A 49,129-nucleotide genomic window follows, 5' to 3' on the forward strand; every position below is an offset into this window, starting at 1 on the left:
CGACCACCCGGATCCCGACCCCTCCCCCGGCACCGCCCGCGGGCGACAGCGAGGCGCCGACCACCCGCTTCAGCTCGGCCAAGAACGCCGTCCGCAACGCGGTGAGCGGTGCCACCAACACCGGCAACCGCCCGCCCAAGCCCCCTCAGGGCACCGGCGAACGGGAAATCGAGTCGTGGCTCGGTGAACTGCGCGGCAAACCGGGGGCCACCGGTACCCAACCGCCGGTGCAACCGCCCTCGGCCGAACCCACCCGCGGCATGGGCCCGGGGTCGAGTGGGGACAGCTCTGCCACCACCGCCATTCCGGCCCCGGCCGAAGAGGCTGACGAGAGCGCCACCCGCGCGATCCCGATCGCCAAGCCACAAGGCAACGACACCGACACGGCCACCGAGAAGCTCAATGCGCGCGGTGACGCGGACGACAAGTCACGTCAACGACGCAGCGGTGGGGTCAGCGCACAGGACCTGCTGCGACGGGAAGGCCGCCGGCCTTAGAGCCGACGGCGGCCCCGCCCCGGGTCAGCCCGTCTTGTCCGGCACTTCGTCGGGTATGGCGTCCACCACCGGTCCGTCCTCGGCTTCCTGCCTGGCTTCCTCGGCGGCGGGATCCTTGGCCACCAGCACCCGGATCGCACTGTTGAGGAAAGCGATCGCCGGAACCGCCAGCAGCGCCCCGACGATGCCGGCAAGCACGGCCCCGCCGGCGATGCCCAGCACCACGCCCAGCGGGTGAATGGACACCGCCCGGCCCATCACCAGTGGCTGCAGCACATGGGCTTCCAGCTGCTGAACGGCGATGATCAACCCCAACGTGATCAGGGCGTACACAAAACCTTTTGCCAGCAGCGCCACCACCACCGCCAGGAAGCCGGTGATCACGGCGCCGACCAGCGGGATGAAGGCACCCAGGAACACCAGCGAGGCCAGCGGCAACGCCAACGGAATTCCCATGATCGCCAGACCGGTACCGATACCGACGGCATCCACCAGCGCCACCAGGAAAGTGGCCCGGATGTAGCCGATCAACGAGTGGAAGCCGGCCCGGCCGGCATCAGCGACCCGACCGCGAACCGAGGTCGGGAACACCTTGGTGACAAACGCCCAGATGTTGCGGCCGCCGTGCAGCAGGAAGATCAATGTGAAGAAGACCAGCAACGCCCCGGTCACGATCTCGGTGGCGGTGGCCGCCGTCGACAACGCTCCGCTGGTCAACCGCTCCTGATTGTTGCGCAGCGCTTCGATCGCCGAGTTCCCGAAGTTGTCGATCTGCTCGCGGCTCAGGTGCGCCGGCCCTTCGACCAGCCAGGTGCGGGCGCTGTCGATGCTGCGGGTCACTTCGTTGACCAATTGCGGCAGACCCGAAACGAACTGGCTGACCACAAAGGTCAGCAGGCCGCCGAGAATCGCAAAGCTGCCCAGCAACACCAGCGCCACCGCACCGCCGCGCGGTGCGCCTCGGCGATCCAGCCAGTCGACGAGCGGCAACAGCAGCGCAGACAGCATCGTGGCGAGGGCGACGGGCACCACCAGCACCAGGAATTTCTGCGCCACCCAGAGCAGCACCAGCACGGCAGCAAACACCACGAGCAAGCGCCACGCCCAGGCGGCGGACTTGCGGACCAGCGGGCTGACCGATGCGTCCTCGGACACAGGCGTCGACATTGAGCAACTGTAGCCCCGAGGGGGCGCGCCGCAGCTCGACGTCTGAAAACGGCGGCCTCACCCCGCTACGCTGATCGGGTGTCCTCCGACGCACAGGCCGGCCCGGCCGCCGCACAACGGGAGGCCCGCGGCAAATACTGGTGGGTCCGCTGGGCGGTGTTGGCCGTCGCGGTGATCGTCCTGGCCGTCGAAGCCACCCTCGTGTGGGATCAGCTGGCCAAGGCCTGGCGCAGCATGCTCGACGCCAATTGGTGGTGGGTACTGGCCGCTGCAGCCGCGGCCATGCTCTCGATACACAGCTTTGCTCAGATCCAGCGCACCCTGCTGAAATCGGCCGGGGTACCGGTCCGGCAGTGGCGTTCGGAGGCGGCGTTCTACGCCGGTAACTCGTTGTCGACGACGCTGCCCGGCGGCCCGGTCCTGTCGGCGACGTTCATCTACCGACAGCAACGCATCTGGGGAGCCTCGCCGGTGGTGGCCTCCTGGCAGCTGGTGATGTCCGGGGTGCTGCAGATCGTCGGGTTGGCACTGTTGGGGCTCGGTGGCGCATTCCTGCTCGGCGCCAAGAACAATCCGTTCTCGCTGCTGTTCACTCTCGGTGGCTTTGTCCTGCTGCTGTTGCTAGCCCAGGCGGTGATCTCCCGACCCGAGTTGCTCGACGGCATCGTTGTGCGGGTACTGTCCTGGTTCAACCAGTTGCGCAACAAGCCGGTCGATTCCGGGGTGACGAAGTGGCGGGAGATCCTGCACCAGCTGGAATCGGTGAGCATGAGCCGGCGCACGCTGGGCACGGCGTTCAGCTGGTCGCTGTTCAACTGGGTCACCGATGTCGCCTGCCTGGCGTTTGCCGCCTATGCCGCGGGTGGTCATCCGTCGCTTGCTGGACTGACCGTCGCCTACGCGGCGGCCCGCGCCGTCGGGTCGATCCCCCTGATGCCGGGTGGGCTGCTGGTGGTGGAGGCCGTCCTGGTGCCCGGCCTGGTGTCGAGCGGTATGACCTTGCCCGCCGCCATCTCGGCGATGCTGATCTACCGGCTGGTGAGTTGGATCTTCATCTCCGCGATCGGTTGGGTGATGTTCTTCTTCATGTTCCGCACCGAAAGCCAGATCGACCCCGACCAGACGGGGCCGAAAGCCGAACCGGAAATCCGGCCGGAATCCGACTCTCGCTGAAGGGTGCATCCAGGCGGTTTACCTCCTCGCCATAAAGTGGACGCGACCGAGTCGCAAAATACACCTGGAGTGAGATGCCTGATCTGCACGTGCACGTGGACGGAATCTACGCAGATGTGGCCCGTCGCAACCCGGGCGAGACCGAATTCCACCAAGCCGTGTACGAGGTCCTTCTCAGCCTGGGGCCGGTGGTGGCCAAGCACCCGGAGTACACGGACTCCGCGGTGATCCACCGGTTGTGCGAACCGGAACGGCAGATCATTTTCCGGGTCCCCTGGGTGGCGGACAACGGAACCGTGGAGATCAACCGAGGGTTCCGGGTCGAGTTCAACTCGGCTCTCGGTCCGTTCAAGGGCGGTTTACGCTTCCATCCCTCGGTCTACCTGGGCATCGTCAAGTTCCTGGGCTTCGAGCAGATCTTCAAGAACTCGTTGACCGGGATGCCGATCGGCGGCGGCAAGGGTGGCGCCGATTTCGACCCGAAGGGTCGCTCCGACGGCGAGATCATGCGTTTCTGTCAGTCGTTCATGACCGAGTTGTACCGGCATATCGGCGAGTACGTCGATGTGCCGGCGGGGGATATCGGTGTCGGCACCCGGGAGATCGGCTATCTGTTCGGCCAGTACAAGCGCATCACGAACCGTTACGAGTCCGGCGTGCTCACCGGCAAGGGGCTGACCTGGGGCGGGTCTCGGGTACGCACCGAGGCCACCGGGTACGGGACGGTCTTCTTCGCCAACGAGATCCTCAAGTCCAAGGGCCAATCCTTCGACGGCAAACAGGTGGTGCTGTCTGGTTCGGGAAATGTGGCGATCTACGCGATCGAGAAGGTGCACCAGCTGGGCGGGACCGTCGTCGCATGTTCCGATTCCGGGGGGTACGTGGTCGACCGGTCCGGTATCGACGTCGAGTTGCTCCGGGAGATCAAAGAGACACGGCGCGGCCGGATTTCGGAGTACGCCGACCTGCGCGGCGACGCGGTGCGCTACGTCACCGACAGCCGGGTCTGGGAAGTGCCCTGTGATGTCGCGATTCCGTGTGCGACGCAGAACGAACTCGACGGTGACGACGCAAGACGGCTGGCGGCCGCGGGGTGCCAGATCGTCGCCGAAGGCGCCAACATGCCGTGTACGCCCAAGGCGGTCAAGGTCTTCGAAGAGTCCGGCGTGGTCTTTGCCCCGGGCAAGGCCGCCAATGCGGGCGGCGTGGCAACCAGCGCCCTGGAGATGCAGCAGAACGCCTCGCGCGACTCCTGGACGTTCGAAGAGACCGAGGCCAGGCTGGCCGAGATCATGAGCCGGATCCACGAGCGCTGCCTGGAAACCGCCGACGAATACGGCCAGCCCGGCGACTACGTCGCCGGAGCCAACATCGCCGGCTTCATCCGGGTGGCCGACGCGATGCTGGCCCAGGGCGTGATCTAGTGTTCAAGCGGACGGCGAAGTCCGTGAATTCCCCTGCAGCACAAGGAGTTCAATCCGTGACTTCCTCCACCGGCTCGCGCCCGTTGCTCGCGGTGGGCGCCGATGTACTTGCTGTGGTGGCGTTCTGCGCCATCGGTCGCCGCAGCCATGCCGAAGGTGTCACCATCACCGGTGTCGCCGAGACCGCCTGGCCGTTCCTCACCGGAACGGCATTCGGTTGGCTGGCCAGCCGAGGGTGGCGCCGCCCGACCGCCGTAGCACCGACCGGGCTGATCATCTGGGTGTCGACGATCGTGGTCGGGATGTTGCTGCGCAAGCTCACTCAAGCCAGTGTGGCCCCGAGTTTCATCGTGGTGGCCTCGTCGGTGACGGCAATTCTGCTGCTGGGCTGGCGGGCCCTACTCGGGCGGCGGGGGCACCACAGCCACCGTCAGGGTCGCGCGTAGCCCACCGAGCGGGCCATCGGACAGCTCGATCGAACCGCCATGCAGAACGGCCTGCTGTTCGACCAGCGCCAGCCCCAGACCGGAGCCGGTCATCGCGGCGGTGCTGCCGCGCGAGAACCGCTCCAACACCGCCGTGTGTTCCTCTGCGGGCAGTCCGCGACCGTTGTCGTCGACCACGATGACCATCTGATCGCCGTGGCGCTGCGCCGACAAGACGATCCGGCCGGCGTGACCGTGCGTGATCGCGTTGCGGACCAGGTTGTCCACCGCCAGCCGCAGTCCCGTCGGCCAGCCCAGGATCGTGCCGCTGCCGTCACACTCGACGTCGATCTCCGTGGTCACCGCGGCACGGCTGTTCTCCCGCGCCACCCGGTACAGCAATTCGGCGACGTCGATGATCTCGCGGTCCTCTTCCTGCGCCAGCTGGCCGGACGCCAGCTGGCCCAGTGCGGTGATGGTGGCCTCGATCCGGCGCTGGGCCCGCGACAGGTCGGCCACCACCTCGTCGCGCTCCTCGGCCGGCAGATTGTGGATTCGCAAGGTATCCAGGTCAGCGCGCATCGCGGTCAGCGGTGTCCGCAGCTCATGGGCGGCGTTGGCCGCAAAATCCTGGGCGGACTGCAGTGACTTCGTGGTGACCAGCTGGGCTGCGGCCAGCCGTTTGAGCATCCCGACCATCGCCTCGGAGAGATCCTCGGCTTCCTTGACACCGTGGACCGGGGTGATCTGGGGCTCCCCGCCCTCGCCGAGGCTGCGGGTCTGTTCGGTGAGTTTGCGCAGTGGCCGGGTTGCGGCGCCGGCCAGAAGCCAGCCCAGCAGCCCGGCGAACAGCACCGCGGCCGAACCGACAAAGAGATAGATCGGTATTCGCTGACTCGAGAGCAGAATGCTGTCGGCCCGGATGCCGATCGACATGAAAACATCCACCCCCTGCTGCTTGAGCAGTACGGTGCGCACCCGGTAGTCGACTCCGTTGACCGCCACGGTCACGGTGCCTTCGGGCAGTTCGGGTAGCTGGAATCCCCGCTGGAACACCACATTTCCACCGGCCCTGGCCCGGCCGGTGGTCAGCACCCCGCGGCGCGGGTCCTGCAGCTGTTCGGGGTACATGCTGGCATCGACGATCGAGTCGAGTCGCCGGTCCAGCTGCGCCTCGTCGTTGTTGGCCAGCACCACCGAGGTCAGCGCAGCGAGTGTGGCGACCACGGCCGCCGAGGCGATCCCGGCGGCGAGGGCAACGCGGGTGCGCAGCGATACCCGGTTGGTGAAGCGCCGCCACAGCGACAGCGCAGCCGGCTGGGCTTCCGGCTCAGGCCCCACGGTCACGCGGCTGCCTCGAGGGCATGTCTACTCAAGATTCGTCTCGCAGGACGTACCCGATCCCCCGCACCGTGTGGATCACCCGCGGCACGCCGTCGCGTTCCAGCTTGCGCCGCAGGTAGCTGATGAACACATCGGCGACATTGGTGTCGACGTCGAAGTCATAACCCCACACCAGCTCCAGCAGGCGCTGACGGGACAGCACCACCCCGGAATTCTCGGCCAGCACGGCCAGCAGGTCGAACTCTCGTTTGGTCAGATCGACCCGCTCCCCCGACACGAACACCAGTCGGCGGGCGGTGTCGATGGTGAGCGAACCGACGGTCATGGCGTCCGACCGTTCGTCGGAGTGCGCCCGGCGGCGCAACAACGCGTGCAGGCGGGCGACCAACTCACCCAGATCAAATGGCTTGGTCAGGTAATCGTCGGCCCCGGCCTCCAGACCGGCGATACGGTCGTTGACCGTATCCCGGGCCGAAAGCACGCAGATCGGGATGTCGTTACCGAGCGCACGCAGGGCGGTGACCACCGCGACGCCATCCAGCTCGGGCATCTGCACATCGATCACCAGGGCGTCGTGAGATTCGGTGGACAGCAGTCGAAGCGCTTCCTTACCGTTGGCGGCCACCCTGACGTCGAACCCGGAATGGCGCAGTCCTCGGGCCACCGAGGTGCGCACATCCGGGTCATCGTCGACCATCAGCACTGTGTGGCCCGCGGACCCCATGGCGGGCGAGTCGGTTCCCGGCGGCACTACAGGATGTCGACCTGGCCATCCCCGTTCGTATCACCGCAACGGATCCGGATGTCCTGAAGGGGCTTGCGGATCCCTTTGAGCTCGTCGGCGATCTGCGGGTTCTCCCCGAAGTACTCGTCGACCAGCGGGCGGATCTCCTCGTGCGGCAGACCATGCAGGCTGGTGAAGAAGTCATTGACCGGCGGGTGCGTGAACAGGTAGGCCGACGTGGCTGCCGACACTCCGGAGGCGACGCCGGCCAGATCGGCGGCGGTGCAGTTGGGCGGCGGTTCGGCGCTGGCCATGGGCGCAGCGGTGAACAGCATCGCTCCGGTGACCGCTCCGGCTCCTACAACTCCGGCAACAGCGCGACGGGCTGTGAGCAACATTGATCGGCTCCTTCGAGGGCTCGAGGTGAGTAGTCGATACAAGACGTGAGATAGCTGCCAGTGGGTCCCGACAACTGATCCTGACCACCAAAGCTAATCAGATTCCTGCGGCAGTTTCTTCACTTGGTCCCGACTTCACCGGGCCTGTTCGAGAAAAACACAGGTAGACGGCTCACGGGAGCCCAGCGAGGGTCCCGGTGGCGACACCCACCGGCAACGCCGGTTTGGCGGGCGACGCGCCGAGGGCCGACTCCGCGCCGGCGATCGCGGTGGCCGCGTCCGGTAATCCGGCGGGCGACCCGCCCTGTTGTGCGGCCTGCATCAGGCCGAGTACCTGCGGCAGTGAGATCGGCAGTTTGCACTTGGCGGTCAGTGATGTCAACGGCTGCTGGATGGCCTGCAGGTCCTTGGCCGCCTGCGGGTCCCGCTCGAAGTACAGCTTCAACGCCGCGACGGACTGCGGCCCGGCCGGCTGTGCGGCGAGCGTGGTGAGCACGTCGTTGGTCTCCGGGTTGGCTTCCAGGTAGATGCCGGTGTTGGTGCCGACGGAGCCCACCGTCTTGGCGATCGTGCTCGCCGCGCAGGGGGCCGGTGCGGCATGCGCGACCGGCGCTCCGGTGCCGAGAACCAAGGCTGCTGCCGCCATGGGGGTGACGGCCAGGGAGGTGAACTGAAAAGCCATGGGGACGGCTCCTAACTGCGTAACAACGCGCACACGCGCAACCGGCGTGGTCTGGTTCCCCAACCCGAATGGATCCGGCCGGTGACGGCCGGCCACTGACATAGTGCCATCGCCCCGTATCCCGGGCGAATCCACTGACCTGTTTTCACACCAGGTATCCCAGGGCGCTGCGGTACGCTCACACCCACGCAATCCGGGGAGAATGCGGGGAGATCACCATCCAGCAGTTCATGACCCAGTTGAGTAGCCTGCTGCGCAGGTTCCGCTGGCTGGTCTTCGCGGCGTGGTTGCTGGCGCTGGTCCCGGCGGTCTGGCTGATCCTGACGCAATCAAGCAATCTCACCGGCGGCGGCTTCGAGGTCAAAGGATCTCAGTCGTTGCATGTGCAGTACCAGATCGAAGACCACTTCCCGGACGAGGGCGCCTCGCCGCTGGCGCTGGTGGCGGCACCGCGACCCGATGCCAGCTACGCGGACATGAACGCCGCCGTCGCCGAGTTGGAGCGGCTGGCCGCCGAAGTGCCCAGCGTGTCCATCGTGCCGAATCCGGCGCAGCCGCCGCCGCAACCCGACCGTCCCTATGTGGTGTCGCTGCAGCTGGGGTTCGACAACACCGGTGCCGTCGACACCGCAAAACAGCTGCGCAACAAGGTGGGGATCGCCAACGAGCAGCCCGGTGAAACCGCCGACGGCAAGGTCCGCCTGTATGTCATCGGCCAGGGCGCGCTGGGTGCGGCCGCCTCCGAGGCCACCAAGCACGACATCGCCGAAGCCGAGAAGTGGAATCTGCCGATCGTCCTGATCGTGCTGCTGGCGGTCTTCGGATCGTTTGCCGCGGCGGCGATCCCACTGCTGATCGGTGTGTGCACGGTGGTGGTGACCATGGGTGTGGTCTTCCTGCTGTCGATGTTCACCACGATGTCGGTATTTGTCACCTCGACGGTCTCGATGCTCGGCATCGCTTTGGCCATCGACTATTCGCTCTTCATCTTGATGCGGTTCCGGGAGGAGCTGCGGTCCGGGCGGGACGTCAGTCAGGCGACCGACGCGGCGATGGCCACCTCGGGTCTGGCGGTGGTGCTCTCCGGTATGACGGTGATCGCCTCTGTCACCGGTATCTACCTGATCAACACCCCGGTCCTGACGTCGATGGCCACCGGCGCCATCCTCGCGGTCGCGGTGGCGGTCATGACGTCGACGACACTGATTCCCGCGGTGTTGTCGACCTTCGGCCGGGCCGCCGCCAAACGGTCCCGACTGCTGCACTGGGGACGCCGGGCCGAGACCACCCAGTCGCGGTTCTGGACCCGCTGGGTCACCGGGGTGATGCGACGTCCGTGGCTGTCGGCGCTGGGCGCGACGGCGTTCCTGCTCGCCCTGGCCGCGCCGGTGCTGTCGATGAGTCTCGGCAACAGCATGTTGCGCCAATTCGAGTCCAGTCACGAGATCCGCGGCGGGGTGGCCGCGGCCGCCGAGGCACTCGGCCCAGGTGCCCTCGGCCCGGTGCGGGTGCTGGTCACCTTCCCCGATGGGGATGCGACAGCGCCGCAGAACGCCGCCGTCGTCGACTCCATCTCCGCGGAGATGGACCGGACAGTCAACATCGCCTCCGTCGCACCGCCGGTGTTCTCCGACGACAATCGCAGCGCTCTGGTCAGCGCGGTGCTGGCCGTGGACCCCGAGGACGACGCCGCCCGCAGCACCGTCGATTTCCTGCGTCAGACGCTGCCGCAGCTCCCCGGCGCCGACGCGGTATCCGTCGATGTGGGTGGTCCGACCGCGCTGATCAAGGACTTCGACGACCGGGTCGCCCACACCGAGCCGTGGGTCTTCGTCTTTGTTGCGCTGATCGCGTTTGTGATGCTGCTGGCCGCGATCCGTTCGGTGTTACTCGCGCTCAAGGGCGTGGTGATGACCGTGCTGTCGGTGGCCGCCGCGTACGGCAGTCTGGTGATGATCTTCCAATGGGGCTGGTTGCAGGATCTCGGTTTCGAACCTCTGGGCTCCATCGACAGCACCATTCCGCCGCTGGTGCTGGCGCTGACCTTCGGTCTGTCGATGGACTACGAGATCTTCCTGTTGACCCGCGTCCGCGAACGCTTCCTGCAGTCCGGTGACACCCGAGACGCGGTGGCCTACGGCGTGTCCACCAGCGCCCGCACCATCACCAGCGCGGCGCTGATCATGATCGCGGTGTTCATCGGGTTTGCGTTCGCCGGTATGCCGCTGGTCGCTCAGCTCGGGGTGGCCTGTGCGGTGGCGATCGCCGTCGATGCGACCGTGGTGCGGCTGGTGCTGGTACCGGCGTTGATGGCGATGTTCGACCAGTGGAACTGGTGGCTGCCCAAGTGGCTCGGCCGGGTGCTGCCGTCGGTCGATTTCGAGAAGCCGTTACCGAAGGTCGATCTCGGGGATCTGGTGGTCATCCCCGATGACATCTCGGCACTGGTCGCGCCCAGCGCCGATATGCGGATGGTGGTCAAGTCCGCCGCCAAGCTGAAGAGCTTGGCACCGGATGCGATCACGGTGGCCGACCCGCTGGCGTTCAGCGGATGCACCGGACTGAGCGCGCTCACCGACGCGTTCAAGAGCAAGCTCAAAGGCAGCGAGGAAGCCCGCGCGGTCAGTGCGCGTCAGGCCCGACTCGGTTTGCCGCTGCGCCGGGTTCGCCGCGGGCGCGACGGCGACGCAGGTGGAAGCGGAGACGGAAACGGAAGCGCCCAGGGTCAGGTGACGGTCCGGGTGCAACGCCCGGTCCATCCGATCACCATGTGGCGCGGCCGGCTGGCGGTCGCGCTGGATGCCCTGGGGGTGCAACAGGAGACGACCGAGGAGTCCGGTACGGCCCTGCAACGACGCAGCCCGATGGAGACCACCCACGTTGCGCTGCCCACCGGCGACCGGCTGCGCATCCCCACCGGGGCGGAGACGCTGCGACTCAAGAGCTACTTGATCATGTCCCGCAACAGCCGTCGCGACTTCCGCGAGTTCGCCGATCTGGTCGATGTCATGGAGCCACAGACCGCGGCAGTGGTGCTCTCGAGCATGGACAGGTACTACGCTGGGCACCCATCGGAGAGGCAGTGGGTGGCGACACAGTTGGTCCGCCGGCTCGCCGATCCGACACCCGATGATCGCAGTGATGAAAACGACGAGGGCGTCGACCCCGACACCCTGGCAGCCTGGGAGAGAGTCCGGCAGCGGTGTCTTTCCGTCGCTGTGGCAATGCTGGAGGAGGCGAGGTGACGTTGGCCGCTGATGCTCGCCGACCCGGTCACCAGCCCGGCCAGCAGAACGGCGCAAACACTCGGCACCCGGCTGACGACCGGTTCCCCGCCGATCGGCCCGTGGAGTTCTGGTCGACGGCCGCCATCCGCTCGGCGCTCGAGATCGGTGACATCACCGTGTGGCAGCGCATCGTGGTGGCGATCAAGCGGGACCCGTTCGGCCGGACCGCCCGCCAGGTCGAGGAAGTGCTGGAAAACGCCGAACCACACGGCATCTCCAAGGCGTTGTCGGAGGTGCTGGTGCGTAGCCGTCAACACCTGGAAGCCAACGAACGGGCCGAGGCGGCACGCCATGTCCGGCTGCTGTTGACCCGGTCCGGGCTCTCCGAGCAGGAGTTCGCCTCCCGGATCGGTGTCCCGGCCGCCGACCTGGTGATCTACCTCGACGGCGAGGTGAGCCCGCCGGCGTCGCTGATGATCCGGATGCGCAGGCTCTCCGACCGGTTCGCCAAGATGCGTACGCACCGGACCGACACCCGGTGAGCACCTCGGCCGACCTGGAAAAGCTTCTCCGCAACACCCGCACGGTTGCGGTGGTGGGCGTGTCCGCCGATCCGGCACGACCCAGTCACGGGGTGTACTCCTACCTGCGGTCGCACAGTCACTACGAGGTGTATCCGGTCAACCCGACCGTCACCGAGATCGACGGCGAGAAGGTCTATCCCAGCTTGGCGGAGCTGCCGGTGGTTCCCGATCTGGTGGATGTGTTTCGTCGTCACGACCTGCTGCCGTCGGTTCTGGAGGAGGTGCTTGCTCTTCCCACGCTGCCGACGACACTGTGGCTGCAGCAGGGCCTGTTCCACGAGCAGGTCGCCCGCGACGCCCGGGCCGCCGGCCTGCAGGTTGTCATGGACCGGTGTCTCAAGGTCGACTACCAGCTGCTGGTCACCTGACGCGGGCGATGACCTCGAGCTCGACCCCCCGCGCGCTCGCCAGATGCACCGGATGACGAGCCGAACCGCTGCGTAGGTCCACCGGACCGTGGGGCGAATCCCACCCCCAGTGGTGAAAGGCCCGGCGCGCATCCTCGACCGTCGGCACCGACGATGCCGCGATGCCGGCGAGCAGGTGAACCCCCGAGTACGTGGTTTCTGCCATGGTGCCCGGTGGCGGCGCCACCGATTCCCCGATGGGGCCGGTGCCGTTCACCAGATCGAAGGCGCGGGCGAAGCCTGCGGTGAACTCTGCCGCCGACGAGGAGCCCAGGCCCGCGAACCACCCGGCGGAGACGAACAGGTCGGCAGTGGCGTCGGCACCGCTGGCCAGGATGACGGTCTCGTCGGTGAACGGGCTGAACCGCACCAGACCGGCGTCCAGACCTTTGGCCGCAAAAGCCCGATTGAACCGGACCGCGTCCGAGCCGACCAGCAACGTGATCACGCCGTCGGCACCGCTGTGGACGATCTGGTTGAGCACCCGCTCCCAGACATCGGGCTCGTCGGTGCCCAGCGGCAGGAAGCAGGCTCCCAGGATCGTGATGTCGGTGCCGTGCACGCCGCGCCTGGTGGCAGCTGCGGTTCCGCGGGGCCACACGTAGTCGTTTCCCACGATGAACCAGCGGCGCAGCTTCATCTCGGTGCGCAGCCAGTGCAGCGACGCGATGATCTGATCGCCGGGCACTTCACCGCTGCACAGCACGCCGTCACTGCGCTCCCCGCCCTCGTAGGCGGCCGCGTACACATACGGAATCCGGCCCCGCACGACGGTGGCGATCGCCTGCCGCGCGTTGGAGAGGTGCCAGCCGGTGACGGCATCGATGGCGCCGGCGTCCAGCAGAGCCTTGATCTCGGCGGCGACGGTCGCGGGTGCGCCGCCGGCATCGACGTGGACGAAATGCAGGCTTCGCCCGGAAGCACCTCCGGCCTCGTCTATCTCGGCGGCCGCCAGTTCTGCCGCGGCTCGGCATTCGAGGCCGAATATGCCGGCGGGTCCTTGTCTGGGAAGTGCGAGCGCAACCCGGAAATCTGTCTCGCGGCGCCGCTTTGGTTCGAACCCGGCGTTGCTATCTGGCATGCTGGGGCTGCCCTGGTCGCGTGATCAGGACGTTCCGAGGATTCCCAGCAGCATCAGAGGTCAGGCCATGGACGCTGTCGCAGACACGCTCGCCTTGCTCCGGCAGGCGTCGGTGGTCGCTGCGAACATCGAGGCGGCCTTGGCTGGAACTGCTCTGACCGTGGATCGCTGGCGCGCGCTGGTCTTCATCGCCACCGAACCCGGTTGTTCGATGTCTGACCTGGTGGAGGCGCTGATGGTGCCGTCGACCTCTGTCACCCGGATCGTGGATTCCCTCGTGGAGATCGGCGCCGTCTTCCGGACGGTGTCGCCGAACGATCGTCGTCGGACAACCTTGCGGTTGTCTTCGCATGGTCAAGCACTCCTTCGTGATGTCGAACCGGCGATCGTGGCCATCAACGCGACACACCTCTGACCGACTTCTACCGTAGGTACCGACAACCATCCTGCGTCAGCTATCTGACAACAACGATCGGTAGCTGTTGCTGTCATGTAACACAGTTCCCTTCGCGGCGGGGCACTATTGCCGATTTGTAAACAAATTATGCCGTGCTCCGATTCGGGGCCCGGCATCTCTTGACGTCAGGCACCGAACGAGTAGGTTCGAGGAAGATTATTCCCAATTGGGAGCATTCCTCTCCACCGACCGGAAGGCGCCATGGCTGGATATCGATATCGTTGCCCAACAGACGGATACGTCGATATTCGAGCACCGATCGGTACCGCACCGGCCACCGTGGACTGCCCCACCTGCCAAACACCCGCACAACGGGTCTTCTCGGCACCGAGGCTGGCGACCCGTAGCGCAGGCTCCAAAGCCCTTGAAATACATGAGAGATCGCAGTCCCAACCTGGGGTGATCACCCGCTCCGGCAACGAAACATCATCACCTTCACGGCAATTCGCCGATCCACGACACAGCCTACTCCCCCGCCCCTGAACAGCACACCCGGCGGCGGGCGCGGTTGGCCCGATACCGAGTACCCGAACCAGGAGATCAGATGCCCGACGTCATCTTTCCCGTCGACCAGAGTAAGCCGTTCCGCGAACAGGAACTGGTGGGACACAACCGTTGGCATCCGGACATCCCGGCCGTTGCCACCGTCAAATCCGGAGACACCTTCCGCGTCGAGTCCAAGGAGTGGTTCGACGGCACCATCGTCAATTCCGACGACGCCAACGACATCCGGGACTGCGACCTGTCCATGGTCCATCAACTCTCCGGACCGTTTGCGGTCGAGGGCGCCCAACCGGGTGACCTGCTGGTTGTCGATATCCTCGACGTCGGTCCGGTACCTCAGGAAACCGGCCCGGTCGCCGGGCAGGGTTGGGGATACACCGGACTGTTCGCCAAGGAGAACGGCGGCGGATTCCTCACCGACTGGTTCCCCGCTGCGTACAAAGCGATCTGGGATTTCACCGGCCAGAAGGCGACCAGCCGGCACATCCCCGGGGTCGAGTTCACCGGCCTCATCCACCCCGGTCTGATGGGCACCGCCCCCAGCGCGGAGCTGCTGGCCAGCTGGAACAAGCGCGAGGGCGCGCTCATCGCCACCGACCCCGACCGCGTCCCGCCGCTGGCATTGCCTCCGTTGCCGTCCAACGCGGTGCTGGGCAGTCTCACCGGCGCCGCCTACGAACGTGCTGCCGCCGAGGCCGCCCGGACCGCACCGCCCCGCGAGAACGGCGGCAACCAGGACATCAAGAACCTGTCCAAGGGCAGCCGGATCTTCTACCCGGTGTTCGTCGACGGAGCCAATCTGTCACTGGGCGACCTGCATTTCTCGCAGGGCGACGGAGAGATCACCTTCTGCGGCGCCATCGAGATGGGCGGCTACATCGACCTTCGGGTCGAGGTGATCAAGGGCGGCATGGCCACCTACGGCGTCACCACCAACCCCATCTTCATGCCGGGCAATGTCGATCCCCAGTACTCGGAATTCCTGACCTTTGTCGGCTTTTCGGTCGACCAGTCCGGAACGCAGCATTACCTGGACAGCACGCTGGCCTACCAGAATGCCTGCCTGAACGCCATCGAGTACTTCTCGAAATTCGGCTGGACCCGCGAACAGGTGTATCTCATGCTCGGTGCAGCACCGGTCGAGGGCCGGCTCTCCGGCGTTGTCGACGTGCCGAATTCCTGTGCCACCCTTTACGTTCCGACAGCAATGTTCGACATCGACGTCCGCCCGTCGGCCCGCGGCCCGCAGCGTGTCGACCGGGGGCAGTGCGCCGTCAGCACGTAGACCCCTGTTCCTGTCACCCGAGGCTTCACCTACGCTCCGGCATTCCTACAAACAACGAGGACCCCATGCCTGCCCCCACCGATGCCGAGTACTTCGAACTCGGCGATTTCACGCTGCAAAACGGCTTCACCCTGCGTGATGCCACGTTGGCCTACAAGACCTACGGCACCCTCAACGCCGACAAATCCAACGTCATCGTCTATCCCACCTGGTATTCCGGATGGCACACCAACAATGAGTGGTTGATCGGCACCGACAAAGCCCTCAACCCCGACAAGTGGTTCATCATCGTGCCGAACATGCTCGGCAACGGCCTGTCCACGTCGCCATCCAACGCGGCCTCCCCGTACGACAGGGCGCGGTTCCCCCTCGTCACGTTCCACGACCAGGTACAGGCACAGCATGCGCTGGTCACCCAGAAGTTCGGGATATCGACGATCGCCCTGGTCACCGGCTGGTCGATGGGCGCCGGACAGACCTACCAATGGGCGGTGAGCCATCCCGACATGGTGCAACGTGCCGCACCGTTCTGCGGTTCCAGTATCACCGCACCACACAACAAGGTGTTCCTCGAATCCCTGATCGCGGCGCTCACCGCCGACGCCGCCTGGGCCGACGGTGACTACTCTCCGGAAGCACTGCCCATCAAAGGGTTACGCGCCTTTGCTCGGGTGTACTCCGGCTGGGGCTACTCCCAGGCCTTCTATTGGGAAGAGGCTTGGCGCGAGCTCGGATTCACCTCGTTCGACGACTTCCTCTACGGCTTCTGGGAGCAGTTCTTCCGCGACGGCCGCGATCCCAACAACCTGATCACCATGCTGCGCACCTGGCACAGCGGAAATGTCGGTGAGACACCAGGTTTCGGAGGCGACACCCAGAAGGCACTCGAATCCATCCGGTGCCCGTTGCTGTCGATGCCGGCCGAGAAAGACCTCTACTTCCCACCGGAGGACGAACAGTGGGCGTCGGCGTTCATCGCCACCGGTGAGGTCCGGGTGATACCGGGTATCTGGGGGCACTTCGCCGGCGGCGGTGTGAATCCCGTCGACACGGCGTTCATCGACAACGGCATCCGGGAGCTGCTGGACCGACCCGGCTACACGCCACCGTCCTGAGTTCCGCCGGGGGTCTGTACGAGGGTGTCAGGCCCCTACCGGGGCGACGTCGATCACCAGCCACTTGTTGTCCTGCTTGGTGAATGCCACCCGCAGCGAGAGCACGGCGCGGCTGGGCTGTGCGCCGGGGACATTCTGGGTGCCGCGCATCACCACCAGCACGCTGGCGGCATCGGGGCCGATCGCCTCCACCCCGGCCGAGATGGTCTGGGCCTGTGCCGAGATGTTTCGGCGGGCCAGGTCTTCGGTGGAGGCGCCGAAGTTCGATCTGAACGCTTCGGCCTGCTCAGGTGCCATCAACGCCGCAGCGCGGTCGATCGAGGCGGTCGGATCCTGCGGTGAGAACGTCGCCGTCGCCTCCGACACCGCCGTCGCCAGCCGGACCACCTCGCTGGTGTCACTCAGGAGCGCACGGTCCGGGGCGGTCCAGTGCGTGTAGCCGACCACCGTCGCCGCGGCCAGCAGTGTGGTGGTCACGCCGACCACCAGCAACCGCACCGCGGGGCCGTCGTCGTCGGTGCCGACCGTGACCCGATCTCGCCGCATCAGGTAGCCGTTCACCACCATCGCCTCGACCACCAGCAGGCACAGCATCGCGCAGGCCGCCACCCACCACAGCGGCCAGCCGAGGAAGACGCCGATCAGCACCAGCGCCGCAATCGCCGCCAGCGGCGCGAGCACATCGAACGCCACAACCCGCCACATGTTTCTCATCGCATCGACTCCAGACGTGAGATGAGCAGCCGACCGTCGACCTCGGTCACATCCAGGCGCATGTTCCACCGCACCGTCTGGGGCTCGCCGCCGACGTTCTCGCTGACCGAGGTTGCGACCACCAGGACCGTGTCGGTGCGCGACGACATTCCCGGCGCCAATGCGGGTGGCTGTGGTGGTGGGGCGGTTCCGGGTTCACGATCCAGGTCGGTATGGGTGGTCTCGACGGCGACGGCCTGGATGGAGCCGGTGGTGCTGGACTGCAGTGTCTGAACCACCTCCCGATATGGGGCGACGGCGGCGTCGAAATCGGCGTTGAGCTGGCCGACGGTGCCCTCGTGCAGGGTCTGCAGGCTGGGCTCGACATTGCCGGCGTTCATGTTGATCAGGACGCTGGTCCAGTCCGCCGCGGCTCGCATCGCCTCAGCGCGGTGGCTCAGCTCCGCGGAGTCGCCGCGATGGCCCGTCCAGATCAGGACCAGCAACACCGCGGCACCGACGCACAGCGCACCCAGGACCGCCGAGCCGATGCCGTAGCCCGTGATGGGCCGATCGTCGTGAGCTGTGTCGTCGCCGGCTGGGTGGTGGGTTGCAGGGTCGCCGGGAACTGTATTGCTGTCAGCCTCGGGCATGGCGGTGAGGCTACCTGTTCGCTTTCAGGAAACTGAGCACCCGCACGGTGTCTGGAAGACTGGCCAGATGACGGTAAACATTCGTGGCGGCGCGCCGGAGGCAGCGACAATCCGATCCGGCATCGACCTGAGTCATGTTGATTCCTCGGCCCGGCCTCAAGACGATCTGTTCGGGCACGTCAACGGCAGCTGGCTCACCGATTACGAGATTCCCGCCGACCGCGCCACCGACGGCGCCTTCCGCTCGTTGTTCGACCGCGCCGAGGAGCAGGTCCGCGACCTGATCACCGAGGCCGCCGCGTCAGCCGCCGCAGGGGCGGCCCAGGGCACCGATGAGCAGCGCATCGGCGATCTGTACGCCAGCTTCCTCGACGAGGATGCAGTGGAACGGCGCGGCGTGCAGCCGCTGCTGGAGGAGCTCGCTTTCATCGACGCCGCCGACAGCGCCGACTCGTTGGCCGCGGTGCTGGGCGGGTTGCAGCGCACCGGTGTCGGTGGGGGTACCGGCCTCTACGTCGACACCGATTCCAAGGACTCGACCCGCTATCTGGTGCATCTGTCCCAGTCCGGTCTTGGCCTTCCCGATGAGTCCTACTACCGCGACGAGCAGCACGCACAGATCCTCGCCGCCTATCCCGAGCACATCGCCGCGATGTTCGGCCTGGTCTACGGCGCCCCCGCGGTGGACTACACCGCCACCGCAGCCAAGATTGTTGCGCTGGAAACCTCTCTGGCAGCGGCACATTGGGATGTGGTGAAGCGCCGCGACGCCGACCTGACCTACAACTTGCGCCGACTGTCCGAGCTGGCGCAGGAAGCACCCGGCTTCGACTGGTCGGGCTGGATCACCGCGGTGGGCAGTACCCCCGAGCGGGCCGCGGAGCTCGTGGTGCGCCAACCCGATTATCTGACCGCGTTCGCGGCGCTGTGGGCTTCGGCGCCGTTGGAGGACTGGAAGCTGTGGGCGCGGTGGCGGCTGATCCATGCCCGCGCGGCGATGCTGACCGATGCGCTGGTGGCCGAGGATTTCGAGTTCTACGGGCGCACCCTGTCGGGCACCGAGGCCATCAGGGAGCGGTGGAAGCGCGGCGTCTCGCTGGTGGAGAACCTTCTGGGTGATGTCGTCGGAAAGCTCTACGTGGAAAAGCATTTCCCGCCCGAATCCAAGGTGCGGATGGATGTCCTGGTGGACAACCTGCGGGAGGCCTACCGGGTCAGCATCAACCAGCTGGAATGGATGACTCCGGAGACCCGGCAGCGGGCGTTGGCCAAGCTGGACAAGTTCACCCCGAAGATCGGCTACCCGAAAACGTGGCGTGACTACTCGGCGCTGGTGATCGTGCGCGACGATCTGTACGGCAACTACCGGCGCGGTTACGTGGTGGGTTACGACCGCGAACTCGCCAAGCTCGGCGGGCCCGTCGATCGTGACGAGTGGTTCATGACACCGCAGACCGTCAACGCCTACTACAACCCCGGGATGAACGAGATCGTGTTCCCCGCAGGGATTTTGCAACCCCCGTTCTTCGACGCCGACGCCGATGACGCCGCGAACTACGGTGGCATCGGTGCGGTGATCGGTCATGAGATCGGGCACGGTTTCGACGACCAGGGCGCCAAGTACGACGGCGACGGCAACCTCGTCGACTGGTGGACCGACGCCGACCGTACCGAGTTCGGAGCCCGGACCGCGGCGCTGATCGAGCAGTACGAGCAGTTCACGCCTCGCGGGCTGGACAACGGCCATCATGTGAACGGCGCGTTCACCGTCGGTGAGAACATCGGCGATCTCGGCGGGCTGTCGATCGCCCTGCTGGCCTACCAGCTCTCGCTCGACGGCGCCGAGGCGCCGGTGATCGACGGCCTCACCGGTGTGCAGCGGGTCTTCTTCGGCTGGGCCCAGGTGTGGCGCACCAAATCCCGTGATGCCGAAGCGATCCGGCGCCTGGCTGTCGATCCGCACTCGCCGCCGGAGTTCCGCTGCAACGGCGTGATTCGAAACATGGACGCCTTCTATGAGGCATTCGACGTCACGGAGAGCGACGAGCTCTTCCTGGAGCCGGACCACCGCGTCCGCATCTGGAACTAACCCGCCCACCTCTTCTACGCCCAAACTCACAAACGGGCGCGAAATCGGTTAGATTTCGCGCCCGTTTGTGAGTTTCGGCGTTAGAACAACAGCGTTAGAACAACTGCCAGTCTTGCGCGCCGTCGTTCTGGTCGTAGAGGCCGGTCGAGTTCTTCACCACCACCGGGTCGCCGCTGCCGAAGTTGTCGTAGAACCACTCGGCATCTTTGGCGCTGAGGTTGATGCAGCCGTGGCTGACGTTGCGAACACCTTGATCGGCGACCGACCAGGGGGCGCCGTGCACGAAGATGCCGCTGTTGTCGATGCGGACGGCATCCTTGACGTCGAGCTTGTAGCCCTGAGCAGAGGTGACCGGCACGCCGTAGGTCGACGAGTCCATCACGATGTCCTTGAACTTCTCCAGCACGTAGTAAGTGCCGTTCTTGGTCTCGTAGCCGGTCTTGCCCAGCGACACCGGGAAGGTCTTGACCAACTCACCGTTGATCATGACTTCCATCTGCTTGGTGTCGTTGTCGACGGTGGCGACCTGAGACTCCCCCACCCGGAAGCTGGACTTGGTGCCGGCGGCATCGATGTTGACGACGGTGCCCTTGGGCCAGAAGTCTTGGGGCCGCCAGCGCACCTGGGAATCGCTCAACCAGTAGAACCGGCCGGGTACGGGCGGGTTCGACGAGATGTGGATGGCGTCCTCTGCCATCTGGCGGTTGGCGATCGGCACCGCAAAGTTGATGATGATCGGCTTGGCGACGCCCACCAGTGCGCCATTGACCGGGTTGAACGTCGGCGGCCGGAACGGCGGTTCCCCGGTGAACGGCAGCGGGTTCTGTCCGGCCGCGGTGCCCGTTGTTGTGGTCGGTCCGGGTACGGCCAGCGGATCGGCCACCGGAGCCGGGACCGTCAGGTTCGGCGGGGGCGGCGGGAAGCCGAACGGATTGGCCGGCGGCGCGGGTACCGGCGGCGGTGGCACCGGGGCGGGTTCTGCGCCTGCCGGTGCCGCTGCCAGTACCAGTGACGCAACCACCCCGGCCGTACCGATCAGTGCCATCAATCTGCGACGCATACCTCAGTTCCCTCCCACTCTCAACGACCAGTGTGGCACAGCGTGTGGGCCAGCTACCGACCTGAAAATTCCCGTGAAGCCGTCCCGTTTCGGCGGTGACATCGCGGTGAACTGTGAAGATGATCGGCACCGGCGCCGGATTTGTTACCTGGATAAACCCGATCAGGGCTGGACAGCAACATCGGGACCCCCCGTCAAGCCTGGTGAGCAGCAAATCGACGGGTGCCTGCAACCCCGGCTGCCGCGGCCCGGGTATGCCAGGCTGGTCAGGTGATCGTTGCCTTCAGCATCAGCCCCACCACCGGAGACGAGACGGGCAGCGTCGGCGCGGCTGTCGCCGAGGCGGTCCGCATCGTCCGCGCTTCCGGCCTGCCCCACGAGACCAACGCGATGTTCACCAACATCGAGGGCGAATGGGATGAGGTGATGGCCGTCGTCAAGCAGGCTGTCGATGCGGTGGCCGCCGTCGCCCCGCGGGTGGGACTGGTCCTCAAGGCCGATATCCGGCCCGGCCACACCGGTCAGCTCACCGCGAAGATGGAACGCCTGGAGCGTCATCTCGACAGTCACCACGACTGACCGGCGCAGCGAGCTAGGAGCGCACCAGCCGGGCGATGGCCGCCGACGCTTCGGCGAGCTTCTTGTCGGCCTCCTCGCCGCCTTCGGCGACGGCATGCGATACGCAGTGCCCGAGGTGCTCGTCGAGCAGGCCCAGCGCCACCGATTGCAGGGCGCTGTTCACCGCGCTGATCTGGGTCAGCACATCGATGCAGTACTTGTCCTCGTCGATCATCTTCGCGATACCGCGTACCTGGCCTTCGATGCGGCGCAGCCGTTTGGCGTAGTTGTCCTTCTTCGCCGAGTAGCCGTGCGCGCCGGCTTCAGCCGCGGCGACCTCATTCGTCACTGACCACCTCCGAGCATTGCTTTCATCTGGTCGATTTCGGCCTGCTGGCCGTCGACGATGTGGTGTGCCAACTGCTTGGCGTCGACGTTGGCCCCGTTGGCCAGCTCCGCCTCGGCCATCACGATCGCGCCCTCGTGATGCGCAATCATCGATTCCAGCCACAGTTTGTCGAATTCGGGACCCTGCAGGGACTCGAGCTTGGTCATGGTGGCGGCGTCGACCATGCCTTGCATCGAGGACATGTCGTGGCCGCCGTGCCCGGCCGCGGGGTCGGAGTTCTCGTTCCACTGCACCAGGAATGCCTTCATGGTGGCGATCTCGGGTTCCTGGGCGGCTTCGATGGTCTGGGCCAGCTGGATCAGTTCGGGGTTGGTCGAACGGTCCGGGACCAGCGCCGACAACTCCAGAGCCTGTTCGTGGTGCGGCACCATCATGCTGGCGAAGTTGACGTCTTCGCTGTTGAAGGCCGCGGGCTCACCGCTGATGACGGGCGCCTGCGAGTCCTCGGCGTGACTGTGGTCGGTGTGTCCGTCGGAGGCCGGCTGCGGGCTGTTGCAGGCGGACAGGACAACGGCGGTCCCCAGGGCTGCGAGAGCCGCCAGGACACGGGTGGAGTTCCGGGTGGTCATGAGACCACCGTACCTGGTACCCCCGAGGGGTATCGAAAACGGTTCTGGTGGTAGCTCTGTCGAGGGCATACTGGCCTCATGCCCTCAGATTCCGGTCCCGATATCAAGCCCCGTAGCCGCGACGTCACCGACGGCCTCGAACGGACCGCCGCCCGCGGGATGCTGCGAGCGGTCGGGATGGGCGACGACGACTGGGCCAAGCCGCAGATCGGCGTCGGCTCGTCGTGGAACGAGATCACCCCCTGCAACATGTCGCTGCAGCGACTGGCCCAGGCCGTCAAGGCCGGCGTGCACGCCAATGGCGGCTATCCGCTGGAGTTCGGCACCATCTCGGTGTCCGACGGTATCTCGATGGGCCACGAGGGCATGCATTTCTCCCTGGTGTCACGCGAGGTGATCGCCGACAGCGTCGAGACGGTGGTGCAGGCCGAGCGCCTCGACGGCACCGTGCTGCTGGCCGGCTGCGACAAGTCGATTCCCGGCATGCTGATGGCCGCCGCCCGGCTCGACCTGGCTTCGGTGTTCCTCTACAACGGCTCGATCATGCCCGGCGTGGCCAGGATGACCGACGGGTCCGAGAGGGAAGTCACCATCATCGACGCCTTCGAGGCGGTAGGAGCCTGCTCGCGCGGGCTGATGTCGCGTGCGGACGTGGACATCATCGAGCGTGCCATCTGTCCGGGTGAGGGTGCCTGCGGCGGGATGTACACCGCCAACACCATGGCCTCAGCCGCTGAGGCGCTGGGGATGTCGTTGCCCGGCAGCGCATCTCCGGTCGCGATCGACAAGCGGCGCGACGAGTTCGCCCGCCGCTCCGGCGAGACGGTGGTCGAGATGCTGCGCCGCGGCATCACCGCCCGCGACATCCTCACCAAGGAGGCGTTCGAGAACGCGATCGCCGTGGTGATGGCGTTCGGCGGGTCCACCAACGCCGTGCTGCACCTGCTGGCGATCGCCTGGGAGGCGGGAGTCGAGCTATCGCTGGCGGACTTCACCCGCGTCGGGCAGAAGGTGCCGCACCTGGCCGACGTGAAACCCTTTGGCGCGTATGTGATGAAGCATGTCGATGAGATCGGCGGCGTACCCGTGGTGATGAAGGCGCTGCTGGATGCCGGTCTGCTGCACGGGGATTGCCTGACGGTGACGGGTGAGACGATGGCCGAGAACCTGGCCCACATCGAACCGCCGGACCCGGACGGCAAGGTGCTGCGGGCGATGAACAATCCGATCCACCCGACTGGCGGCATCACCATCTTGCACGGGTCGCTGGCTCCCGAGGGCGCGGTAGTCAAGTCGGCCGGTTTCGATTCCGACGTGTTCGAGGGCACGGCAAGGGTTTTCGAGCGGGAACGCGCCGCCCTGGATGCTCTGGAGGACGGCACGATCACCCACGGCGACGTGGTGGTCATCCGGTACGAAGGCCCCAAGGGCGGCCCCGGGATGCGCGAGATGCTGGCCATCACCGGCGCGATCAAGGGTGCCGGGCTGGGTAAGGACGTGCTGTTGATGACCGACGGCCGGTTCTCCGGTGGCACCACGGGGTTGTGTGTGGGCCACATTGCGCCCGAGGCGGTCGACGGCGGCCCGATCGCGTTTGTCAGGGATGGCGACAAGATCCGCCTCGATGTCGGCAACGGCACCCTCGACCTGCTCATCGACGCCGACGAACTCGAGTCCCGCAAGGCCGGTTTCGAGCCGCTGCCTCCGGTGTACACCACAGGCGTGCTGGCCAAGTACACCAAGCTGGTGGGGTCGGCCGCGACCGGCGCCGTCTGCAGCTGACCCCCAGCGCGCCCGCGCGCGAGGGGGCGTGTCTGTACACAACACGCCGAGGGTTTCCGCACCAATGCGTGCGCTCGCCACCACAGTTCTGAATTCATTTCTTGTGAAAGGAATTTCACGGAATTCGGGCAAAATTGCTGTCGCGAAAATGTATGCATGCCACCCTGAACTGTCGACCCAGTGCAGATGAAAGGGCAGCAACATGCGTACGCCCACGATGTCACACCGCCTCGCAGCAGAATTCATCGGAACGTTCTGGTTGGTGCTCGGCGGATGCGGCAGCGCCGTATTCGCGGCCAAATTCACCTCCGCCGACGGGGTGCACCTCGGTATCGGATTCCTCGGTGTGGCATTGGCGTTCGGCCTGACGGTGCTCACCGGCGTCTACGCGTTCGGAACCATCTCCGGAGGACATTTCAACCCCGCCGTCACCCTCGGCGCCGCACTGTCCCGGCGGGTGGAATGGTCGGCATTACCCGCCTACTGGATCAGCCAGGTGATCGGCGGGCTCGTGGCCGGGCTCGTCATCTATCTGATCGCCATGGGCCAGGAGGACTGGACGCCCACCGGAAACATGGCTGCCAACGGTTACGGCGCTCACTCGCCGGGCGGTTTCTCGCTGGCCGCGGTATTGATCGCCGAAGTCGTGCTGACGTTCATCTTCCTGCTCGTCATCCTCGGCTCGACCGATGACCGCGCGCCCAAAGGCTTTGCCGGATTGTCAATCGGTCTCACCCTGACCTTGATCCACCTGATCTCGATCCCGATCTCGAACACCTCGGTCAACCCGGCCCGCTCCACGGCGGTCGCGTTCTTCAACGGTGACGGCGCACCGATGCAACTGTGGGCGTTCTGGCTGGCACCGTTGGTGGGTGCGGCACTCGCCGGCGTCGCCTATCCCCTACTGTTCGGCACCGCCGAGGAATTGGCCGACCGCCCGGTGCGCGACGACGCACTGCCGGGTGGCACCGCCGAGGAACTCACCGGCCGGCACGGGCGTGACGACTCACTGCCGGACAGCGGCGCAAATCCCTGACCTGCAGCTAGCTCACCAGCGCCAGCGCAAATCCATCCCAGCCTTTGAGGCCGACCGTCTGAATGGCGGCGGTGTCCAGCTTGGGGTGGGCACCCATCATCGCGAGCATGTCGCGCACCGCGATCGCCTGCAGGTCATCGGCGGCGGGGTCCAGGACGCGCCCATTGCGAATGATGTTGTCCACCACGATGACTGTTCCGGGATGCCCCAGGTCGACGGCCCACTGCACATAGGCGGAGTTGTTCTCTTTGTCGGCATCGATGAACACAAGATCGAACTCCCCGCTCAGGGTGGGCAGCGAGTCCAAGGCAGCGCCGACGACGATCTGCACCCGGTCGTCAACGCCGGCCCGGGCAATGTTGGCCGCAGCGATCTCGGCATGGCGAGGCTCGTACTCCAGGGTGACGACGTGGCCTTCCGGGCCTACGGCGCGCGCCAGGCAAATGGTGCTGTAGCCGCCCAACGTGCCGATCTCGAGTACCCGCCGCGCCCCGGACATCCGGACCAGCAGACCCAGCAGCTGCGCGCTCTGCGGTGACACCTCGATGGCCGGCAGACCGGCCGCAGCACTGTCGGCCAGGGCGGCGGCGAGCACCGGATCCTCGGCCAGGACAACCCGGTTCAGCATGTCGTCGACCATGTTTGCGGTGGGCTCGCTCATGGCTTCACCGTATCCGCACACCGTACTTCGCGTACAGCACCCGCAGGACGTGGCCTACCTCCGGGCCCATCACCATCTCGGCCAGGTCGCTGAAGGTGCCGGCGAACTCCGGGCCGTGCGGCGGTGGCGTCGGTGAAAGGTGGTGAGCCATCTCGTGCAAGACGACAAGTTCACGCAGCGCCCACCGGGTGGTCTGCTCCGGGACTGCGATCACCGCGGTTGCGTCACGGATCTCGTAATGCGCTGCGCCGGCACCCCGTCGGGCCCGCACCGTCAATCCGTCCGACCCGGGCCACCGGGCCGTCACAGCAGGCAACGTCAACACCTCGTCGACATATCTCTGCACGGCCTCAACGGAACCGAAGCGCGCCTCCGGTGGCAACGTCAGCGCCGCCCCGAAGAAGTCGACGGTGCCGGAGCCGTGTTCGGCGGCCCGGTCGAACAGTGTCCGGGCAAACTCCTCGGCGCCGTAGACCTTGGAGCGCTGGCTGTCGCGCCCGGTCACCGGTCCAGCGGGGTACGCGCGCCGGGAAGCTCGGGACTGTTTCCCAGCCGGGCTCGCTTGCCGGCGCGGTCACCTGCCCGGCGAGCCGACGACGAGTACCCTGCCGAGGCGCGAGCCGCACGCCAGGTACCCCGTGCCTGCGACACGCTGCGATAGTGGTCCTGCAGTTCTATTTCCTTGTTCCGCAACACTATTTCAGTCCCGGCCGACCGCTGCTGGTCCTTGATGATCTCACGCTGCGCCTCCTCCCGGGCCTGGGTGAGGCGCTGGCCGACCCGAGCCCCGAACGCCAGCTGGAAGTTCAGCCGGGCGGTGATCGTGGCGGTGGGCCGATGGTCTCCCGTTGCGATGTAGGCATCGGAGGCCCGCACCATCTGCACCACCAGGCTGGCGTACAACGCGTGCGTGGCGTCGATGTCCTCGGCGAATCCGTAAGCGTAGACAAACGCCGAGTTGGAGGCCACATCGCAGCGGACGTCGTTGGCCGCCCCGATCACCGCGAACAGCTGCACGTAGGTGCGCAGCCCCTTGGTGCCGGGTTCGCCGATGGTGATGGTGCGCTGCGTCGGTGCCTGCGCCGCTTCCCGTTTGGCGGTGTGCGACCGTGCGACGGCCAGATCGATCGACGTCGCGGTGGCCAGCCGCTGGGCGGCGGCCATGAAGGCCTCCGCTTCATGGGTGTTGTCGGTGCCCTCGGCCTGACGCAGCAATGCCGCGATCCGGGCCAGCATCTTGTCGTCAGTCATGTGCGCACTCCGCGCCGGATAGTCATGTGCGCCAATCTAAGGAACCAGTACGACTTTTCCGTGCGCGTGCCCGGACCGCAGATAACGATGCGCCTCGGCCGCCTGCTCCAGCGGGAACACGGAGTCGACGGAGACCGTCAGCTGCCCGGCGGCGGCCAGCCTGATCAGTTCCGGACGCGCCGCATCGCGAACAGCCCGCCCGCCGTCGGCCGCGGTGAGTGCCGCGACACCCAGTTCGGCGGCTCTGCCGAATCCGGCAATGGTGGCGATTCGGGACCGGTCGGCCACCAATTCCGTTGAGACATCAAGCGCTTCGTCGGTGCCTACCAGATCCAGGGCCGCGGTGACGGTGCCGATCTGCCGCACCCGGTCGGCCAGGCCGGCACCGTAGGTGACGGGATGGGCGCCGAGGTGGCGCAGCTCATCGTGGCGTGCCGCGCTGGCGGTGCCGATGACGGTGGCGCCGCGGGCGAGCGCCAACTGGATGGCTGCCTGCCCCACTCCGCCCCCGGCGCCGTGAATCAGCACGGTGTCCTCGCTGCACACACCGGTGTTTGCCAACAGGTGCCAGGCGGTGGTTCCGGCGAGCAAAAGCCCGGCGGCTTCCTCGAACGACAACGTCGCCGGTTTGTGCCCGACATCGGCCACGTTGGCCAGGACCTGGTCGGCGTAGCCCCCACGGACACCCGTCGCGATCACTGCGTCACCGACCTGCAGCGGCCCGGTGTATCCGACAGCGGGACCACAGACCTGGGCAACGACGCCGGCGATCTCCGAACCCAATGGCATCGGCAGTGCGGCCGGGTCGTCGCCCATCTGCCCGCTGTACTGCTTGCAGTCGAAAGGGTTGGTGCCGGCGGCGCGCACCTCGATCAGTACCTGCCCGGCACCGGGCGGTGGCAGCTCGACCGGTTGCAGGGCAAGCACTTCCGGTCCGCCGTAGGCCGTTGCGAACACCCCGCGGGTCATTACGCCGATTCCCTGACAAATTTGTCGAGTGCGTCGGTCAGTTGGGGCGACAGTGGATCTTGGCTCGCATAGTTGGCGACGTTGTCGGTGGGGTCGTCACGCAGTACGTGGTTGACACCCTCGAGCTCCACCAGGGTCAGTTTGGTGTGCTCGAGCGCGGCGGCCAGCGGCTTGATATCGGCGCAGCTGGCCTGACCGTCGGAGTCCGAGCAGGTCAGCAGCACCGGGGTGCCGCCGGGGACGCTCGCTGCCAGGGCGAGCGGGTCGATGGCGTCTTGTTCGGCGACCGCTTTGACGTTGCCCGGGTTGAGGATGGCGCTCAGGCCGTCGGGCAGTTGTCCCGCGGGCAGGGTGCCGTCGTTGCGCACCTGCGCAACCGCGGCCAGCCAGGCGTTGAGCACCCCCTCGGCTTGTTCCGGTGTCTTGCTGCCCGCCTCGAGCTGGGCGGCGTTGTCCGCGCGAACCCTGCTGGTGATCAGATCCAGGTACCGCCCGGTCAACGGTTGCAGCAGCGCCAACGAGTGCACCAGCGGCGCACCTGGGTCGGTGCTGGTGGCCAGCGCCATCGCGTGGGTGGTGCCTTCGCCGAGCGCGTAGACCGAGACCCGCTCCTTGTCGGTGCCCGGTTCTCCGGCGAGGAAGCGGATGGCGGCTCCGGCGCCGGAGGTGTACACCGCACTACCCACGTCCTGCGGCCGCTCGGCATACGGTCCCAGCCCGGTGACGCCGGTGCCGATCTTGTCGTAGCGCAGGCTGGCGACGTCGTGGTCGGACAGGAAGGTGGCGAGCTGGCGCATGTTGCCGACGGGCCCGGCGACGGCGTTGTCGCCGTTGCGGTCGGTCTGTCCGCTCTCGGAGATCAACAGCGCGGCAGGTCCCGGCTGGTCCTGCGGCCGATGCCGGTAGGTGCCGTGGATGGTGAGGCCGTCGGCATCGAAGGTCACGTTGTCCTCGACCCAGCCGCCGTCACTGGCCGGCGCGCCGGCATCTGCCGGGGTCGAGCTGTCGGACGAGCACCCCACGGTGGCCACCATGAGCGCTGAAATCAGGGCTGCAGCAATTCTTTTCACAGTCGCACCTCGATCCACGACACCACGTCGTCGAGCACTTTGTCATGTTCGGGTTCGTTGAACACTTCGTGATAGAGCCCGGGATAGATCTTGAGGTGCACGTCCTCAGACGCTACGCACTCGACCAGCCGCTCGCTGCCCGAAGCCAGGACCAGCCGATCCTGCTCGCCGTGGACCGCGAGCAGTGGCTTGGTGAACGCGTTGGCCCGCGCCGGCATGGTGTCGCTCACCAGCAGCAGCGCCCGCGCCACCCCTGCGGGCACCTTTCCCTGGTGCACCAGGGGGTCGGCCCGGTAGGCGGCGACCACCTGCGGGTCACGTGAGATCCCGGTGGCATCGAGTTCCTGGACGGGGACGCCCGGCAGCACCGCGCCGACAAGTTTGCCGACGGTCGCCAGCAGTGGCGACACTGCCGCCGCCGCGGCGATCGCCGGGCCGGACAGCACCATCAGGTCGTAGTCCCCCTGGTTTTCGGCACCGTAGGTGAAGACGATCGCGCCACCCATGCTGTGCCCGAGCACGATCACCGGCAGGTCCGGATGCTCGCCGCGGGCGATCCCGACGAGTGTGCCGAAGTCGGCGGTGTACTCGGCCATGTTCTTCAGGAAGACACGTTTACCTGCGGAGCGTCCGTGGCCGCGGTGGTCCAGGGCGTAGGTGATCAACCCGGCGTCGCCGAACCGCTGGGTCACGTGGTCGTAGCGGCGGGCATGCTCACCGAAACCGTGGGCCAGCACCACCACCGCCCGAGCGGCTCCGTCCGGGGTCCAGGTGTCGTACACGATGTTCACGGCGTCGACGCCGCTGAAGCTGCGCTCCGTCCGGGTAGTGGCCATCTGGGCAGCGTAGCGGCGCGACCCCTCCTGGATTTTCAGGGCCGGTGAGATTCTCAGGGCAGCTGGAATTGTCAGAGCAGGTGAGTAAGGTCGTCTCCGTGAGCGTGCCGGCGCAGCCTTTGGGCGACAGCAGCACGGCCGGGCGGGATGCCTTCCTGGCCGACGCGCAGCGCTACCGCCGCGAACTGTTGGCGCATTGCTACCGGATGACGGGGTCTCTGCACGATGCCGAGGACCTGGTGCAGGAGACCTATCTTCGAGCTTGGAAGGCTTTCGACCGGTTCGAAGGCAAATCCTCGATCCGGACTTGGCTGCATCGCATCGCCACCAATACCTGTTTGACGGCATTGGAAGGCAAGCAGCGGCGGCCGCTGCCCTCCGGGCTCGGTGGACCCGCTTCCGACCCCGCCGATGAGCTCAACTCCCGCGCCGAGGTGCCCTGGCTGGAACCCCTGCCCGACTCCCCGTCCGACGACCGCGCCGACCCGTCGGTGATAGTCGATTCGCGCGAATCAGTACGGTTGGCATTCATCGCGGCCCTGCAGCATCTGTCGCCGCGGCAACGGGCGGTACTGGTGTTGCGCGATGTGCTGCAGTGGAAGGCCGCCGAGGTTGCCGCCGCGCTGGAGACCAGTACCGCCGCCGTCAACAGCCTGTTGCAGCGGGCACGGGTGCAGCTCGACCAGGTCGGCCCCAGCCAGGACGACAGGATCGAGATTCCGGAGTCGCCGGCGGCCCGGGATCTACTGGACCGCTACATCGACGCGTTCCAGTCCTACGACATGGACAAGTTGGTGCAGCTGTTCACGGTGGACGCCGTGTGGGAGATGCCACCGTTCGACAGCTGGTACGTCGGGCCCGAGGCCATAGTGGCGCTGTCGCGGGACAAGTGCCCGGCCGAGAAACCCGGCGATATGGTTTTGGTCCGCACCACCGCAAACGGGCAGCCCGCCGCGGCGATGTACATGCGCTCACCCGGGCCGGACGGCGACCGGCACCTTCCGTTCCAGCTACATGTCCTCGACGTCAAGCCCGACGGTATCTCCCGCGTCGTCGCGTTCCTGGATACCTCGGTGTTCCCGAAGTTCGGACTCCCCGAGCACCTCTGAGTTCGGTGGGGTCACCGCTGACCCGGCGGTATTCCCCGGTCGCTCCATGCGCCCCTGAGACAACAGCAACAAGAGGCTCTGAAGCCAGAAATCTGCATGTCACGTTGTCTTTCGCCATTCCAATTGAAACGTGTTCCAGAACGTGACTATGATCACCCGCATGAAGACCAAGGGCGCACTGCTGTGGGAGCTGAACACTCCCTTCCGCATCGACGAGATCGATCTCGGCGACCCCGTGGACGACGAAGTGCAGATCCAGATGCATGCCGCGGGCATGTGCCACTCCGATTACCACCTGACCACCGGCGCGACGCCGATCGCGCTGCCCGCACTGGGCGGGCACGAGGGTGCCGGCGTCATCACCAAGGTCGGCAAGAACGTCACCGGCTTGCAGGAGGGCGACCATGTCATCCTGGCGTTCATCCCCGCCTGCGGCGAATGTCCGCCCTGCTTGAGGGGCCACCGGTCGCTGTGTGACCGTGGCGCGTTGCTGCTCGGAGGTAAGGCGATCGCCGACGGCACGAACCGTATCTACGCCGGTTCGCGCGAGGTGTCGCCGATGAATCTGCTCGGGACGTTTGCGCCGTACATGACGGTGCACAAGGATTCCGTCGTCAAGATCGACAACGACATCCCGTTCGAGACGGCGGCCATCATGGGCTGCGCGCTGCCCACCGGTTTCGGCTCGGCCACCAATGTCGCCGAGGTCCAACCCGGCGAGACGGTGATCATCGTCGGGGTCGGAGGCATCGGGATGAGCGCGCTGCAGGGCGCGGTGATCTCGGGCGCCAAGAATGTGATCGCCATCGACCCGGTGGAGTTCAAGCGCGACCAGGCCATCAAGTTCGGCGCCACCCACGTCTATCCGAGCATGGCCGAGGCCATCGCGCCGATCATGGAGCTCACCTACGGGATCATGGCGCAGAAGACCATCATCGCGGTCGGTGAGATGCGTGGCGAGATGGTCGAGGAGGCCATGACGCTGACGGCCAAGACCGGGACCTGTGTGGTGACCGGCATGGGTTCGATTTACGACGTCGACGTCAAGCTCAATCTGTTCCTGTTCACGATGCTGCAGAAGACGTTGAAGGGCAACATCTTCGGTGGAGGCAACAGTCATGTCGAGACCCCGAGGCTGACGGGCCTGTACAAGGCCGGGCTGCTGCAGGTCGACGAGATGGTGACCGCCACCTACCGGCTGGAGGACATCAACCAGGGCTACCAGGACATGTTGGACGGCAAGAACATCCGTGGCGTCGTCACGTTCGACGAATCAGACTGGTAGCTCAGGACAGTCGCCCCAGGACGGTGCTCGTCCACCGGTCGAGCACCTGCAGGTCCGGAGCATCCACCCCGTCGAACACCACCGAGCGGACCAGTTCGGCGTGCCCGGGGGCGGCCTTGCGTAGCGCGGCCCGGCCGGCCGGGCTCAGCGACATGGTGGCCCCGCGGCGGTCGTCGTCGCTGCCGACGCGCTCGATCAATCCCCGATCGCGCATCCGGCGCAGCTGGTGGCTCAGGCGGCTCTGCTCCCACTCCAGCTTCTCGCTCAGCTCGAACACCCGCAGCGGCCCACGTTCGGCGAGCGCCACCAGGATGTCGTAGTCGCCGAGCGAGATGCCGCAGTCAGCGTGCAGCTGCCGGTTCATCGCCCGTTGCAGGCCGCTCACCATGGCCAAGTAGGTCCGCCACACCTGTTGCTGGTCGTCGGTCAACCACATGTCGGCAGCCTACCGGAATACATGACACGTCATCCATGTTGTGGGCATCAGCGCCACCACCTAGGCTGGCGATCACGCCACGAGGAGTGCTGATGACCACTGCAACCGCCGTAGATATCCGGCGTGCCGAGGACCGCGCGAAGACCAAGATCGCCTGGCTGGATTCGAAGCACTCCTTCTCCTTCGGCCACCACTACGATCCGGGCAACACCCATCACGGCCTGCTGCTGGTGAACAACGACGATATCGTCAAGCCGGGCAGCGGTTTTGACACGCACCCGCATCGGGACATGGAGATCGTGACCTGGGTGATGCACGGCTCACTGGTGCATCAAGACTCCACCGGACACTCCGGCGTCATCTACCCCGGTCTGGCACAACGGATGTCGGCGGGCAAGGGCATCATGCACTCCGAGAAGAACGATTCGTGGCGCCTCACCGGCGGTGAGAGTCACAGTGAACCAGTCCATTTCGTTCAGATGTGGGTAGTGCCCGACGAGTCGGGTATCACGCCCGGATACCAGCAGCTCGAGATCGACGACGAACTGCTGCGCGGCAAGCTGGTGACCATCGCCTCCGGCATGCCCGAGCATCGGGGTGAGACCGCCATCAGCATCGCCAACAAGTACGCGGCGCTGCACGGCGCCCGGCTGCAGGCCGGCGAGTCCGTACAACTGCCCGAGGCGCCCTACCTGCACCTGTTCGTCCCACGCGGCGAGGTCACCCTGGAAGGGGCGGGCCCACTGAGCGAAGGTGACGCCGTGCGGTTCACCGCCACCGGTGGCCAACGGGTCACCGCCACCGAGGCCGCCGAGATCCTCGTATGGGAGATGCATGCCGGACTGGCCGGTTAAGACAGCGAGCATGGCCGCGATCCTGATGGTCGCGGCCTGCTCGAGTCCTGCCCCCGCGCCCACCGACACCGCTACCGCCACCAGCGAGGCGCCGCCGCCGACAACGGCAGCACCGCTTGCCGAGCTGTCCGAAGTCACCGTCGAGGTACCCGATGGACTCGACGGCGCCCCCTTCGACACCGCACGTCAGGCGCTGGTGCCGCCGGGCTGGTCGATGTCGGTGTGGGCCAGGGTGCCCAAGGCCCGGCTGGCCCAGTGGATGCCCGACAACACCCTGCTGATCTCGGTACCGGCTGCGGGCGAGGTCGTCAGACTCACCCCGGATGGGGACACCGCCGAGTCCAGTGTGCTGCTCGACGGCCTGGAGCAGCCGCACGGGCTGGCGTTCTGGCAGGACACGCTCTACATCGCCGAAAGCGACCAGGTCAACGCCTACAGCTACCGCAACGGCCAGGTCGGTGAACCTCGTGTTGTCGCACCCGACCTACCGGATGCCAAGAGCCCGGAGCTGCGCGGCGCCTACTCGCACGCACTCAAGAGCGTCGCGGTCGGGCCCGACGGATCGGTGTATTTCTCGATCGGTTCCACGGGAAACATCTCGGCCGAGGATCGCGACGCCACTCCCCCGCGCGCGACGGTGATGAGGGTCGCCCCCGGCGGCGGGCCCGCCGAACCGTACGCCACCGGAGTGCGTAACGGCACCGGGCTGGCGATCGCCCCCGACGGTTCGCTGTGGACCGCCAACAACGGCCGCGACAACATCGCCCGGCCCAGCGATGGCCGAGTGGTGCAGGAGTTTGTCAACGACAACCCGCCGGAGCAGTTCGCGAAGCTGACCGAGGGTCGCGAATTGGGCTGGCCCTACTGCAATCCCGAGGGCGGACCGGCAAATCTACCGATGGTCGCCGATGTGCAGACCAACCCCGACGGAACCGCCATGGATTGTGCGGCCCTGCCCCCGATCGAGCAGAGCTTCGGCGCACACTCCGCGCCGCTGGGGCTGTCCTTCACCGACGGCGCACTCCCGGCCCCCTACCGCAGCGGCGCGCTGGTGGGCGTCCACGGCTCCTGGAACAGGACCCCGCCGCGGGCTCCCGAGGTGTCGTTCTTTCCCTGGCAGGGTGACACTTTGGGTGATCAGCAGACGTTGATCGGCGGATTCCAGGCCGAGGACGGATCACGCTGGGGCCGCCCGGTCGCCGCGGTGAGCGGTCCCGATGGTGCGGTGTACGTCACCGACGATGACGCGGGTGCGGTGTACCGGCTGGCACCACCGGCCTGATTCGGCAAAGCCCAACCGGGCGAACGTGATTGCGGCGGCGTCAAACCGTCATCCCATTGTTACCAAAGTTGACAGTGTTTCAGATGTGGTTATCGTGTTGCTTGACGTATGCATCGTGCGCGCCGAAAGGTCAACCGTGAGAACCGCTATCGCTGTGGCCCGGCGCACCACTGCTGCTGTCGTGGCCGTGCTGCTGTGCTCGGCCCTGGCGGCCACCTCGGGCCAGCCCGTCGCCCGGGCCAGCGGCAAAGAGGCCCTGGCAAACGCCATCGCGAACACTCAGGGCTCATATCTGGTCTACAGCTTCGGAGGCGGACACCCGGCTCCGATGCTCAATGCGGCCGGCCATTGGTACGAAATGGACAATGGCGGGCTCCTGATGATCATCAAGTCCGCCGCGCAACGCCTGGCACCACGATTGCTGGTCGATACCCACACCGGATACCAGGCCCGATGCGAGCGCACGCCGGGCGCACGCACCTCCGAGGGGCTGTGGCAGGCCTCAGAGATCTACACCCCGGTCGCGGCCTGGCAGGCGCTCGGCCAGCCCACCATTGCCGTGAATGCCAACTTCTTCGACATCCGGGGACAGACCGGTGGTTCGTGGAAGAACACCGGTTGCAGCTCGCCGCTGGGCGCCTATGTCGACAACACCCGCGGGCAAGGCAAGACCAACATGGCCGTCACGGGCACCATCCCCTACGCCGGCAAGCAGGGCCTGTCCGGCGGTGACGAGAAGTGGACGGCGTTGTCCACCATGATCCTTCCGGCCGGTGGGGCGCCCTATGTGATCTCCCCGAAGTCGACCGACGACTACAACGCCGCCGGGCCCGCGATCGAGCGCATGGTCAACGAGGGTGCGCGATTTGTCGCCGTCGCCGGGCTCGGCCTCTTGGCTCCGGGTGACACCGGTCAGCTCAACGACCCGGGGCCGTCGGCAGCCCGCACCGCGATCGCCTACTCGAACACCAAAGACGAGATGTACGTGTTCCAAGGCGGCACCTACACCCCCGATCAGATCCAGGATCTGTTCCGCGCCTTGGGAAGCGACCACGCAGTACTGCTCGACGGAGGCGGCTCGTCGGCCATCGTGTTGCGCCGTGACACCGGTGGCATGTGGGCCGGTGCAGGTGTACCCCGCGGGTCGTGTGACACCTATCAGGTGCTCTGCGACTCACGCGAACGCGCACTACCTAGCTGGTTGGCTTTCAACTGATCTCACGGGCCAGGCCGGCCCCGCCGCCGTCAGTCCGACGACGCTGCCCGCGTGGCGCGGGCGCTGTCCGTCCCGGAGCCCGAGGCGTCCTTCTCCGCGCGCTTCGAGTTGGCCTTGCTGGCACGCGGGGCCTGGTCGGCACCGGACTGACCTGTTCCCGCCTCGTCTGAACCGGCCGAGCCCTTGCCGCCCTGACCACCCTTACCATCGGTAGCTGGGCGGTCGGCCTTCCCGGAATCTGCCACCGCGGAGTTCTTCAGGGCCATCCGGTCCTGTGCCCGTGCATATTTGGTGGCGGATGTGCTGTCATCGACCTCGGTCGACGTTGCGTCGGTTGCCGAGTCCGGCGTGTCACCGCCGGTCTTGTCCGACACCACATCGGCGGCCACCGGCGACGGCTTCACCGTCTTGGCATCCTGGGCCGGCCCGGCGATCGGGTCCGCCAGGCTCCGCACCGGGTTGTCGACCGGCGTCCTGCTCACCGGGCCGTCCTTGAGGGCCTGTTTGATCCCGCCGACCAGCGCGTGGAACACATCCCCGGGCACCCGCGACCAGTTGACACCGGAGGGCAGGGTGCCGAATGGCGTGAGCACGGCGGCTTGGTCCAACGTGCGGACGTAGCCATTGGCCTGGTCGACGTCGGTGTAGCCGAGATTGGTGAGAATTCGCAGTGCCGGCTCCAGCGCGGTGGCGAGCGGATTGTTGAAGTTGATCCCCGTCACGTGGTTGAGGAGATCGATCGGCAGTCGGATCGGTTCCAGCAACGGCAGCGCGTTGGCCGCCAGGGTGAGGTAGACGTTCTTCGCCGGCGAATCGGTGGCGCCCTCGGCATGGGGATCACCGAGCTGTTCGGTCGCCCGTTCTTCCAGCTCGGCGAGCGCCGTCAGCCGCTCGTCTCCACGCAGCATGTACGTCGGAAACAGCAGCGCGGCACCGGAGTTGAGCAACGACACCGGGTTGAACCAGGACGGGAAATCCGACAGCAGGTCGTACTCGGCAGTGGCATCGAACTTCACCGGCAACAGGTTTGCGCCACCGTTGTTGAGCCCCGGACTCAGCTTGGGGCCGTCGGTCCCGTCCTCGGGGGCAATGCTGCTGACGGTTTCGGTGTCCGGTGTCACCGTGTTGAGACCCAGCAGTGCCGCCAGCGGGTAGAAACGGGCGAACAGCCCGCCGTTGGCCCGGCCCGGGTTTCGCACCAGGAACATCGGCATCACGGTGTAGCTGCCCTGCGATGGGCCGGCCCCTTCGGCGCTGGCGCCGCCGGGCTGCTGAGGCAACTTCTCGAGAACCTGCAGATAGCTCATGCCGGCGGCAAATGCGCCGAGTCCGAATCCGGCCACCAGGGGAAACCGCACGTCGACGTCGGCGTCCTCCCCTGACTGCTCGAGGCCGAGGATGATGCCGCTGAGGGTGGCGATCAGGCCGATGTTGGTCAGCGAGTTGGGCTTGATCCGGCTCCGGAGGGTGATCAGCGTCTCGATGCCGTCCACCCTCAGGTAGGGCGTGTTGTTCACCTGCTCGCCCACGGCGCCGGCGGAGCCGGGTGTCCACCCGAGGTCGATGCCCAGGAAGCGCAGCAGGCTGAACGGCGGGCCGGCGGTGATGATGTTGAGGCCGGGCGCGGGCACTCCCGCAAGGTTGAGGGGATCGGCGAGATTCAGGCCGATCAGCTCGGTCAGTGCCAATACGTTCGTGACGTTGCCGGCCTTGAAGAACGGCGCCAGGACCGGGCCGACGTTCGGCACCGACGAGATGTCGAACGGGATTCCTGCCAGCGCCTGCGTCAGGGCGTCACCGAGCGCGGTGTTGATCGCGGCTTCGGGGTCATATCCCAAGAGTTGCCACAGCCAGGACAGGTTGACGGTGTCCAGGACGGCCCGGTCCACGGCAGCGCCGACCGCTTGCAGGCCACTGGACACAGCGCTGCCGACACCGAAGGTCAGGTCGGGAATCTTGGCGGGATCGGGCGCCCCGGGGGCCAGCGCCATCGGCAGCAGGCCTGGCGAGCCCGGGGTGGACGTCGCGGCGGTGGGGACAGCGCCGGCGTAGCCGACCAGCGCGGATGCGTATCCGCCGCCCAGGGCCGAGGTCGGTCCGGCGACCGTGGCGCTCGGGTACTCCCGGCTGGTGTCGGCGTGTGCCGTGGGCGAGATCGCAGTCGCCGTCAGGGTCGCCGACGCAATGGCGACGGCCATGGTCCTCTGTGCTGCCCGGAGGTGCTGACGCTGCGGCGAAGCCATCTCTTGACCAGTCCTTTCGTCCCCGACTCTCAGGAACTTCTCAGACGGTAACACCACTAGCGCAGACGTCAATTCATGACGATCAGAATCGCCACGCCCACCTGTCACTGGTCAGATGACGGAGCACCCTTACTTCTGGAGGTCGACTTGCTGGTGGAGGTCGACTTGCTGGTGGAGGTCGACTTGTCGCCACGACCGTCTGAGTCCGACGATCCCTGGGCGGCTTCACGCTGCTGCTGCTTCCCGCCGGCGACGACGTTGTCGATCTCCTTCTGACCCCGGTCGGCGATGTCGTCGATCGCCTTGCGGGCATTCTTGAACGCGGATGCGGTGTGGGCACGTGCGCTCTTGGCCAGCGATTCCACGCTGTCGGACCCGACTTCATTCTTGTCGGAATCGTCGAATTCGGTCTCTTGCGAGGCATTTTTGTCGAGGCCGGCGTTGGGGGCACCGGTTTCAGTGCCGGATTCGATATCGGAATCGATGCCGGCTTCGATATCGGAATCGATGCCGGCCTTGATATCGGAATCGATGCCGGCTTCGGCGCCGTCGAGCATCTCCGCGGGCTCCCCGGCACCGGTACGTGCCTTGGTCGACCGTACCGGCGCGATATCCGGCTCGCCCGTGACAGCTTCCCCGGCCGGCACCCCGGCCACCTTCGCCTGTAGAGCGCTCGGCGCTGTCGCAGCCGGAAGGATGCCGCCGCCGAGACTGCCACCGTCGATCAGCTCCCTGATGATGTTCACCAGGGTGCGCAACGGGTTCGGCACCGGAGTCGGGCTCACGATGCCCTCTGCGATGGCCTGCTGGATGCCGGTCACCAGCGCCCGGAACAGATCGCCGGGAACCCTGGCCCAGTCGATGTTGGCGGGCAGGGTGCCGAACGGGGTGATGACATCGGCTTGGTCCAGCGTGCGTTCGTAGCCGTTGTTCTGGTCGACGTCGGTGAAGCCGAGGTTGGTGAGGATCTTCAGCATCGGCTCCAACGCGGTGGCGAGGGGGTTGTTGAAGTTCATCCCGGTGACCAGGTTCAGGAAGTCCACCGGCAGTCGGATCGGCTCGAGCAGCGGCAGGCTGGCGGTGGGTAGCGTCAGGTAGAGATTCAGCGCCAGCGGCTCGCCTGCGGCAGCAGCCGCCAACGCCTCGCCCAATTGTGGCAGCGCCTGAGCGGACAGCGTATCGATGATCCCGTTCAGGGTGAGCCCCCGCAGGATGTAGGTCGGGAAGAGCAGTGCCGCACCGGCATTGACCAAGGACACCGGATTGAACCAAGAGGGGAAGTCCGACATCGGGTCGTATTGGACGCCCGCGTCGATCTTGATCGGGATGAGGTTGGCGCCGCCGAGCGTGATCCCGGTTCCCAGCACCGGAATGTTGAGTGTGCTGTTCGGGTTGGTGCTGCTGGACGCGGCGGTGTCGGGGGTGACGGTGTTGATACCGGCCAGACCTGCCACCGGATAGAAGCGGGCCAACAGACCACCGTTGGCGCGACCGGGGTTGCGCAACAACACCATTGGCAAGATGGTGAGGCTACCCAGTAGCGGATTGCTCGCACCTTCGTACAGTGCGCCACCGGGTTGATAGGGCAGTTGCTCCACAACCTGCGGATACGCCATTCCGGCGGCGAAGGCACCAAACCCGAAACCGGCGACCACCGGAATCCGGAGGTCGACGATGTCGACGTCACCACCCGGCAGACTGGAGACGATCCCGGTCAGCAGCGCAAGTGCGGTGGCAACCGGGATATTACTCAAGGGCGGGACCGGGAACTGCTGGGTCAACGGGTTGAGGATGCCGAGAGCGCTGACGTCGAGGTATTCGGTGCCGTTGATCTCGTCGGCAACCGAGTTCGGGTAGCCCGGTACCCACCCCAGGTCAACGCCCAGGAACTTCAGCAGACTCAACGGTGTTCCGGCAGTGATGATGCTGAAGCCGGGGGCCGCCACACCGGCGAGGTTGAGTGGGTCGTCGAGATTCAGACCGATCAACTGCGTCAACGCCAGCACGTTGTCGATTCCGGCGGCATCGAGGATCGTGACCAACGCATTGGTGATGGCCGGTGGCAGGCCGAGACCACCCAGGATGCCACTGAGGTCCAGCGGAATGCCTGCCAGCAGCCCGGTCAATGCCGAGCCGAGCGCGTTGTTGACCACCTCTTCGGGGTCATAACCCAGCGCATTCAGCAGTCCGGAGAGGTTGACGTTGTCCAGGAGGAAGCGTTCGAAGGCGGCCCCGACTTCCTGGAACCCGTTGTATGCCGCCGTTCCCAAGCCAAACGTCAGATCGGGAATGACATTCGGCGGGATCGCACCGGGGGCGATCTCCATCGGCGGGAGCCCGGGCGATCCCGGTGTGGCCGCGAACGCCACGGGCACCGACCCGTGCACGTCCCCAGCCACTGCGGTGGCGAAGGCGCCCACCACCGCTGGTCCCGCATTGCCGCGTCGCACCGCACTCGGTTCACTGTCGGCGTTTGCCAGAAATGGCGGCGACAAACTCATCGTCATGGCGGTCACCGTTGCGGAGACCACACTCACCGTGGCGATTCTTCGGGCAGTACGCGTGGATCGACGACGGCTAGAGGCCATGTGACCAGTCCCTTCGAGAGATTCTCAGGCTGATCTCAGCGACGGTAACAATGCCCGAAGGTGGCCGTATCGCAATTGCCAGAATCTATTCGAAACAAGTTCTGGGCGAAAATTTAGCGCCCTCGTCAGTTAGCTATGAATTCATCCCGGTCACCGATCGACCAACAGAAACCCGACGACCGTCACGACCTGGCCCGCCGGTCCGATCGGGAAACCGTCGGGCGTAATTCCGAAGTCCCGGTGTTTCAGATACGGCACGCGAACCCATGCCGCTGGGGCCGCCGGAGTGTCCGCATGGGCGACACCGCACTCAGAGCTCTCGCCTATATCGCCTGCGGCACAGAAGGATTCGCCCACCTGAAGGCCGCGATTTCGCAGCAGGCTCCGGTGGCGAGAAAACGCGGATCAGCCGGACACCGGGGAGGCGACGGCGATGCATCACCTCGCCCCGGTGTCCGCCCCCGACGCATGGCGGGAGTCGAAGCTCCCAAGTCGCGCAACCTGTGACAGGCGAGGTAATGGCGCCCCGACGCGTCACACTCCGCCCAGTCACAGCTTGCGGTAGAAAATGTACACGACCGTGTCCAGATTTATTGACGTTGTCAGAATTTAATGGTGCGCCAGGCTCAGATCTGTGGGCTGAGATCCAAGGACGTGAGCGTGTTCATACTGGTGACCAGCCATCTCGAGTCATCGCGGTGCAGCGTCAGTCGGTAGGAGAGGTACCGCAGCGACGGGATGCCCTTCGACAATGGGCTCGTCGCAGTGGAGTTGGTGTACACGATGGCGGTCGCATCGGGACCGTTGATCGATTCGACCGCCGCACCTACCACCTGGGTGCTGTTGGTGACCTGCGCCTGCTTGTTTGTCGGAGCGATCGCGTCGACATATTTGCGGTACTGCACCGAGAAGTCACCCCCGAGGAACCGGGCCGACCTGTCCGCCAGAGACTCCATGTCCTCCGGCGTGTAGGTCCACAACGTGGCGATCGCCTCGGCGGCAGTGCGTGCGATGTCCAGTTTGGTGTTCACCAGCGCCCGCTCCGCCAGGTAGGGCGCCGCGACGGCACCTGTGAATGCACCGGCGCCGACAAACAATGCTGCCGCCACCCCCACCGCCGCAGCCCCCCACCGAGGGGCCGCGCGGCGCTGCCGAGACGCGGCAACGGCGGGTTCCCCGACAATTTCGGGTTGTTCGACATCCGCGCCGGAATCGGCCGAATCGACTGTGGCACTGTCGTTTTCCTCAGCCACCGGTCCGATTATGCGGCCACGCGCGGCTTTGCCGACAGGCATGCGATGACGCTGCCGAGACCTCTCCGGAGCGTCATCGCCGGTCAAATCACCTGCAGCAGACTGCTGATCTTCCACTGGTCTCCTTCCTGGATCGCTGTCGCCACCCACCGGGAGCCGTCCTCATAGGTCGTCCCGTCCGGGAATGTCGTCACCGTCTTTGTCGCGACCACGACATCGGCACTGCCGTCGTCGTTCCAGCGTTCCACCCCGGCATCCAGGACTGTTCCGATGGTGGGTTCGGCTTGCGCCACCTGCACGACGATCTCGTTGATGCGTTCCCGGTAGGCCTGGGCCAGCCCGCCGGTGGCCTGCGCGAGCACCTGATCGGCATAGTCGTTGGCGTGCATCGGATCCGGTGAGGTGTATTGCGTCATGAACGCACGTACGTAACCGATCACCTCGACATCGGTGACCGCGGTGCGCCGGTGTTCCTCGTGGGTGATCAACAGCAGGGTGCTCAGTGTCAGCGCGGCGATGACCACCGCCGCGGCCGACGTCACCAGCACCGCCAATCCGATCCGGGGTGGCCGCTGCGGCGACCGGTCACCGAATGCCTGCGCGGCCTCCGGCCCGACCTTGCATCGTGGACTCACTGGGCCGGCCCCTCGTTTCGAGGGCCGGCCAGAACCGTCAACCCGCCCACCCGCCACTGGTCGCCGGACTTCTCGAAGTCGACGCGCACCGTGGCGGTGATGAACCGCTGGTCCGGCACTGTACCCCGCTGACCCTGCAATGCCAGCAGCATGCTGCCACGATCCGCGGTGGCGGCGAGTACGGCGCTGTTGGCCACCCAATATTCATTGGGGACCGCACCGGCATCGGCAATGGCATCCTGCTGCGCCACCAACTGCTCGCGGTAACCGTCGGTGACCAGGCCGCGGGCCCGGTCGAAGTCGGCCTGCAGCGTCGGGACGTCGTAGCTGAGCACGCCCTCCACGATCTGCGGTCCCGCTACCGCCAGCTGCTCGCGCGCCTGGGCGATCCGTAGATCTTGCTGGTACACAACGGTATAACTCAGGGCAGTCGCCGTGACCGCGGTCGCAGCGGCAGCGATCATCGTGACGGCGGCCCACCGGGTCGCGTGCTGCGGCGGCGCCGGCATCCGGTGCACCTCGGTACCGGCCAGCAGATCGGCGAAGGTTCGTTTCCGGGAATCCCACAATGGCCAGAGCCAACCCGCACAAGCCGCCGCCGTGTCGAGCAGATGCGCCACATCACGTGCCAGCAGCCGCCACGGCCCCACCGCAGTACCGTCGGGCCGCACCACCCGGAGACCGAACACCGCACGTCCCAGAGTCCATCCGGTCAGTGCCGGTAACAGCAAGCGGTTCACCACGATTGCCAGCAGCACCACCCCGGCGGCGAGCACACACCCCCACCACAGCGGGCTGCGCTGCGCCGTCGACCAGGCAACGAGCACCAGAGTCGCCAAGGTCAACGTCCCGATGACAACATCGATGACCAGGGCGCCGGCCCGCGGCAGCCAGCCCGCCGGTCTGCCGGTCCCGCCGGGGACACCGAGGAGGGGATCAGCGGTGTCCGTCTGCGCAGGTTCGGCGACCACACTCACGTTGTCACCTGGTCCAGCCGGGCGATCTTGTACGCGCCCTCGTCCAGGGACATCTGGACCCGCAACCGGTATCCGATTTCTTGTTCCTGCACTTGGGTATTCGACATCTTCACCCGCAGTGCCACCAGAACGTCCACCGATCCGTCGATGTTGTGACGCTCCACTGCCGCCCGAATATCAGTCACCTCGACCTGGGCGTTGGCGGCCTGGTATGCATCGACGAGCACGCCGCTGTACAACCTCGCCTGCGCGGCGTAGTCGCCGGTGGCGCAGTCGAGGATCTTCTGCTGGCTCTCCGCCATCGCCGCCGTGTTCGGGGCCTGAGTGGCGGCCACACAGTCCTTCGCGGCCTGCGTGGCCGATGCTTCGGTCTGTGCCAGTGCCGCGGCTTCCTGATTCGAACGCAACACCAGGTAGCCACCGGATGCCACCACCGCGGCCAGTACCAGCAAGGTGGCACACACTCCCACCAGCCAACCGCGGCTGGACAGCCGGGAGACACCCTGCGGTCCGTCGTCACCGGGACGCGTCTCGGCCACTGCGTTGCGGGCGGCCGGTTCGCTCTCGGCAGGAACCGAGTCGTCGGGATTCAGCCGGCCGGTGCCAGCATCTCCTTCCATCCCTCTTCTCCTGTGTTGGTCGAATTTCTGACGGAGTACTTGACCCCATCGGGTCCCACTACTTCGCCTGCCTGGGGGTTGTAGATCGCGGCGTCCGGTGCCGGGGTGTAGATGCACGGATTGGGTTGTTGACCGCTGCACTGAACCGTACCGCTGCTGGGCCGGCTCAACGGATCGCTGACGATCGGCGCCGGCGGCGGCAGCATGTTGGCCGGCAACGGGTTCGTTCCGTTGTTGACGGTCGGCGCCGGGATCACCTGACCCGGATTCACCGGCTGGTCACAGCGGGCACCCGGTGCCGGGCAGTTCAGCACCTGATTGGGATCGCCGTACCAGGGGTTGGTTCCCATCGGCACATACGGTTCCTCACTGCGGCACTCGCGCGGTGTCGCGGCCCGCTTCCCCGGGACATCCGCGCAGGGATAGTTCCTGGCGCCGCGGACCACATTGGCCGGGGTGTCCTGCGGGATCTTGCAGTAGTTGCCGGTGGGCAGCGGCGCCGTGGTGGTGTCCGCGGGCGAACGCCATTCGCTGGCCGGCAGGAAACCGGTCAGACACGGTGGCGGTTGATTGATCGTCAGGCTGAAGTTCAGGGCTGCGGCGTTCTCGAACGGTGCGGCCACCGCCTGAGCCACCGCGGCACCCTGGGGCAGGATCACCAACGTCTGCTCCAAGCCTTTGTTGTAGCGCTTGAGCATGTCCAACACGACCGACAGATTGGCCAGGGTCTGCGGGAGTGCTTCCTGCACATCACTGAACACCGCGGTGACCTGATCCGCGGTGGGCGCCGCCTTGGACAATCCGCTTCGTAGTGCCTGATCCTGTTGCGCGGTCTGCGCGGTGATGCTGTTCAGGTTCGCCGCCCACTGCTTGATCGAGTCGCCGGAGTCGACCTGACTGTCGATGATCGGTGCCGAATTGTCGATGATGTCGTTGATGTCGGCGATATTGGCATCGAAATCGGTGACTATCGCCTGGGTTCCGTCGACCAGGCGTTGCAACGCCGGCCCCAGCCCACCGACTGCCAGCGCCGTCTCGTCGAGCAGCCCGGCGATCTTCTCCTTCGGCAGCGCGGCCAGACCGTGATCTGCCGCATCCAGGGCCGGACCGATCTCCCGCGGCACCGTGCCGGTGGTGATCGTCTGGCCGGGCGAGAAATACTGTGCCGGATTACCTTCCGACACCAGGTCCAGGTACTGCTCACCGATCGCCGACACCGAGTGCACGTTGGCCGACGCATCGACCGGGATCTTGTAGTCGTTCTCGATGCTCATCGTCGCTCGCGCCCCGGTCTCGGTGGGCTCGACATCGGTGACCTTGCCGATGGTGATGCCCCGATAGGTGACGTTGGCGGTCCGATACAGTCCGCCCGAGGCCGGCAGCTCCGCGGTGAGCGTGTACTGCCCGATACCGGCCATGCTCGGCAGCCGCAGGTAGTACCACCCCAATGTCACGAGGGCGATCATCGTCAACACGGTGAACAGCACCAACTGAATCCGGATCAAGCGCGTCAGCACGGCCTATTCACCCCGCTCCACCAGAGGACCGCCGGGCACCGAGTTCGGGCTCGGGGTGTAGCGGACATCCGGAATCATCTGATCGACGTCACGGCCCCAGGCTTGCTCGAGGGCGCGCAGCGCCCCGGAGAAGCCGGTGCCGGTGAGGAAGGCGTTGTCCAGTGTGCTCAACGTCAGATCAAACGTCGCCGAGGTGTTGATGTAGTCGCCCCGCACCACCTTGGGCACGTTGTTGATGGGAAACGGCGCCGTCAGCATCAGCTGCAGGGCACCGGCCAGGTACGGCGACGCCCGGCCCAGTTGCTTGAGCGGGCGTTGCAGCAACGCCAGATTGGTTTCCAGATCGGCGCGGGCCGCTGACAGGCTCTCGTCGGTGGCCCTGCTGAACCGGCCCAACGCGGTGACCGCATCGGCGAACAGGTCACGCTGATCGGCGAAATACTGGATCAAGGGCGGGAACTCGGTGAGCACCCGGTCCAGGGTGTCGTTGCGGTTGGCGACGATGGCCAGCAGTTCGTTGGTGGAATCGATTGCCCTGGTGAGATCCTCCCGCTGGGCGTTGAGTTGTTCGGTGAACACATCGAGCTTGCCCAGGAAAGCGCGGATCTGTTCGGCGTTGCCGTCGAGGATGTTGTTGACCTCGGTTTGGATCACCTCGAGATTCGGGATGCCGCCTCCGTTGAGCACCGTGGCGATGCTGGCCAGCGTGCGTTCGGTGGTGGGGAACGCCGACGAGTTCTGCAGCGGGATGGTGTCCCCGCTGCGCAACAGCGACGACGACGGGTTCTGTTCCGGCGCCGCGAGTTCCACATGCTGGGTGCCCAACAGGCTGGTCTGGCCGATGCGGGCGGTCGCGTTCGCGGGCAATCGGATGTCCGGGTCGACGTCGAGGGTCAGCGTCGCAACCCAGTTGATCAACTCGATCTTGCGGACCGAACCGACAAACACGTCGGCTACCCGGACTCGGCTGTTGACGTTGAGCGCCAAGGTGTCCGGCATCTGCACGTAGACGGTCATCTTGTCACCGCCGGTGCCGGGACCACCCGGCAGCGGCACGTTGGCCACCCCACGCCAGCCACAGGAGGCCAGCACCATCACCGCGACGGCCAGCACCAAGGTGCGCCGGGTCAGCTGCACCACCCGCATCACGGGGCACCCGCCTCAGCGGGCAGCGGCGGACCCGCCGGTGACGGCGGGACCGGTGCGACAGCTGCCGGACCTGGAACCTGCTGTGACACCGGCAGGGGCCCCGGAATCACCCCTGGTCCCGGCGGCGGCGGTGGACCCGGCTGGGGGTACCACGGCGGCGGCAGCGGGTTGGTCTGGTCGTAGGAATTCGGCGGTGCGCCGCCCCGCGGTCCGGCCGGCGGAATCGTGGCCGGATCGGGTCCGCCCATCAACGCCGCCAACGAGTCCGGCGTCAACATGTTCTTGGTGAACTGCTGAACCTGCAGGCCCTGCATGCCCGGAGCCACGATCCAGCCGGGCTCGTGATTGCCGTGGCTGAACAACGTGTCTCGCGACCACACTCCCGGCACCGTGGTGTCTTTGTAACCGGGCGGAGGCTGCAACCTCGCCTCCGAGTACGCCACGTATTTGGGCAGCGTTGCGGCCGTGGAGAACTGGTTGACACCAAACGGCGGGAAGTTGAACTTGATGGCGTCCAGCACCGGCGCCAGGTACTGCGCACACAGCTCGGCGGACTCCTGGTAGCCCAGCCGGCTACCAGCCTGGATGGAACTGCAGATGAACTGCATCGGGTTGGCAAAGCTCGCCACCACCGGGATCGCGGTCAATGCACCGTTGGTGGGCTCGTAGATGTTCACGAGGTTGGCCGCCAGGTTCGGGAAGATGTGCAGCGCGGTCTCCAAGCCATCGCGGGGTTCGGGCTGCAGGATCGCGTTTGTGGTGGACGCCAGGTTGTTGATGCTGGTGGACAGCTCAGAGCCATTGTCATCGATGAATTGCTTTGCAGTGGTGAGCAAATCGTCGATATCACGCAGGGCCGTGGCCAGTTCCTGGTCGCTGTTGGTGAAGGAGTTGGTGAACTCGGCAAGGTTGTTGTTGAGTTCGACGAACTGCTGATCGCTGCGGTGCAGGGCGTTGACGAACAGCGCCAGACTCTTGGCCACCGCAAAGAAGTCGCCCCGGCCCTGGTTGAGCGCGGTGACCGAGTCCGACAGTGCGTTGAGCGTGGTGTTGATCTGCTCTCCCTTGCCCGCCAATCCGTCGGCGAAGGACTCCACCACGTCACCGAACGGCCCCTTGGGCTGCTCCGGCGTCGGGCCCAGCTCGGAGACGATGTCGGTGATCTGATTACGCAGATCGTCCCACTCGACCGGCACCTGGGTGCGCTCCATCGGGATGACGGCGTTGTTCGCCAGCTCCGGTCCGCCGGTGTAGGCGGGCGACAGCTGAATGGTCCGTGACGCGACCAGGCTCGGGTTCAGGATCGATGCGGTGACATCGGCGGGCACCTGGTACTTGTTCTCGTAGCTGAAGGTGACCTTCATCCGGTCCCCAGCCGGATCGATGCTGTCGATCGACCCGACCTTGATCCCCATGATCTGCACCTTGTCGCCCGGATAGAGCGCAAGCGCTTGCGGGAAGTATGCGACGACGGTGTTGTAGGTCAGCTTCTTGTACAGCTGCCACCCGCCGACCGCACCCACCAGGGCCAGCACGGCAACAAGCACTCCGACGATTACCGAGACCCGGGACATCTTCGGTAGCTTCATGTTTCGCACGTTGAAGATGGTGGACATCTGCTTCTACCCTCCCGTGCTGTCGCTCGTGGTGGACGGGATGACAAACGGCGGGTTGCCCGGCAGCGGAGCCACCGTGTTCGGCGAGAGCTGCTGACCCGGACCGGGCGCCGGCGGGGCTCCCGGATGCACCGGCGGGACGGGCACCGGGGCAGGTGCGGTACCAGGGGACGGGCCGACCGGGACGGTGCGGGCCCCGAACGGACCTTGATCCAGCGG

The 49,129-nt window shown here is 66.2% G+C and carries 45 protein-coding genes and 2 pseudogenes; 19 read left to right on the top strand and 28 right to left on the bottom strand.

Going from position 1 to position 49,129, the window contains the following annotated elements:
- Positions 1 to 497, top strand: a pseudogene (locus WBB07_RS11845) (hypothetical protein); the annotation flags it as partial.
- A 24-nt stretch (positions 498 to 521) separates the two neighbouring features.
- On the opposite strand, the gene WBB07_RS11850 reads toward WBB07_RS11845, so the two are convergent.
- Positions 522 to 1,664: an AI-2E family transporter gene (locus WBB07_RS11850; RefSeq protein WP_526307847.1), complete on the bottom strand. Its 1,143-nt coding sequence runs from the start codon at positions 1,662 to 1,664 to the stop codon at positions 522 to 524.
- Positions 1,665 to 1,742: 78 nt separating this feature from the next.
- On the opposite strand from WBB07_RS11850, the gene WBB07_RS11855 reads away from it, so the two are divergent.
- From WBB07_RS11855 to WBB07_RS11865, 3 genes are all read left to right on the top strand, one after another.
- The gene (locus WBB07_RS11855) at positions 1,743 to 2,837 is read left to right on the top strand and encodes a lysylphosphatidylglycerol synthase transmembrane domain-containing protein (RefSeq protein ID WP_526307849.1); all 1,095 of its coding nucleotides are present in this window, start codon (positions 1,743 to 1,745) and stop codon (positions 2,835 to 2,837) included.
- A 74-nt stretch (positions 2,838 to 2,911) separates the two neighbouring features.
- Complete coding sequence (gdhA, locus tag WBB07_RS11860) at positions 2,912 to 4,261, top strand: NADP-specific glutamate dehydrogenase (protein ID WP_526307851.1); 1,350 nt, start codon at positions 2,912 to 2,914, stop codon at positions 4,259 to 4,261.
- A gap of 56 nt (positions 4,262 to 4,317) precedes the next feature.
- A complete protein-coding gene (locus WBB07_RS11865; protein WP_526307853.1) occupies positions 4,318 to 4,707 on the top strand; it encodes a DUF3054 family protein in 390 nt (129 codons plus the stop codon).
- Here the strand turns inward: WBB07_RS11865 and WBB07_RS11870 are convergent.
- The 4 genes from WBB07_RS11870 to WBB07_RS11885 all read right to left on the bottom strand — a co-directional run bounded on the left by WBB07_RS11870 (position 4,660) and on the right by WBB07_RS11885 (position 7,834).
- A complete protein-coding gene (locus WBB07_RS11870) occupies positions 4,660 to 5,988 on the bottom strand; it encodes a sensor histidine kinase (RefSeq protein ID WP_526307927.1) in 1,329 nt (442 codons plus the stop codon). The two genes, WBB07_RS11865 and WBB07_RS11870, sit on opposite strands and share 48 nt — an antisense overlap.
- Positions 5,989 to 6,058: 70 nt before the next feature.
- Positions 6,059 to 6,754 (bottom strand): response regulator transcription factor, encoded by a 696-nt coding sequence (locus tag WBB07_RS11875; protein WP_526307855.1) that lies wholly within the window; start codon positions 6,752 to 6,754, stop codon positions 6,059 to 6,061.
- Positions 6,755 to 6,780: 26 nt separating this feature from the next.
- Positions 6,781 to 7,152, bottom strand: a complete 372-nt coding sequence (locus tag WBB07_RS11880) for a hemophore-related protein (RefSeq protein WP_526307857.1) — start codon at positions 7,150 to 7,152, stop codon at positions 6,781 to 6,783.
- 172 nt (positions 7,153 to 7,324) lie between these two features.
- Positions 7,325 to 7,834, bottom strand: a complete 510-nt coding sequence (locus WBB07_RS11885) for a hemophore (protein ID WP_526307859.1) — start codon at positions 7,832 to 7,834, stop codon at positions 7,325 to 7,327.
- 230 nt (positions 7,835 to 8,064) lie between these two features.
- Between WBB07_RS11885 and WBB07_RS11890 the strand changes: the two genes are divergently transcribed.
- Genes WBB07_RS11890 through WBB07_RS11900 form a run of 3 tightly spaced genes read left to right on the top strand, consistent with a single transcriptional unit; the run spans position 8,065 to position 12,013 of the window.
- Positions 8,065 to 11,079 carry an MMPL family transporter gene (locus tag WBB07_RS11890; RefSeq protein WP_526307861.1) on the top strand — a complete coding sequence of 1,005 codons (3,015 nt, stop codon included), beginning with the start codon at positions 8,065 to 8,067 and terminating at the stop codon, positions 11,077 to 11,079.
- On the top strand, positions 11,076 to 11,603 hold the full coding sequence (locus WBB07_RS11895; protein ID WP_526307863.1) for an XRE family transcriptional regulator: 528 nt from the start codon (positions 11,076 to 11,078) through the stop codon (positions 11,601 to 11,603). The genes WBB07_RS11890 and WBB07_RS11895 overlap by 4 nt, the downstream gene beginning before the upstream one ends.
- Positions 11,600 to 12,013, top strand: a complete 414-nt coding sequence (locus WBB07_RS11900; RefSeq protein WP_526307865.1) for a CoA-binding protein — start codon at positions 11,600 to 11,602, stop codon at positions 12,011 to 12,013. Before WBB07_RS11895 ends, WBB07_RS11900 begins: the two co-directional genes overlap by 4 nt.
- Here the strand turns inward: WBB07_RS11900 and WBB07_RS11905 are convergent.
- Entirely contained in the window at positions 12,006 to 13,133 is a 1,128-nt protein-coding gene (locus WBB07_RS11905) for a substrate-binding domain-containing protein (protein WP_526307867.1), read from the bottom strand. The two genes, WBB07_RS11900 and WBB07_RS11905, sit on opposite strands and share 8 nt — an antisense overlap.
- 67 nt (positions 13,134 to 13,200) lie before the next feature.
- Between WBB07_RS11905 and WBB07_RS11910 the strand changes: the two genes are divergently transcribed.
- The 3 genes from WBB07_RS11910 to WBB07_RS11920 all read left to right on the top strand — a co-directional run bounded on the left by WBB07_RS11910 (position 13,201) and on the right by WBB07_RS11920 (position 16,494).
- On the top strand, positions 13,201 to 13,548 hold the full coding sequence (locus WBB07_RS11910) for a MarR family winged helix-turn-helix transcriptional regulator (RefSeq protein WP_526307869.1): 348 nt from the start codon (positions 13,201 to 13,203) through the stop codon (positions 13,546 to 13,548).
- Between the two features lie 586 nt (positions 13,549 to 14,134).
- Positions 14,135 to 15,379, top strand: coding sequence for a formamidase (fmdA, locus tag WBB07_RS11915; RefSeq protein ID WP_526307871.1), 1,245 nt, complete (start codon positions 14,135 to 14,137; stop codon positions 15,377 to 15,379).
- Positions 15,380 to 15,444: 65 nt separating this feature from the next.
- The gene (locus WBB07_RS11920; protein WP_526307873.1) at positions 15,445 to 16,494 is read left to right on the top strand and encodes an alpha/beta fold hydrolase; all 1,050 of its coding nucleotides are present in this window, start codon (positions 15,445 to 15,447) and stop codon (positions 16,492 to 16,494) included.
- A 27-nt stretch (positions 16,495 to 16,521) separates the two neighbouring features.
- On the opposite strand, the gene WBB07_RS11925 is transcribed toward WBB07_RS11920, so the two are convergent.
- The gene (locus tag WBB07_RS11925; RefSeq protein WP_526307875.1) at positions 16,522 to 17,208 is read right to left on the bottom strand and encodes a hypothetical protein; all 687 of its coding nucleotides are present in this window, start codon (positions 17,206 to 17,208) and stop codon (positions 16,522 to 16,524) included.
- Complete coding sequence (locus WBB07_RS11930) at positions 17,205 to 17,840, bottom strand: hypothetical protein (RefSeq protein WP_526307877.1); 636 nt, start codon at positions 17,838 to 17,840, stop codon at positions 17,205 to 17,207. The genes WBB07_RS11925 and WBB07_RS11930 overlap by 4 nt, the downstream gene beginning before the upstream one ends.
- A 67-nt stretch (positions 17,841 to 17,907) precedes the next feature.
- On the opposite strand from WBB07_RS11930, the gene WBB07_RS11935 reads away from it, so the two are divergent.
- Positions 17,908 to 19,929 carry a M13 family metallopeptidase gene (locus WBB07_RS11935; protein WP_526307879.1) on the top strand — a complete coding sequence of 674 codons (2,022 nt, stop codon included), beginning with the start codon at positions 17,908 to 17,910 and terminating at the stop codon, positions 19,927 to 19,929.
- Between the two features lie 94 nt (positions 19,930 to 20,023).
- Here the strand turns inward: WBB07_RS11935 and WBB07_RS11940 are convergent, their stop codons facing one another.
- On the bottom strand, positions 20,024 to 20,989 hold the full coding sequence (locus WBB07_RS11940) for a L,D-transpeptidase (RefSeq protein ID WP_526307881.1): 966 nt from the start codon (positions 20,987 to 20,989) through the stop codon (positions 20,024 to 20,026).
- A 270-nt stretch (positions 20,990 to 21,259) separates the two neighbouring features.
- Here WBB07_RS11940 and WBB07_RS11945 point away from each other — a divergent pair, with 270 nt between their 5' ends.
- On the top strand, positions 21,260 to 21,568 hold the full coding sequence (locus WBB07_RS11945; RefSeq protein WP_526307929.1) for a thiamine-binding protein: 309 nt from the start codon (positions 21,260 to 21,262) through the stop codon (positions 21,566 to 21,568).
- Between the two features lie 13 nt (positions 21,569 to 21,581).
- Here the strand turns inward: WBB07_RS11945 and ricR are convergent, their stop codons facing one another.
- Both ricR and WBB07_RS11955 read right to left on the bottom strand, forming a co-directional pair.
- Complete coding sequence (ricR, locus tag WBB07_RS11950; protein ID WP_526307883.1) at positions 21,582 to 21,896, bottom strand: copper-sensing transcriptional repressor RicR; 315 nt, start codon at positions 21,894 to 21,896, stop codon at positions 21,582 to 21,584.
- Positions 21,893 to 22,525 carry a DUF305 domain-containing protein gene (locus WBB07_RS11955; protein WP_526307885.1) on the bottom strand — a complete coding sequence of 211 codons (633 nt, stop codon included), beginning with the start codon at positions 22,523 to 22,525 and terminating at the stop codon, positions 21,893 to 21,895. The genes ricR and WBB07_RS11955 overlap by 4 nt, the downstream gene beginning before the upstream one ends.
- Before the next feature lie 78 nt (positions 22,526 to 22,603).
- Between WBB07_RS11955 and ilvD the strand changes: the two genes are divergently transcribed.
- Together ilvD and aqpZ are read left to right on the top strand one after the other, a co-directional pair.
- Entirely contained in the window at positions 22,604 to 24,307 is a 1,704-nt protein-coding gene (gene ilvD / locus WBB07_RS11960; protein ID WP_526307887.1) for a dihydroxy-acid dehydratase, read from the top strand.
- A gap of 202 nt (positions 24,308 to 24,509) precedes the next feature.
- Complete coding sequence (gene aqpZ / locus WBB07_RS11965) at positions 24,510 to 25,343, top strand: aquaporin Z (RefSeq protein WP_526307889.1); 834 nt, start codon at positions 24,510 to 24,512, stop codon at positions 25,341 to 25,343.
- A gap of 7 nt (positions 25,344 to 25,350) precedes the next feature.
- On the opposite strand, the gene WBB07_RS11970 is transcribed toward aqpZ, so the two are convergent.
- From WBB07_RS11970 to WBB07_RS11995, 6 genes are read right to left on the bottom strand one after another with little or no spacing between them, the layout of a single operon-like run.
- The gene (locus tag WBB07_RS11970) at positions 25,351 to 26,004 is read right to left on the bottom strand and encodes an O-methyltransferase (protein ID WP_526307891.1); all 654 of its coding nucleotides are present in this window, start codon (positions 26,002 to 26,004) and stop codon (positions 25,351 to 25,353) included.
- Between the two features lie 4 nt (positions 26,005 to 26,008).
- Positions 26,009 to 26,509 carry a TIGR04338 family metallohydrolase gene (locus WBB07_RS11975; RefSeq protein ID WP_526307893.1) on the bottom strand — a complete coding sequence of 167 codons (501 nt, stop codon included), beginning with the start codon at positions 26,507 to 26,509 and terminating at the stop codon, positions 26,009 to 26,011.
- Positions 26,506 to 27,255 (bottom strand): DUF2786 domain-containing protein, encoded by a 750-nt coding sequence (locus WBB07_RS11980; protein WP_526307895.1) that lies wholly within the window; start codon positions 27,253 to 27,255, stop codon positions 26,506 to 26,508. Before WBB07_RS11980 ends, WBB07_RS11975 begins: the two co-directional genes overlap by 4 nt.
- Positions 27,256 to 27,291: 36 nt before the next feature.
- Positions 27,292 to 28,224: an NADP-dependent oxidoreductase gene (locus WBB07_RS11985; RefSeq protein WP_526307897.1), complete on the bottom strand. Its 933-nt coding sequence runs from the start codon at positions 28,222 to 28,224 to the stop codon at positions 27,292 to 27,294.
- Positions 28,224 to 29,258, bottom strand: a complete 1,035-nt coding sequence (locus WBB07_RS11990; protein WP_526307931.1) for a hypothetical protein — start codon at positions 29,256 to 29,258, stop codon at positions 28,224 to 28,226. Before WBB07_RS11990 ends, WBB07_RS11985 begins: the two co-directional genes overlap by 1 nt.
- Before the next feature lie 32 nt (positions 29,259 to 29,290).
- Positions 29,291 to 30,130, bottom strand: a complete 840-nt coding sequence (locus WBB07_RS11995) for an alpha/beta hydrolase (protein WP_526307899.1) — start codon at positions 30,128 to 30,130, stop codon at positions 29,291 to 29,293.
- A 68-nt stretch (positions 30,131 to 30,198) separates the two neighbouring features.
- Here WBB07_RS11995 and WBB07_RS12000 point away from each other — a divergent pair, with 68 nt between their 5' ends.
- Both WBB07_RS12000 and WBB07_RS12005 read left to right on the top strand, forming a co-directional pair.
- Positions 30,199 to 31,239, top strand: coding sequence for an RNA polymerase subunit sigma-70 (locus WBB07_RS12000; protein ID WP_526307933.1), 1,041 nt, complete (start codon positions 30,199 to 30,201; stop codon positions 31,237 to 31,239).
- Between the two features lie 160 nt (positions 31,240 to 31,399).
- Positions 31,400 to 32,524 carry an NDMA-dependent alcohol dehydrogenase gene (locus WBB07_RS12005; protein WP_526307901.1) on the top strand — a complete coding sequence of 375 codons (1,125 nt, stop codon included), beginning with the start codon at positions 31,400 to 31,402 and terminating at the stop codon, positions 32,522 to 32,524.
- Position 32,525: 1 nt separating this feature from the next.
- On the opposite strand, the gene WBB07_RS12010 is transcribed toward WBB07_RS12005, so the two are convergent.
- Entirely contained in the window at positions 32,526 to 32,960 is a 435-nt protein-coding gene (locus tag WBB07_RS12010) for a MarR family winged helix-turn-helix transcriptional regulator (RefSeq protein WP_526307903.1), read from the bottom strand.
- 92 nt (positions 32,961 to 33,052) lie between these two features.
- Between WBB07_RS12010 and WBB07_RS12015 the strand changes: the two genes are divergently transcribed.
- The 3 genes from WBB07_RS12015 (at position 33,053) to WBB07_RS12025 (ending at position 36,312) form a co-directional block, all read left to right on the top strand.
- Positions 33,053 to 33,814 (top strand): pirin family protein, encoded by a 762-nt coding sequence (locus WBB07_RS12015; protein ID WP_526307905.1) that lies wholly within the window; start codon positions 33,053 to 33,055, stop codon positions 33,812 to 33,814.
- Between the two features lie 10 nt (positions 33,815 to 33,824).
- The gene (locus WBB07_RS12020) at positions 33,825 to 35,096 is read left to right on the top strand and encodes a PQQ-dependent sugar dehydrogenase (RefSeq protein ID WP_526307907.1); all 1,272 of its coding nucleotides are present in this window, start codon (positions 33,825 to 33,827) and stop codon (positions 35,094 to 35,096) included.
- Positions 35,097 to 35,208: 112 nt separating this feature from the next.
- Entirely contained in the window at positions 35,209 to 36,312 is a 1,104-nt protein-coding gene (locus tag WBB07_RS12025) for a phosphodiester glycosidase family protein (RefSeq protein WP_526307935.1), read from the top strand.
- A 29-nt stretch (positions 36,313 to 36,341) separates the two neighbouring features.
- Here WBB07_RS12025 and WBB07_RS12030 read toward each other — a convergent pair whose 3' ends face one another.
- The 10 genes and pseudogenes from WBB07_RS12030 to WBB07_RS12075 form a co-directional block, all read right to left on the bottom strand.
- Positions 36,342 to 38,555: a hypothetical protein gene (locus WBB07_RS12030; protein WP_526307909.1), complete on the bottom strand. Its 2,214-nt coding sequence runs from the start codon at positions 38,553 to 38,555 to the stop codon at positions 36,342 to 36,344.
- 104 nt (positions 38,556 to 38,659) lie between these two features.
- Positions 38,660 to 41,092, bottom strand: a complete 2,433-nt coding sequence (locus WBB07_RS12035) for an AAA family ATPase (RefSeq protein WP_526307911.1) — start codon at positions 41,090 to 41,092, stop codon at positions 38,660 to 38,662.
- Positions 41,093 to 41,769: 677 nt separating this feature from the next.
- Positions 41,770 to 42,513: a hypothetical protein gene (locus WBB07_RS12040; protein WP_526307913.1), complete on the bottom strand. Its 744-nt coding sequence runs from the start codon at positions 42,511 to 42,513 to the stop codon at positions 41,770 to 41,772.
- Positions 42,480 to 43,031 carry an Rv1363c family protein gene (locus tag WBB07_RS12045; protein WP_526307915.1) on the bottom strand — a complete coding sequence of 184 codons (552 nt, stop codon included), beginning with the start codon at positions 43,029 to 43,031 and terminating at the stop codon, positions 42,480 to 42,482. Before WBB07_RS12045 ends, WBB07_RS12040 begins: the two co-directional genes overlap by 34 nt.
- The gene (locus WBB07_RS12050; protein WP_526307917.1) at positions 43,028 to 44,008 is read right to left on the bottom strand and encodes an RDD family protein; all 981 of its coding nucleotides are present in this window, start codon (positions 44,006 to 44,008) and stop codon (positions 43,028 to 43,030) included. The genes WBB07_RS12045 and WBB07_RS12050 overlap by 4 nt, the downstream gene beginning before the upstream one ends.
- Positions 44,005 to 44,628 carry an Rv1363c family protein gene (locus WBB07_RS12055; protein WP_526307919.1) on the bottom strand — a complete coding sequence of 208 codons (624 nt, stop codon included), beginning with the start codon at positions 44,626 to 44,628 and terminating at the stop codon, positions 44,005 to 44,007. Before WBB07_RS12055 ends, WBB07_RS12050 begins: the two co-directional genes overlap by 4 nt.
- The gene (locus tag WBB07_RS12060) at positions 44,598 to 46,145 is read right to left on the bottom strand and encodes a virulence factor Mce family protein (protein WP_526307921.1); all 1,548 of its coding nucleotides are present in this window, start codon (positions 46,143 to 46,145) and stop codon (positions 44,598 to 44,600) included. The genes WBB07_RS12055 and WBB07_RS12060 overlap by 31 nt, the downstream gene beginning before the upstream one ends.
- 3 nt (positions 46,146 to 46,148) lie before the next feature.
- Positions 46,149 to 47,291, bottom strand: coding sequence for a virulence factor Mce family protein (locus WBB07_RS12065; RefSeq protein WP_526307923.1), 1,143 nt, complete (start codon positions 47,289 to 47,291; stop codon positions 46,149 to 46,151).
- The gene (locus WBB07_RS12070; protein ID WP_526307925.1) at positions 47,291 to 48,910 is read right to left on the bottom strand and encodes a virulence factor Mce family protein; all 1,620 of its coding nucleotides are present in this window, start codon (positions 48,908 to 48,910) and stop codon (positions 47,291 to 47,293) included. Before WBB07_RS12070 ends, WBB07_RS12065 begins: the two co-directional genes overlap by 1 nt.
- A gap of 6 nt (positions 48,911 to 48,916) precedes the next feature.
- A pseudogene (locus WBB07_RS12075) lies at positions 48,917 to 49,129 on the bottom strand (mammalian cell entry protein); the annotation flags it as partial.

It is taken from the genome of Mycobacterium sp. (genome assembly GCF_049647605.1).
Classification (GTDB): Bacteria; Actinomycetota; Actinomycetes; order Mycobacteriales; family Mycobacteriaceae; genus Mycobacterium.

Excerpts from the sequence above, each read along its gene's own strand:
- WBB07_RS11850 (WP_526307847.1), bottom strand. The coding sequence starts at position 1,664 with ATGTCGACGCCTGTGTCCGAGGACGCATCGGTCAGCCCGCTGGTCCGC.
- gdhA (WP_526307851.1), top strand. The coding sequence starts at position 2,912 with ATGCCTGATCTGCACGTGCACGTGGACGGAATCTACGCAGATGTGGCC.
- WBB07_RS11875 (WP_526307855.1), bottom strand. The coding sequence starts at position 6,754 with ATGGGGTCCGCGGGCCACACAGTGCTGATGGTCGACGATGACCCGGAT.
- WBB07_RS11880 (WP_526307857.1), bottom strand. The coding sequence starts at position 7,152 with ATGTTGCTCACAGCCCGTCGCGCTGTTGCCGGAGTTGTAGGAGCCGGA.
- WBB07_RS11885 (WP_526307859.1), bottom strand. The coding sequence starts at position 7,834 with ATGGCTTTTCAGTTCACCTCCCTGGCCGTCACCCCCATGGCGGCAGCA.
- WBB07_RS11890 (WP_526307861.1), top strand. The coding sequence starts at position 8,065 with ATGACCCAGTTGAGTAGCCTGCTGCGCAGGTTCCGCTGGCTGGTCTTC.
- WBB07_RS11905 (WP_526307867.1), bottom strand. The coding sequence starts at position 13,133 with ATGCCAGATAGCAACGCCGGGTTCGAACCAAAGCGGCGCCGCGAGACA.
- WBB07_RS11910 (WP_526307869.1), top strand. The coding sequence starts at position 13,201 with ATGGACGCTGTCGCAGACACGCTCGCCTTGCTCCGGCAGGCGTCGGTG.
- fmdA (WP_526307871.1), top strand. The coding sequence starts at position 14,135 with ATGCCCGACGTCATCTTTCCCGTCGACCAGAGTAAGCCGTTCCGCGAA.
- WBB07_RS11920 (WP_526307873.1), top strand. The coding sequence starts at position 15,445 with ATGCCTGCCCCCACCGATGCCGAGTACTTCGAACTCGGCGATTTCACG.
- WBB07_RS11925 (WP_526307875.1), bottom strand. The coding sequence starts at position 17,208 with ATGAGAAACATGTGGCGGGTTGTGGCGTTCGATGTGCTCGCGCCGCTG.
- WBB07_RS11930 (WP_526307877.1), bottom strand. The coding sequence starts at position 17,840 with ATGCCCGAGGCTGACAGCAATACAGTTCCCGGCGACCCTGCAACCCAC.
- WBB07_RS11935 (WP_526307879.1), top strand. The coding sequence starts at position 17,908 with ATGACGGTAAACATTCGTGGCGGCGCGCCGGAGGCAGCGACAATCCGA.
- WBB07_RS11940 (WP_526307881.1), bottom strand. The coding sequence starts at position 20,989 with ATGCGTCGCAGATTGATGGCACTGATCGGTACGGCCGGGGTGGTTGCG.
- WBB07_RS11955 (WP_526307885.1), bottom strand. The coding sequence starts at position 22,525 with ATGACCACCCGGAACTCCACCCGTGTCCTGGCGGCTCTCGCAGCCCTG.
- ilvD (WP_526307887.1), top strand. The coding sequence starts at position 22,604 with ATGCCCTCAGATTCCGGTCCCGATATCAAGCCCCGTAGCCGCGACGTC.
- aqpZ (WP_526307889.1), top strand. The coding sequence starts at position 24,510 with ATGCGTACGCCCACGATGTCACACCGCCTCGCAGCAGAATTCATCGGA.
- WBB07_RS11970 (WP_526307891.1), bottom strand. The coding sequence starts at position 26,004 with ATGAGCGAGCCCACCGCAAACATGGTCGACGACATGCTGAACCGGGTT.
- WBB07_RS11980 (WP_526307895.1), bottom strand. The coding sequence starts at position 27,255 with ATGACTGACGACAAGATGCTGGCCCGGATCGCGGCATTGCTGCGTCAG.
- WBB07_RS11985 (WP_526307897.1), bottom strand. The coding sequence starts at position 28,224 with ATGACCCGCGGGGTGTTCGCAACGGCCTACGGCGGACCGGAAGTGCTT.
- WBB07_RS11990 (WP_526307931.1), bottom strand. The coding sequence starts at position 29,258 with ATGGTGGCCACCGTGGGGTGCTCGTCCGACAGCTCGACCCCGGCAGAT.
- WBB07_RS11995 (WP_526307899.1), bottom strand. The coding sequence starts at position 30,130 with ATGGCCACTACCCGGACGGAGCGCAGCTTCAGCGGCGTCGACGCCGTG.
- WBB07_RS12005 (WP_526307901.1), top strand. The coding sequence starts at position 31,400 with ATGAAGACCAAGGGCGCACTGCTGTGGGAGCTGAACACTCCCTTCCGC.
- WBB07_RS12010 (WP_526307903.1), bottom strand. The coding sequence starts at position 32,960 with ATGTGGTTGACCGACGACCAGCAACAGGTGTGGCGGACCTACTTGGCC.
- WBB07_RS12015 (WP_526307905.1), top strand. The coding sequence starts at position 33,053 with ATGACCACTGCAACCGCCGTAGATATCCGGCGTGCCGAGGACCGCGCG.
- WBB07_RS12020 (WP_526307907.1), top strand. The coding sequence starts at position 33,825 with ATGGCCGCGATCCTGATGGTCGCGGCCTGCTCGAGTCCTGCCCCCGCG.
- WBB07_RS12030 (WP_526307909.1), bottom strand. The coding sequence starts at position 38,555 with ATGGCTTCGCCGCAGCGTCAGCACCTCCGGGCAGCACAGAGGACCATG.
- WBB07_RS12055 (WP_526307919.1), bottom strand. The coding sequence starts at position 44,628 with ATGGAAGGAGATGCTGGCACCGGCCGGCTGAATCCCGACGACTCGGTT.
- WBB07_RS12065 (WP_526307923.1), bottom strand. The coding sequence starts at position 47,291 with ATGCGGGTGGTGCAGCTGACCCGGCGCACCTTGGTGCTGGCCGTCGCG.
- WBB07_RS12070 (WP_526307925.1), bottom strand. The coding sequence starts at position 48,910 with ATGTCCACCATCTTCAACGTGCGAAACATGAAGCTACCGAAGATGTCC.